Source organism: Micromonospora sp. NPDC002575, from assembly GCF_042889525.1.
In the GTDB taxonomy this organism is placed as follows: domain Bacteria; phylum Actinomycetota; class Actinomycetes; order Mycobacteriales; family Micromonosporaceae; genus Micromonospora; species Micromonospora carbonacea.
In genome coordinates, this window is record NZ_JBIARA010000029.1 from 1 (window position 1) to 54812 (window position 54812).

Consider the following 54812-nt stretch of genomic DNA (forward strand, 5'->3'; position numbering starts at 1 on the left):
CGGCAACCAGGCGAGGCAGCTCGGCCAGATGCGCGCGGAGCGCGTCGAGGACGAGCTCGGTGTTGCTGCTGGAGTTGCGCCGTGCCCGCTCGAACCGGGCCATCAACGGTGCCGGGACGCTGAGGACCGTCGGGCTGACCGCCAGCGCGGCGGGATCGTCCATGTCCACCGTCAGGTCCGGCATTCCGGTGGCCCGGGCGGGGCCCGTCGACGTCTCCTCTGGCGCGGATGCTGCCCGCGCCGGAGCGGCGGGCGCAGCCTCGGTACGGCCAGCGCCTGCCGCCGGCGGTTCCTCGGTGGCTGCGGGCGCCGCCTCAGCCCGGGTGGCAGGGGCCGGGCTCGCTGATTCCGTGTCATCAGGCACGCGGGGGCTGGTCGCCGCCGCGGTCAGCGCCGACACCGCCGAGGTGCGGTCAGCGCTGACCAGCCCTGCCAGGGACGATCCCCGGTTGCCAAAGCCGCGCAGCTTGGGTGCCGGCGGGGTGTAGCCGTCGGTGTTCTCCTGCTCGCTCACGTTCACCGCCCCAACTGGCTGAACCGGGTGAAGACCTCGCCGGCGAGTTCTTCGTACTCCTGGGCGACCTTCCCGGCCTCGCTGCTGGGCACCGGCCGGCCCTTGGCGGTGCCGGCGCGAACCTCCCACCACTTCGGGCCCTGGACCTGCTCCAGCTCGTGCACGAGCTGGCCACGGTCGCGGCAGGCCTTGGCGACCGACGGCATGTAGCGGATGACGGAGTTGAACACCAGGGCGTCGGTGCCGGCGGCGCGCAGGTCCTCCTCCAGCTCGCGCCGTACCTCCCGCCGCTGCCCCACCTCGTCGCCCTGGCGGTTGACGCGGTACTGGAACCCGAACATGGCCACGCCCAGCAGCTCCAGCTGCTCGTTGATCGTCAGCGCCCGACCGAACCGCTCGGCAACGCCGGACAGGCCCTGTCGGCTGGCCTGGTCGAAGCTCACCGGCACCAGTGCGGCCCGGCTGGCGACAAGGACTAGGTCCTGCAGGTTGATCTCACGCGGCGGGCAGTCGATGAGGATCCAGTCGTACTCATCGGCGACCGTCGCCAGGACCTCCGCCAGAGCGAGGCGGGCTTGGTGGGCGTGGCCCCGCGCCGTCTTGCCGAAGATCATGCCGTTGACCTCGTCCAGGGCCGAGCCGCCGGGGATGACGTCCAGCCATGGGCGAACGTCGCGCAGCCGGTGCGGCACTATCCCCGCCTGCAGGGCCGTCATCAGGCCCTTGCCGTCGTCGCCCACCTGCACACCCTCCGGCAGCCGCCCGTCGACGGGGACATCCTCCGGCTTGAGGTAACCGAGGTCCAGGCCGAGGTTGCCCTGCGGGTCGCAGTCGACCAGGAGCACCCGCCGTGGCGAGTTGGCCTGCTCCGCCGCCAGCGCCAGCAGACCTCCCAGGTTCGCGGTCACCGACGTCTTGCCCTGGCCGCCCTTCCCGTTCAGCACCGCCAGCACGCGGCCGAGGGACGGCCGTAGTCGGCGCGACAGCTCCATCGCCGCCACGAGGTCGGGATCGGCGCCCACCATCTGCCCGAACGTCATCGGTCTGCCTTCTCTCATCGCGCAGGTTGCGTCTTCGGCCGTGTGCCTATCACCCACGAGCCCCCTCGCGCCAGGTGCCGCGCGGCGGCGCGCGCCGAAGATCACACCCACGATGACCAGCAACATCACCGCTCAACGCGCGAGCGGTGGCGCAACCAAGCACGCCTGGCAGCGTGCACACGATGAGACATGCAATATGACGCGCTATAGAGCACGTACCAACGTTCATCACTTGACAAGCCATATTGTCAGCACCAGAGTGGACGGTATGACAAGACGCCTTGTCCACACGAGCGAACCAGCTACGCCGAGAGAGAAGGTGAGCACCACGGCGCAGGCAAGCGTGTACGACATCGACCACGGGTTGGTGCAGGACCTCGTTTCCGATCTGACATCACGTATCACGAGCCAGACGGCGCACGACAGCGCCGGTGCGTCTCAGGAGCGGATCCACCTGCGCCAGCTCGCTGCCTTGGTGGCCATCCGTGCAGCGGCGGAGGAGCTGGCGACCACCGCCGCGTTTGAGGCCGCGCGATGCGGCGCCAACTACCCGGCTATCGGTGAAGCGGCCGGGATGACGCGGCAGGCCGCGCGTGTCCGGTGGCCGGGTCTGGTCGACCGAACGCGAACAATCAAGCAGCCCAATCGGTCCGCCGCAGAAGCAGGCAACTCGACGGTTGGTAGAGAGGACTCATGACGGAGTCAAAGGAGGGTCAGTTGCACAACGATGGGGCCGCTGATTCCCAAGAATCAAGTCCGGTAGTCGTCGCACCGATGCGACCAGAGTCGGCTGAGCTGTCCGACGTCATCACCCACCCAGCGAACCCGCGCAAGGTGCTGGGCGACCTGGGTGACCTGGAGGCGTCGATTCGGGAAGTCGGCGTCATCCAACCGCCGGTGGTGCTCCCTGCGGACCGGGTCGCCGCGGCGTGGCCGAAGCACGCCAAGGAGATCGCCGGCGCCAAGTGGGTGGTGCTGGTCGGCGCCCGCCGACGTACCGCAGCCGGCCGGGTCTACGGGGACGACCCGGAGGCCACGCTGAACGTGCTGGTCCGTGAGGACGCCATCGCCGACGACCCGCTGGCGCAGTTGGACGTGATGACGGCGGAGAACGTGGCCCGGGCACCGCTGAGCCCCGTCGAGGAGGCCCGCGCCTTCGCCGAGCAGGAAGCCGCCGGGCGGAAGCAGCGCGACATCGCGGGCAAGGTCGGCTGCTCGCAGTCGCACGTGTCGAAGCGGCTGAAGCTGCTCAAGCTGCCCGAGGCGATGCTGGCCGCGTTGGAGATTGGCCCGAGACCCGACGACGACCAGGGCGACGGACAGGAGCCGGCCCTGCAGATCAAGGACGCGCTCGCGTTCGTCGACGCCGCCGGAGGCGACCAGGAGCTGATGCTCGCCGCGTACCAACTGCGCGACGATCGCCGGGCCCACTGGAGCGCTGCGGACCTGGTGAACGAGGTCCAGCGGATCCGCGAGCGCCAGGCGGCGATCGACGCGGCCAGCAAGAAGCTGGCCACCGAGGGCACCCCGGTCATCGCCGACCCACTCAAGCAGTTCGGCAACGACTACTGGCAGCGCCGCCTGACCGGCGCGAAGGCGGTCGACGCCGCCCGCAAGGCCGGCGAGCTGGCCGCCGGCATCGACTCCTACGGGTCGGTCACGTACTACTCGACCGGCCGGAAGCCCAAGGCCGCAGACAACCGCAGCCCCGCCGAGCAGCAGCGGATCACCGACGAGAGGGAGCGCCGCAAGTCGATGACCGCCCGAGCCGAGGCCGCCGCGCTGCTGGCCGCCCGGGCGCCGAAGCTGCCCAAGTCGGCGGAGGACATCATCGACGCCTGGCTGTGGGCACCCGGCAACGAGTGCGCCCAGCTCGCGCACCGGTGGCTTGTCGCCGCCGGCGTCGGCCCCGACCCGGGGCTGCCCAACTACCGCTGGTGGGAGGACATTCGCAAGGCGGACTGGACCACTCGGGTGCAGGCCGCGCACGCCCTCGGGATCGCCCGCCGCGAGGTGCAGGCCCGCGCCACCTACCGGTCCTGGACCGAGAGCGACAAGGCGTGGCTGGACCGCCTCGTCCAAGAGGCCGGCTACACCCCGAGCGAGTGGGAGCAGGAACGCCTGGCCGCCATCGACCCGCCGGACGGCGAGTCCGCCGGCCAGGTCGACGAGGCCACCCCGGAGCGGGTGTCGCTGTCCTTCGACGCCGAGGACGCGTGCTGCTGGCTGCTGCACTACGACCTGCGGGTGGACGAGCCGGCCGCGTACGCGGAACACCTGACCGACCCCGACGACGTCGACGCCGCCCAGGCGTGGGCCACCGAGCTGCTCGCCGAGCGGCACCGCATCGAGGTCACCGGGTGGTCCGACGGGGAACTGCTGCCCGGTCGACCGGCTTACCTCGCGGTGCACGCCGGGGAGCCGACCGCCACGGCGGCCGGGACCGGGCCGGTGACGGAGTGGAGGCTGGTGCACGACCCGGTCGACGAACTGTGGCTGCTGCTGGCCGGCGAGAAGCCCCACGCCGACCACGACGCCCTGACCGCCGCCGACGTTGACCAGGCGTGCACGTGGGCCACGGGCGTCCTCGTCGACGCCGGCGTGGTCAGCCACGGGTGGACCGCCCGCGCCGACGGCAACGCGACGCTCGAGTACGTAGCCGACCTGACCGGGGAGTGCTGAGGTGACCGGCACCGGTGCGGGGGCGATGATGGCGGCCGGGGAAGTCGGCTCGCACGCTGCCGCCCTGACCTACATCGCAGCGATGAGCGCAGCCGCCGCGGACACCGCCGCGAGCCTGGAGAGCACCATCGCGGCGATGGGCCGCCGCCAGGTCGGTACCGGCGCGATCGGGCACCTGAGTGCGGCTCGGGCCGAGGCCACAGTGATGGCGAGCGCGCTTGCCATCGCCCACGAAATCCTCACGAAGCACACGGCCGTCGGCGATGCGTACGCCGCCGCGCCGGACGCCGGCGACAAGAACTGGATGAGCGACGACGCGGGCGGCCGGCACCGAGTTCCCGAACCCCGAAAGGACACCATGACCTCTGCACATTCGCCTGCTGGCGAGGACCCGGAACGACCCTCACTGGGCGTCCCCGACCTGCTCGGCTACGCCAACGGCGACACCTGCCACGGCACCGACCGAGTGGCCAGCATGGGCGGCCCCACCACCGTGCTGGCGTTGATGGACTACGGCGACGGCGGCGACCGGTGGGACGGCGGCCGGTACGTCGCGGTCGGCACCTCCCCGCACCGCTGGAACCCGGTCACCAACGCCGAGCACGTCGACGGTGGGCAGCTGACGGGCTACGCCGCCCCGCACCTGGACCCGGCCGAGGCAGAGGCCGCCGCCGCGCACCTCGACGAGCTGGCCGACCTCGCCGAGGCCGGGCACCGCCCACCCGAGCCCACCAAGTGGAGCCGGGCCGCCGACCGGCTGGAGCACCTTCTCGCCGGCGACGCCGATCTGGCCCGGGAGAAGGTGACCGTCGTCGACAACGAGCTGCCGGTCACCGTGCGGGACCTCCTGGGGCTGCTGCGCGACAAGCAGCCCGCCGCTGGGCCGGCGACCCGCCGCCACGTGGCCACCACGGCGATGCGGGAGGCCGGCGGCGACGCTGGGACGCTGTGGATGGACCTGGTTGACCACGACGGTGCGACCCGGGTCGCGGTCACCGGTGTGGAAGGCGACGAAGACGCTGCCGCCGACTTTTGGCAGCCCTACACCGCCCAGCACACCCCGCAGCAGGCCCGGGAACTGGCCACGAAGCTGCGGACCTTCGCCACCAGCGCCCGGGAAGCCGCCCGGGGTGCCCTCTACCTCGGTGACGGCGACGAGGCCGGGTACCTGGACTGGTCGGTGCGGACCTCCGACGGCGGCCGGAATCTGGAGATCCGCGACGGCACCGACGCGGTGGACTTCGACCTCAACCCCACCCAGATGCGGGAGCTGCACGACGCGCTCACCGCCACCATCACCGCCGACGACTTCGCCGACGTGCCCGGCGCCTACTGGCCCCAGGAGAACGACGAGCGGTACATCGACTGGTCGGATTTCGGGTACGAGCGCGGCTTCAGCCTGGAAGCCGGCGACGGCATCCGCACGGTGAACCTCACCCTGACCATGAAGCAGCTGCAGGCATGGCGGGACCGGCTCGCCACCGAACTCACCGACGGGGACACGCAGTGACCTCCCCGCGGCGGGTCCGAGTGCTCGGCGACCTGTACCACGGGCGAATCCCGGCCGGAGCGGTCTACGTCGGCCGCGCCGCGCCTGGACTGCAGGCGAGCCGGTACGCCAACCCGCACCGCGTCGGAGACTGCCGCCGCTGCGGGCGAGAGCACGACCAGGCCGACGCGGTCACCGCGTACGTCGACGACCTCGACCGGCAACCGGACCTCGTGGCCGCCGCGCAACGGGACCTCGCCAACGTCGACATCGCGTGCTGGTGCCGCGAGCACGTGCTCCTCTGCCACGGCGAGGTGCTGCTGCGGGTCGCCGCCGGCGCCACGCCCGGCACCGCCCTGGCGGCCGTACTCGGCGGAACCCCCGCCGCCACCCCACTGTTCACGCGATCGGGGTCGTGCTGGAACACGACCCCGACCACTACCTCCGGAACCCGAAACCGCTGACCAGCAACCCCGAGACACCCGAAAGGCAGACCCATCATGACCGACCTCCGTACCTACACCCACCCCGACGTGTACCTGCACGGCACCGCCGAGGGCTGGGCCGACCCGCAGACTGACCCCACCCGCATCGACTGGCCCGCCCGGCAGGCCGTCGCCGCCATCCCGTTCCGGGTCGTTAACGGCCGGCCGGTCAACCCCGGCGAGCGCACCCACATCCGCTACGGCCGCAACCGCCTCGGACACTGGGGCGAGGCGCAGTGCGCCGACGCCGCGGTGACCGCCACCGACACCAGCGGCGGCCGGTGGATCGTCATGATCGAGCGCCGCGACGGCGGCGGGTGGGCGCTGCCCGGCGGCCACATCGAGCCGGGCGAGAACCCGGCCGACGCGGCGGCCCGGGAGCTGACCGAGGAAACCGGGCTGATCGTCAACCCCACCGACCCGTGGGTCCGCACCCTGCCGGCCCGCTACGTGCCGGACCCCCGCTGCTCGGACGAAGCGTGGATGGTCACCACCCTGACCACCGTCAGCCTCGGCGTCTACGAGGCGGACCGCCTGCCCCTGCTCGCCGCTGGCGACGACGCCGCCCGCGCGGCCTGGATCCGCGCCACCGGCTACGCCGACCTCGCCCGGCACCTCGCCACCGAGTACGGCGGGATCGTGTTCTGCGCGCACCAGCCGATGCTCGGTGACCTGCTCGGTGCCCCGGTCTGGCCCACGGTGACCATGACCGCCGAGATCAACGGCATCGCGCTGGCCGACATCGGCGAGGACGGCGGCATCATCGCCCTGGGCCACCACGACCCGGCCCGGCTGCTGCCCGTCCTACGCCGCTACGCCAACCAGGTGTGGGGTGAGGTTCTGGCCCCCGCCGACCGGGGCGACCCGTACGCGCAGATCCACCACGAGTGGGTCGTCAACACCGGCGACACCGTAGTCGGCCCGGAGCAGGAGTGGTGCCTGGAGCCGGCACCGGCCGACGCCCCGGGTGCGTTCCCGGTGACCCGCTGGTACGAGAGCTGACCCGCTTTACTATCGATCCGTAAGGCACCTTGCAAAATCTTTGCAAGGTGCCTTACGATTTGAGGATGGACAACACCACGGTTCCCTTCGGGCTGCGACCGCTCGTCGAGCGGCACGGCGGACCGGTCGACGTCGAGGACGCTCGGGCTCGCTGGTCCGAGATCGTCACGGCGGCCGAGGCCGGCACCATCACGCTCATCACCCGCGACCGGTACCAGTGGGCCGCCCTGGTGCCGATGAGCGAGGTCGCCGAGATCTCGCCCAACCTGCCGACCTGGCCGGTGTCCGACGCCCGAGCCAAGCTCGGTCGCCTCGTCGGCGAGGTCCACGGCCTCGACACCCGCGTGCAGGTGCTCACCCGCCACCGCCGGCCGGTCGCAGCGCTCATCGACCCGAGCGTCCTGGTCGACCGGCCCGAGCCGGCCGACCGGCTGCCAGCCGACGCGCTGCTGCGCGACGGTCACCGCATCGAGCTTGTCTTCGAGCCCGGCTGGCCCGGCCGCGTCGGCCCCGACGGCGAGGTTGTGGAGGAGCCGGAGGAGTGGTTCTACGCCGCCAACGCCTACGACAACCACGACACCGTCATCGCGGTCGGCGTCGGGGACACCCTCGGCGAGGCCCTCCTGCGACTGGCCCCGCCACCAGCCGTCGAGCTGGACGACAGCCCGCCGTTCTGACCCGCCGATTCCTGTCCTGACTCAGTCCAACTGATGCCGAGCCGAGGCTCTGACCTGCTCTGCATCAGATTCGTTGAGCCGGTCGGGCCGGCGGCCGACTCAGTGAACCTGATGCACACAGAAGTCGGGGGAGCGGCGGTCGACGCGACGACGTGGGCCGCATCAGGTTCAGCGAGTCGTCGCATCAACTCCGTCGGCCTCCCGCATCAGGTTCGATGGTCTGGCATCAGATTGACTGAGCCAGGACAATTCCCCGGAATCGACACCCGGTCCAGATCCGCCGTCGATGCCTCCATAAGTGATCTTATTGAGGCACGAGAACGTCACCCCCGATCCGCACCGCCAGGCCCGCTACCAACCCCATCCCCAGGAGGAACTGTGAACACCAGTAGCAGCACTACGGATCCCGCGACCGTGGACATGGCCGCCGTCCGGCAGCTCGTCAAGCGCGCGGTGCGCGCGGCGGTCCCGGCCAGCCAGATGACCACCTCGGACTACGGCTTCCCCGAGCCGCGGCCCCTCGCCGGCCTGCAGGCCGCGTTGTCCGTGACCCGCCTGGCCCAGAACCAGGCGTACACGTTCGCCAAGGGACTGCGCGGCGAGGGATCCTCGTGGGACGAAATCGCCGACCTGCTGGAGATCGAGTGGTCCGAGGACTACGTGCAGCGGGAGCGGGCGTTCGAGCTCGTCGCCGGGCCCGTCTCCAGCTATGGCTACAACCGGTACGTGTTCTTCACCTGCGCCGGCCCCCACGGTTGCGGCCAGAGCATCACCGACCGCGGCCCGTACAACGGCTACCCCTCGGACAACGAGGATGGCCACGCCGAGGGCTGCCGACGGCTGGCCGCTGAGGTCGAGGCGTACCGGCGGGCGCAGGACGAGCTGGAGCACCGCGAGCAGGTGATGGAGGAAGCGCTGCAGCTCGTCACCGACAGCTTCGGCAAGGAGACCGTGGGGCGGGTTCGGTACGTGCAGTCGCACGGCGGCCGGTACCGGGGCTGGTCGACCAGCGAGACCCTCGCCGTCGCCTTGGTGCTGCGCGACGACGAGCAGCTCGCCACGGTCGGGTACTCCGACCGCGGGGAGGCGCTGCGCCGGATCATGTCGGGCATGTCCGCCGCGCCCCGCGACCCCGCCGGATGGCTGGCCACGGTCCGGGCCGCCGCGACCGGGCTGCGGGACTGATGGCCACGCACCTCGAACGGATCTGACCGCCCGGCAGTTCGCCGGGGTTGGCGCGGGTCGGGACCACCCGTAATGGTCCCGACCCGCCACCTCCGATCATCCCCGAACCACAGGGGAGGCACCGCCCGTGACCACCACCGGCACCGCCGCCAAGTACGCGCGGATGGCTGCCTTCGCCGCCGACATCAACTGGAGCCGACATGACGTTGACCTGGGAGGGCGCCACCGGCCTGTCCGAGCTGGGTGAGCTGACCGCGCGGTGGCTGACCGGCGAGCTGGACGAAACCCCCACCCACGGCGCCCCGCCCGATGAGGAGACGGGTCCGCTGATCCCGCTGCTTGCCGCGGTCAACCGCGCCGGGCTCGTGACCGACTTCTCCCAGCCCGCCGAGATCGACGACGGCTGGCAGCAGCGCGCTGCGGTCTGCGGGTACTGCGACGACGCCACCCTCGACCAGCTCATCACCGCGTTCACTCCCACCGACCTGGTGCTGCTGCACGAGCGCACCAACAGCGGCATCCGCCTGCCGGTCACCCTCCACCTCGGCACGGCCCACACCTGGGTCGGCGGCTCGCCCGGGGTCGAGCTGTGGGACGACCAGTGCAGCCCGGCCGCCGTGCGCTCGCTGGCCGACTCCTGGTACGTCACTCTCGTCGACCCGGTCTGGGGCCGTGACGACCGCCTGTGGCCGACCCTCGCCGCCGCCCTGAACCTGCCCGACCCGATCGCGGCCAGCCGATGATCCAGGTGCGGATCGTCGCCGACGACGTCGACCAAGCCGACGTCGCCGCGCTGGCCACCGGCCAGGTCCTCACCATCACCCGGAAGAGTCCGGCCCGGCCGCGCCGCTCCGGTGACGGCGTCACCCCCCACCTCGACGTCGAGCTGCCGACCGTCGACGAGATAGACGGTGTCCGATACGCCCGCTGGCACCCGGCGTGCCTGCGCGTCGAGCAACGCGAACGGAGGATTCGGTGACCGTTCTGTCCGGCGAGGTGCTGCCCGCCGTCCCGGCCCCCCACGGTGGGGTTCCCACCGCGGGGGGTGCCGTCGATGACGAGCTGGAGGAGCTGCTGCGGGAGTGGCTGGTCTCCTACGCCTCGCCGCACACTCGCGACGCCTACCAGCGGGACCTGCGGCACTGGCTCGGGTTCCTGGCCGGCTGCGGCGTCGACCCACTCACCGAGGCCCGTCGGGTGCACACCCACGCCTGGCTCCGCGTGCAGGAAGCTGCGGGCGGCGCGTCGGCGGCGACCCGGGCCCGCCGCCTCGCCGCCGTGTCGGCGTTCTACTCCTGGTTGATAGCCGAGGACCGCACCGACCGCGCCAACCCTGCCGCCATCAACCCCAAGCAGAAGCCGAAGACCGACCCGACCCGGCCCAGTACCGCCGGGCTGTCCCGCGCCCAGGCCGAGGCGCTGCTCGCTGCCGCCGACGCCGACACCGGCCCCCAAGCCGCCCGCACCGCCGCGATCGTTGCCCTGCTCCTCTACACCGGGCTGCGCGTGGGAGAGCTCGTTGGCGCCGATGTCGAGCAGCTCGGCTATGACCGCAACCACCGCGTCCTTCGCTTCACCGCCAAGGGCGGCGGCCCGCACCTGGTTGCGTTGCCCGCCCCGGTCACCCGCCGTCTGGACGCCTACCTCGCTGGCCGGCCCGATCTCACCGAGGCCCGGATGCCGATGCTGGTTGGGCAAGCCGGTGCCCGGCCGCGCCGGCCACTGGTGGCCACGACCAGCGGCGCCCGGGTCGACCGGGGTGCGGTGTGGCGGCTGCTGCGCCGCCTCGCCACCACGGCGAAGATCCCGGTGAAGATGAGCCCACACGTCCTGCGGCACACCTGCGCCACCCTCGCCCGCGACGCCGGCGCCCGCCTGGAGGACGTCCAGGAGCAACTCGGCCACGCTGATGCGCGGACCACCCGCCGCTACGACCATGGCGGGCAGCGCCTCGACCGGGCGCCGGCCTACACTCTCGCCGCGTACCTCACCGCCAGCGACGGGCACTCCGCCGGACCGCTGCTCGACCACGCCGACCGCTGAACAGCAGGCGGTTGGGCGTCGTCTTTCCGCCACTGATTCCGAAGAATCCGTCCCGGCCAGCCCTCGGCTACCCCAACGGCTGGGCGATGCGGCGCAGGGCTTCCCGGCTCCCGACCGGAGTCAACGCGCGCAGCGTCACTGGCACGCCTCGCACGATCAGGTGCGCGTAGTGCTGGTCCGGGTCTGCGTCGCCTTCACGGACGACACCGTGCAGCGGGTGCCGGGCTGCTCCCTCGTCGTCGTCGACGGCGCGCAAGAGCGCGTTGACGGCTTCGTGCGCGAACGGGCCTTCCTGCCACTCGACTTCCCAGGTGATCCCACCCAGGCCCGGCCACCAGTCGAGAGAGTGTGCTCCGTTGAGTACCTGGCTTTCGCGTAGGGCGGCCAGGGTCCGCCCCAACGCCTCGTAGTAGCGGGCCGGGTCTGTCTGTCGTACCTGCTGTTCCTTCATGGACCGTTCAACGACCCGGCCGGGGGTCAGGTTGGCCCTGATCTCCGAGGTCCAGTTCTGCCTGCGTGGCGTGACAGTACGTCCACGGCCAAGGCTAGTCCTCGTCGCGGATCGTGATGATCTCGTGGGTTGGGTCGACGGGGTCCTGCACCCGGATCAGCCGGTCGGGGCCGATGAGCTGTCCGGTGCCGATCAGCTCGGCGGCGCGCAGGGCAGCCAGGGCCTCGTGTCCACCTACGCTGTCTGCGGCATGGTCCTCCATCTCACCAACCGTGGCAGCGGTGATGCCGTCGGCGATGAGAGGTGCGGCCTCCTTCGGCATGTAGCCCCGGCTGGCCCAGGCGGCAGCCATCCGGGCGTGCTGCTCCAGATCCTCCTGTGTGGCGGTGCGGAAAGGCATGGTTTCCATCCACTGGCGGGCCACCAGGAGGGTGGCGAGCTGGGCGGCCTGGGCCAGGTAGACGGCACTGTAGATGCGCAGGGCGCTCAGCTTGTCCATGATCTTCCTCCGTGGCGTGGGGCCTACGATGGGGTGGGCCACCCGAGGTGCTGTGATCATCTCGGGTGGCCCGTCTGTCTCACCTGCCGTGCTTGCCGGGCTGCCACTCGCGGCCGTCGTGCCACTGGCGAACCTGCCAGCGGGAGTAGACCGGGCCGGTCGAAAGTTCCAGCAGGGGGCGGGGGAAGTCCGGGTACCGGGTGCTCCAGTTGGCGATCGTGGAGTTGCTGACTCCGTAGTCCTTGGCGAGGTCGCCGGTGGCTGCGATGTCCTCCAGGTGCCAGTAGGCGGGTGGGGTTGGTCCCATCGTGGGCCTCTCTCTGGAATTCTCAATCGTTCGGGGGTCTCCCCCCTTATGTCTACCACTATACACCATCAGGCGTATCCCGGTATACACATCTGCGTTGGGTCACGCATCCCCGGCCGGCACCCAGGCGTACAGCGCGTTCGGGGTGATCCCCGCCTCCCGCATCACCTCGCGCCGCCGGCCCGGACCGCGCCGACCCACCTCCCGCCGCACCGCGTTCCGCAGCCGGCCCGTCGCGTCCGCGGCCCGCTGGTCCGCAGCCCGCCGGGCCACGGCCAGGACCGGAAGCGGCACCTCGTCCTGAGCCTCACCGAGCACGTCGTCGACGATGGCGGCCAGCCGCATCTCGGCAGCCCGCACCGCCAGCCGCCGAGCGGCCTGCGCCAGCTCGTGGTGGTCCGTCTCGTCCAAGGGCACCACCTGCTCCGCCTGATGCCGCAGGGCTGCCAGGTGGTCGCGCACCACGGCGAGCAGCTCGGCGGCCTGCTCGTCGGTTTCCATCACCGGCAGCGGCGCGTCGCCGGTCATCTCCGGCCAGGTCAGGGCGAGCGCCTCGCCCAGGGCCGCCCACGGCGCGATCTCTCGGGCCCGGTCGCCGGCGGCGGCCAGTGCGAGGTGGGGGCGGTCGTCGCGGCCGATCGCGTCGGCGAGGGCGCGCAGGATGGTCGCCTCGCTGCGGATCAGGTCCAGGATGCGGGTGGCCTGTTCGATCGTGCTCATGGTCATCTCCTGGTGTGGGTTGGTCAGGCGGGCGCGGCGGCCGAAGCGGCGCGGGGCCGGGCTGGCGGGGGCGTGGCCGCAGAAGATGCCTTTGTGGTGTATCCGCTTGGGAACCATGTTCGACTCCCTCACTCATCGCTGTGTCTACCACTATACACCATCAAATGTATCCCGGTATACACGCTGGAGGTTGGATGTGCAGAGGCAACGCCCCCGCCCAGCCTCACGGCCGAATGGGGGCGCTTCGTGTTGTGCGGGGGTCAGCCTTCGTCGACCTCCAGCCATGCGTCCAGGGTGGGCCGGGAGATCCCCAGCTCACGGGTGAGCTGCGCCTTGCCGCGCCCGTCCTGCGCGCCAATGACCCGGCGGGCGTGGTCGCGGATGGCCCGTTCCACCGCGTCCAGGTGCCGGCGGGCGCGGTGCCGCTCGGACACGTAGGCGGCCGTGCGCGCCGCCCGATCGTCGATCATGTCGATGACGGTGAGGCCGCCGCAACCGGCCAGGTCGGCGATGCGCCAGTGCGGCACCCCGGCGCGGACAGCGGCGGTCACCACGTCGACGGCGGCCCGGTAGGAGCGGGCCCGCTGGTCGACGTAGCTGGCCTCGGTGCTGCTGGTCGGGTCGGCGGGCAGGGTGTCGCGGATGGCGAGGTCGGCGGCGTAGTGGCTGGCGATGGCCTCGGCGGCGTCGGCGGCCAGGTCGTCGGTGGCGGCGGGCATGGGGGGAGGCTCCTCAGTAGTTCTCGGTCAGCGAGGCGATGTAGAGGCTGGCGTCCTCGGCGGTCATCTTGGCGACACCCTCGCGGGTGGTGGGGCCCGTCATGAAACCGCCGCCGTCGCCGGCACGCTTGCGTCGGGCGAGGAGGTCCATGATGTAGTTGATCTGCCGTGCGGTGGCCGGGCGGGCGGGCTGCTCGGGGCGGGTGTCGATGCCCTTGCCGCGTAGGTAGGCGGTGGTGTCGGCGATCAGCTTGTTGATCTCGTCGGTGGTCTTGGCGGCGACCTTGGCGGCGATCACGTCGGGGTTGTGGCCGGCGAGGGCAGCGATGCGGCGCAGTTCGGTGAGGGCGGTCTCGCGCTGCTTGCGCTCCTGAGCGTGCTCGATGATGGCCATGGCGAGCTGGCTTGCCTCGCGGCCGGACATGTACTGGAAGTCGGCGGTCGGGTAGCCGGCGAGGCGGGCGAGCTGCTCGTCGGTGATGCCGGCGGCGTGTGCGTCGTTGATGATCTGGGTGGCGCGGTCAGTGCCGATGGCTGCCATGGGAACCCCTCCGGTCGATGTAAACCTACCTTACATCAGAGAGCCGGCGCGTGTAAACCCGATTTACGTTGCAGGTGGGCGGTAGCATCACCACATCCCCGGCTCGCCGAGGGTGATCCCCTGTCGCTACCGATCAGCGACTGCTCCCCGCGCATGCGGGGGTAGACGAACATGGCCCCGCCCCCCACGAGGGGAGCGGGGCCGGCTCTGTGTCCGGGGTCAGTCGTCGACGTTCACCCGGAAGTCGATCCGGACCCAGTTGCCTGCCCCCAGGGCGGCGTCGGCGCACTCCCGGTGGGCGAACAGGCTGGAGGAGTCCGGTCGGGCCGCTTCCTGGATCCGCCACAGCCCCCGCTCGCCCTGCCAGCGGCCGTCAGAGCCACGTACCAGATCCTCGGTGACCTTCGGGTGCGGGCAGTCGACGTGGAAGCACTGGCCGCCGTCCCAGTACGGGGGGTCCTCCGGGTCGTAGGTGTGCTCGTCACGCGGACAGCTCCTCGGCGCGAAGGTCGGCACCACCTGGGTTTTCCGCCGCGTCGTCGTCGAGGCCGCCCGGACCGCGCCGCCGGCCCAGTAGCCCCTTCGCCCTCCAACGAGAAGCGCCTCCGCGCAGCGCCGTCCGGCGGGACTTCGCTCGCGACGGTCGCGACATCGAGCCGGGCGCACGAACACCTCCGAGCGCTTTCCGTCACGCGGTGGCAGATGACGGAAATCGCTCGGGTTCAGTAGTCGTCCTCGTCGTCCCGGTCGTCTCGGCGGCGACGGCCAGGCCGGGCGACGCCAGCGAGCTGGTCGTCGATCCAGGCCAGTCCGCCCCGGTCGAGGGTCTGCTTCGCGCGGGTAACCGCCACGTAGGCGAGCATCGCCTCCCCGCGCGGCACCCGACCGGCCCGGCCGTCCTCGGTGGCTGTGGGCTGGCGGAAGTCGTCCCCGATCTTCACGCTGTCCCACTCACGGCCCTTGGCCTTGTGCGCGGTGGAGATGACGACCTCGGCGTAGCGCTCGTCGGAGAGGCGGTCCGCGGCGTGGATGATCTCTTCGGCCCCGAAGTCGTCGATCATGCGAACGAACACGGCCAGGTCCTTGCCGGCCTGGTCATGGCGCACGTACTCCTGTACCTCGGCCCAGGTGGCGAACGCGAACAACTCCGGGTGATCGGTCTTTCGGCCGGACTGCAGCTTCTGCGCGGCCTCGGCCATTCTGCGGATGGTGGCGCCGCCACCGACCAGGCCGGCACGCCGGCCCTCGTCCATCGCGGACATCGCCTGCCTCATCGCCTCGGCGTTGGTGCGGCACAGCACCGCTTTCGGGTACTCCAGCCCGCCGAGCTGGGAGGCCAAGCCGGGGTTGCCGGTCAGCCGCAGCTTCGCGCCCAGCAGGGTCAGCCACTTGTTGGCCTCGGCGGCGATGGCCGGGCCGAAACGCCACGACTGGCTCAGGTAGAGCCGCCGCTGCGCGGGCCAGGTGGCCAAAGCGTCGACGGCGCCCCGCCACCCGTAGATGGCCTGGCACTCGTCGCCGACCGCGATGAGCTGGCAGTCCTGCGCCTGGACGACCGAGGCGATCAGCGGGTCGGCGTCTTGCGCCTCGTCGAACAGGATGAAGTCCGCCGCGAGCCGGGGGCGGCCCAGCGCCCAAATCTTCAGGTAGTGGTCGTGGGCGAACTTCAGGCGGCCGTCGACCCGGCGCAGGTCGGCCCAGGCGTCGACCGCGTACGGCAGAACCGTCTCCGCGAGCGCGGTCGCGGCGAGCCCGTCGACGCCGTTGACCTCGGGCACATGCTGCGGGCCGATCTCGTCGTCGGCGGTGCGGCAGTAGGCGGCCACCGTCTCCATCGCCAGGCGGGCCACCTGCGCCGGCTCGATCGTGTGGTCCCTGGACACGACGAACCCGGTGTCGATGCCGAGTAGCACCGCGGCCTGGTGCGCCGGCATCCGCGGGCTGTCCAGGCGCTTCTTGTACTGGTACCCGACCGCCCGGAAGGCCAGGGAGTGCGCCGTCGAGCAGGACACGTGCCGGGGGAAGGACTTCTTCGCGTCGCCGGCGATGGCCCGGTTGAACGCGATGTACAGCCCCCGACCGCCCATCCTCGTGGCGGCCATCCGCAACGTCGACGTCTTGCCCGTGCCCGCCCCAGCCTCGATCACCAAGTTCTCACCGGTCACGCATGCGTCGATGATGGCCGCCTGCTCGGCGGTGGGACGCAGCCCGCCGACCAACGCGCCGGCCGCCGGTGAGGCCACCGGCCCCGAAGAACTTTTCGTGACGGCCGGGTCGGCGACGGAAAACAGCGGGTTCTGGTCGACCGGGCCGGTGGACGCGGCGGGGGACACCTCGGCCGCCGGCGGGATCACCGCGGCGCTCAACCGCTCGGTGTGCCGGGCCAGCTCGGCCAGGGCGTCACCGTCAAGCAGCGACAGCCGGGTCCGGACCACGGCCAGGTCGACGCCGCGCAACAGCAGCAACTGCTGCAGCACAGCCTCGCGGCGCTGCTGGTCGCCTGGGGCCCGCGCGTCGCGGTACGCCTGAGCCCGGCACGCCGGCTTGCAGTACCGCTTGCGCCGGCCCGGCCGGTTCGGCCGCACCTTGAACTCGATGCCGCAGACCTCACACGGCATCCACTCCGGTGACCCCGCCGCCACCGTCGCCCGGTCCGTTTTTTTCGTCACGTAAGACAGAGTGACGGAAAAGTGAGGGCGAGGCAATGACCTGACGGTTCGACCGGTCACACAGCGATACATCGCTCCAGGGGGGCCCTGTCGTACCGGGAGCGGCCAGCCCAACCCGGGCGCGGCCGAAACCGTCAGCGCCAGCGCGGCGAACCACGGGGATGGTCGTGGCGGCGGTTACGTTTCCATCGTGGACGACGTGAGCAGCCTGCGGTCGACGGCGACCGCCTTCGCCGAGCAGCACGCCCTGGCCGTGGTGCCCGCTGTGCCGCTGCACGACCTTGGGCCCGAGGTTCAGCTCGACGGGGAGGACATCGACCTACCGGGCTTCTTGGCCCTGGCGCAGCGGACGGGTGCGCCCGCCCTGTACCTGGCGGTCGACCCGTTCGACCCGGACGACGACCTGGTGGACGATCCGCCCCGGCATCTGCTCGCCCGTCGTGGCCAGTTGCAGGGCATCGAGATGGCGTTCGTCGCTGGGGGTGTCGTGCACTTCTGGGAGCACACCGCGCCCTGGTACGCCGAGTGGGAAGCCCTCCTCACCGCGAACCATCGCGGCCTCGGTGGCGAGGACGACGACCGGTCGGGCTGGCTCAGCGAGCGCGAGCGTGAGGAACTGGCCGAGCCGGCCGTGCAGGCCCTGCTCGCGATGCGGCAGTTCCGGGCCGAGAAGACCGGCGGCGGTGGTCGGTTCAGGTTCGCCCAGCAGCACCTGCCCGCCGACCTCGACGAGCGCGTCACCCACACGGCCGCGCGGTTGGCCTGCGAACGCGCCGACGAGATGGCCCGCCAGCGGTACGCCGACATCGACGAGCACTACGAGCAGCTCGCCGCAGACCTGCTCGCGGACCCGGCCTATCAGCAGGCCAGCTCCGCCGCAGCCCGCAAGCAGGCCGCCGAGCGGTTCCTTACCACCTGGGCCGACGGCTGGGCTCCGCCCATGGTCGCCCGTGAGGAGCTGCACGCCCGCGCCCAGCGGCTGGCCAAGGCGAGGGCTCGCCCACCAGCGCTGTACTGACCGGGACCCGCCGGCCGGCGATCCCGCAGGTGAGGCTCGCCAAGCTGGCAGGGCAACGCACGGCGATCAAGTTCCAGCTTGACCGGCCCCTGCGTCGAGCCACCCGCACCGCGTTTGGTGGGCTGCCAGCACGCTAAGCCCGCTAGCTGCGGAAACGTGCACAGGGGAGCTGCGACTGAGTATTCCCACAGCGCGGACACGGCGTGTCGAGCGGGGCATTGGTGTGGCTGTGTCGGCTTGCTCCGCTACCGTCAATCCTCGGCACTGCTGTTGTGACTGCTTGTGTTCTCTCTCGCGCGTCCGGCCGGCTTTCGGAGCGGCACCGCGCGGTGCTCCGAACCTCGGGGCCGGATGGGAGAGAGCGCGGTGCAGGAGCAGCAGGGGCAGGACCCTCCGCGGGTCACCTCGCGTACCGAGCGGGTGTGGCAGATCGTGAGGCCTGCGCTGGAGCTGGGCGCCCTGGTGGCGGCCTACCAACAGCGCGAGGGCCTCGCCGTGGCGGCGAAGGCCCTCGCAGTGTTGGGTCAGTCGACGGTGACGTGGTTGGTAGCCAGAACTCACCGCTGACGGGGTAGGGCGGGTAGGGGGCGCAAGCTCCCTACCCGTCAAACCTGACACCGGGTGTACGTCGTCCACAATAAGATGTATGAAGTTGGGTGCAAGCACCGCGAGATTCGCTTTCTCCGTGTCGGTGTAGCCAGAACGGGACTACCAGCGGTGAATCTCCGTCACTCCCGACGATGAGTACGCCCCGACGGACTGCCTGGCGCGTGGCCGGACTGGCAGGCGGGTAGCTCGGAATCCCTGGCGCTGCTCTCGGCTCAGTCTGAACTCTTCGGGCAGCGTGGTAGGTGGTCCGGGTCGACCACGACGTGCAGGCACTCTTCCTGCTGGCACTTCCACACACGTCCCATCCACCGGCAGCCGGCCGGGCACTCGCCGTGTGCGGGCAGTGGGCTGGGGTGGCCGTTGGGGCAGGTGTCTGGGGCCCACTCCTGCCAGATCCGCTCGCCGCCGCGCTTGCGCACCCACCGTCCCGACACCACGAGACGAGGGTACGAGGCAGAAGCCCTGCACCTCGTTCCAGGGAATCCGCCCTACTACCGCTCCGCGTGCTGCTGGGGTTGGTCGGGGGTTGGGGCCGGCTGGGACGCTGCCTGTCCAGTCGTCTGGTCGTGCAGAGCGTGTCGGGTACTGCGGGGGATGGCGAGCGCGGCGAGCCGGGCGACGGCTGTGGAACGCGGATTGATCAGGGGTGCGGCGGTGGCGTCGATGGCGTCGAGGGTGGGGTGCCAGCGGGGATCGATAGCGACCCTCAGCGCGTGGGAGTGCTCGATGTACCAGGCGCGCTCGGTGGCGGTCCAAGGGCGGTGATGCTCACCGTCGATGGCGGCAGCCAGTGTCGGCGGGCGCACCCAGGTGCCGTCGACGGTGATGGTGTTGGCGTAGACGACCTCGCCATCACGGCGGAACGCGAACGCGGCGTGCGCCAGGTCGCCGCCGTCAACGGCGTGGGCGCCGCGTAGGACTCCGCGGTAGCACTCGTCGTGGATGGCGGTGTCGATGAGCCGTCCCCGGCCGACGGCTTGGACTTCTTCCCAGTAGCGGTGCAGGATGCCCAGCCGGCTCAGCGCTTCGGGCACGGCGACGATGGCGACCTCGACCCGGTGACCAGCCTCGTGGAAGCGGCGGGCGATGTCCTCGAACTCGCTGGGGTAGCGCATCGCAGACTCCAGCACCACATGGCAGCGGTGCTCGATGGCGTACTGCTGGGCCTTGTCCCACCAGCGTTCGCCGTCGGGGCGGACCTTCATGCTGGCGGTGGTCTCGTCCTCGGCCTGCCAGCGGTGGAAGGCGGGGTGCAGTGGGTTGTAGAAGTCCATGTTGATGTTGATGAAGCCGCTGTTCGCGCCGAGGGCGCGCTTCACCATCGCGGTGATCGCGGTCTTACCGGCACCGGTCTGTCCGCCCACGATGACGAGCACGGGGTGATCCTGCGCGGGGGCACCGGTGAGGAACATCGGGACGATCTGTTCGCGGAAGATCCGCTCGTTGTCCTCTTCCGAGAGCACCCCGTCGTGCTGGCTCACCGGTTGTTCTCCCGCAGGAGGTCGACGCACTCTTGCCGCCACCGGGCGACCTGCTGCTCGTCGGCGGGGTCGAGGGTTTGCAGGGCCTGCGCGAGCCGATGTTGGGTGGCGGTCACCTGGGCGACCAGCGCCGGATCGCCGTCGGCCTGTTCGAGCTGGTGGCGGCGGGCGGACTGCGCAGCCAGCGCCTGCGCGATCAGGTCGCGCACGACCTGGTGCTCGTGGACCTGCTCCGAGGTGGGAGCGGGAGTGTCGAGGCGACCCAGCAGGGGCGTGTCATCGGCTGAGGGGGGCATGGCGGTCCTCTCCGGTCAGGTGGGCGGTGGCGGCGAACTCGACCAGGCCGAGCTGGCCGTCAGCATGGGCGTAACGGGTGAGGGAGGTGTTGGCGATCGGGGTGGTGGCGACGATCGCGTCGAGGTCGACGAACGGCAGCCCTTCGAGGATGTGGCGGGCGGCGACGACCACGGCGTCGTGGGCCACGACCCACACCCGCCGGCCGGCGTGGCCGGTGTTCAGGTCGGCCAGGGCGGCGCGGACGCGGGCGGCGACGTGGTCGAACGTTTCGCCGCCGGGTGGCTGGTAGGCGTAGAGGCCGTCGGCGGCGAGCCGGGCAGCCTCGGCGGGGAACCGCTCGGCGATCATGAGGGGGGTCATCAGTTCCAGGTCGCCCATGAGCCGGTCCACCAGCCGGTCGTCGACGTCGGCGGGTGGCAGGGTGGCGCCGAGGGCTGCGGCGGTGTCGGCCGCCTGGGTCCACGTCTGCCGGGCCCGCAGGTAGGGCGAGCAGACGACGTGCTCGGGGCGCTCGTCGACGGGCTGGGCGGCGAGCCAACGGCCGAGCTGGGTGGCCTGGTGCCAGCCCAGCGGCGACAGCTCGACGTCGGCGTCGCGTCCGGTGAGGCCGTGCTCGGCGACACCGCGTGCGTGGGCGTCGGCGAAGGCGACGTTGGCGGCGCTCTGCCCGTGGCGGACGATGGTCAACTGCGCGACGGTGTCCATGGCTCCAGTGTCCGGTAGGGGTGTGTCAGGCGTCGGGGAGCTGCGCCAGCACCTCGGCTGGCGCGGGCTCGACGGGCAGGGCCTCGGGGTCGCGGTGTCGGGTCCCGCAGCGGGCGAACGGTCCGAGGTCGCCGGTCAGGGCGGCCAGGTGGGGGTCGAGGTGGTCACGCCACCAAATGCTCATGCCGGTGTGGGGGTCGTTGACGCGCAGGGTTTCCCAGGCTCGCCACAGCGCGTAGAGGCGGGACAGCGCTTCGGGGTGGGCCCACCAGCGGGGGCACCAGTTGATGCCGGGGGTAGGTCCGGAGGCGACCCGCCGCTCGACGACCTGTGCGAGGTATCCGCCGACGAACTGGTCGACGTCGTGGAAGACCGGCTGCGGTGTGCCCTGATCGTCGTCCTCGGCGGCGGGGGTGTCGGGTGTCCCGGTGAGCTGGTCGAGCAGCGTGGTCAGGTCGGCGACTGGTCCGGTGCTCGGGCTGGTCATGCGGTGGGCTCCGGCGGGGCGTCGGGGGACAGGGTCCAGTCGGTGCGGTTGTCGGGGTCCCAGCGGGCGATCGAGGCGCGGATCGCGTCGGCGTACGGCCCGTCCTGCCAGGGGGCGGTGCGGGCGAGGGCCGGTGGGGCTCCGGAGGCATAGACGACCATCCGGCCGCGTGGCAGGGCGTGCAGGTCGGCGACGTCGAGGATGCGTTGGCGGCGGGTGGCGTGGGACACCGACCGCTGGCCCCACCCGGACCCGCTGGTGCTGGTCGACCGGGTCGTCACGTCGTGCTCACCGATCAGCTTCGACAGTTCTTCGAGCCAGTCCGGGTCGGCGACGCCGCCGCCGTAGGTGCGGACGTTTGCCGCCGACCAGAGTTTGCGCATGCCCTCGCGGCCCCACACGTCGACGCCCTGGGGGTAGGACTGCAGGATCGTGATGATCGGCAGGCCGTGGGAGCCGTAGTAGGAGTAGAGGCTGGGGAGCTGCCGCAGGCGGCAGATGTTCGCGGCCTCGTCGAGGATGCTCAGCAGCGGCGGGTCGAGGCGCCGGCCGGTCGAGGCGCGGGCGCGTAGCTCGCCGGCGCGCAGGACGGTGTCGGTGAGGGCGGCGACCAGGGGGGCGGGGGAGCCGGGGCCGCCCTGGGAGAGCAGGTACAGCACGTCGGTGGACGTCACGAACGCGGCCGGGTCGAACTCGCCGACGCCGCCGCGGGTGGGTGGGGTGACCCAGGCGGTGACGGCGGGTTCGGTGAGGCACATGAGCATCTTCTGCGCGCCGGCGTAGATGCCGCCGCGGGTCTTGTCGGGCATGTTGACCACCCCGGCGACAGCGTCGGCGGGCAGGTCGTAGCCGTGCTCGCGTAGCAGCATCGCGGGTTCGTCGTCGCGGGGGCTGACGGCCCATCGGTAGGCGGCGAGGATGTCGCGGCCGGACACTGCGGCGGCGAGCAGCAGGTTCGCCACCAGTTCCTCGCTGGACGGGTCGAAGAAGGCGTCGCGGCTGACGCCGGGCTCCCGCTCGGCGGAGGCGAAGTGCTCGGCGAGGCGGCGGGCGTCGGTGATGGTGGCCACGGCGCGCAGCGGGTTCCACCACATGCCCTGCTCGGCGCCGAGGATGTGCTGCGGGTCGAACGCCCACACGGTGCCCCGGGCGGCGCGCAGGTCGCGGGTGGCGTCGACGATGTCGCCCTTGACGCTGGTGACGAGGGTCGGGCCGGGCGCGGCGACGATGGCGGGGATGGCCCGGCAGGTGGTCTTGCCGGTGCGGGGGCCCCAGATGTCGACGGCCATGTCCTCCCAGGACTGGCGCAGCGGCATTCCGCCGGCGACGGTGGTGGCGATCAGCACGCCGAGCTGGTCGGGGTCGGGCCGGTCGACGTCGGCGAGGCTGGGCCGTAGCCGCCGGCCGCTGTCGGCGATGCCGGTCGGCCCGAGGTGCGCGAGGTCGGCTCGGCTGGCCATCTTCCGTGCTGCGGCGTCGACGCGGGTGCGTCGCCGACGTCGCCATCGCAGCGCCGCCACGGCGGCCGTGGCGAGCCCGGCCAGGACGGTCACCTCGATGACGGCGACGAGGGTGCAGGCGGTGGTCCAGGTGATGTCGCCGCGCAGCACCGCGGCGGCGACGCGGATCGGCCCGCCGCCGGTGTAGCCGGGTGGGCGGGTGAGCGCGACCGGCACCCAGACGGCGCTGGCGAGGATCAGGGCCCCGGCGGCGATGCCGCCGGCGATCAGGCCGGCGTCGTCGTGGCCGCCGCGCGGCCCGGCCGGCCTGCTCACGTCATGGTCCAGCGGAAGTCGGTGTTGCCGAGGCGCTTCTCCACCTCGGTGGGTTCCAGGTGCACCGGGATGCCGGGCCGGGAACCGACCTTGATCAGGAAGTTTCCCCGGCCGACGGTTTCGCTGCCCTCGGCGGCGGTCCAGGACGGCGGCGCGGACCAGGACAGCACCTCGCGTCGCTCGGCGAGCGATAGCGGCCGGACGCGGGCGACCGCGTCGAGTTCTTGCTCGGAGCAGGGTCCGATCATCAGCACCGCCGACCGCTCGGCGAAGCCGCGGGCTTTGGCGCGGTCGTGAGCGGTGGGCAGGGCCTCCAGGTCCGCGAGGGAGTGGGTGATGAACGCCGTCCCCGTCCCCTTCTGCCGGTTGAGGCGGGTGAGGCCGTCGGCGCGGTCGACCAGGCCGTGCCCGACGCGCAGCGCCCGCCACAGCTCGTCGAGGACGGTAAAGAACGTGCGGGCCGGGGCCAGGCCGAGGTCGGCCATCAGGTGCGCGGCTTCCACCTGGGCGAACCCGTAGCTCCAGGTCGACAGGAGGGTCGCGGCGGTGCGCAGCTCGTCGGTGTCGTCGATGCCGGAGATGTCGACGCACACGGCGGGGGTGTCGAGGCGGATCGCGGTGGTGGTCTGCCCCTCGAAGGTGTCGCCGAGGGGGCCGTGCAGCAGCGCCAGCAGGGTGCGGTGCAGGGCGGCGGTGTCCTCCCGGAACCGGGGGATGTCCTGGTCTTCCTGCCACAGGGTGACCGCGCGGACCTCCGGCGGGGCGGTGCGGATGACGCGCAGGACGTCGGAGAGCACCGGCTGGGTGTCGGTTTCCCGGTCGGCGAGGTAGCGCAGCGCGGCGGCGAGCACGGTGGTCTCGTCGGAGCTGACGGGTCCGCGCCGGACCAGGGTGGCCAGCGCGACCACCATGTTCAGCCGCCGGTCGGTGACGGCGGCCCGGACGACGGCGCCGGTGCGGTCGTCGACGCGGTCGAGGACCTGCCGCCACGGGCCGGCGTCCAGGGGGTTGATGCGGTCCAGACCGGGGCCGACCCGCAGGACCTGGCCGCCGAGCGCGCGCACCAGCTCGGCGTAGTCGGGTTTGAGGTCGCCGAGGATCAGCGGGGTGACGCCCTGGGCGGTGAGGCCGAGGACCATGCGCCGCACGGCCGTACTTTTGCCCATGCCGGGCTCACCCTCGATCCACACCGACGGGTTGTTGATCAGGCGGGCGCGGGTGTACCAGGAGATCGGGTCGAAGCACACCGCCGAGCCGGTGTAGAGGTGCCGGCCCACCGGCACGCCGATCATGGGCGTTGACGCGCCGGTGCCGAAGGGGAACAGGCCGCAGACCTGCACTGTGGTGCCCCGGTACTCGGTCGGCGGTTCGATCCATGACCACCGGCCGCCGCCGGGCCCGCCGTGACCGAGCCGCCCTGGCCGCCGGCTGCCTGGCCGCCGTGGCGGTGGCGGGGTGTCGTTTCTGGTGCTGATGGTCATCGCCGCCGCCTAGAAGGGGATCGTGGCGTGGGTGGGCAGGACAACGCCAGCGGGGAGGCTGGCGGCGAAGCCGGCGGCCTGGCAGCCGTACATCGGCCGCAGCGCCAGGCGGGCCTCCCCGGCGCGGGCCCGGATGACGCCGGTGGCCTCACCGAGGTGCTTCTCGTCGGCGACGGTGGCGGTGACCAGCACGGTGAACCGGACGACGCCGGCCCCGGTGGCCTCTTCCTCGGCGGCCTGTTCGGCGGCGGCCAGGTCGGTCAGGTCGCGGGCGCTGGGCCGGTGCTTCTTGCTGGCCAGGAACCGGGCGTCGCGTTTGTCGGACTCGACGAGCCGGGCGGCCTCGGCAGGGGAGTACGGCCGGTAGATCATCGTGACCCGCTTGCGCAGTAGCTGCGGGTCCGGGTCGGTGAGGCGGGAGAACAGCCGCGAGTACACCACCCCGCGTGGGGCCTCGACCATGCACCAGGTGCGCGAGACGCCGGAGTCGTGCCGGTAGGAGTCCCAGCTTTCCCGGGTGGCGACCGGGCCGGCCTGCGTCCAGTCGGGGGCGAGGTGCGGGTCGCGGGCGAGGTCCAGCGCGGCGGCCGGGTCGTAGGCGGCGCGGACGACCGCGGCGAGGCTGCGCGCGGACATCGGCACGATCCCGGCGCCGGTGGCTCCGGTGAGCCCAGCGTGCAGGTGCGGTAGCCGGGCGGCGACCTCCCGGCAGACGTCCTCGTGGGACATGGACCGGCCCGGCGGGGCGGTGTAGGTGAGGGAGACTCGGGTGTCGACGGTGGCGGACCCGGCCGGGGAGGAGCGGACGACGTCGTCGAGGACCTGCAGGGCCAGGGCGGGGGCGTCGGGCCGGGACGTCGCGGCCACCTCGGCGGCGAGCCGGGTGCCGGGATCCGGGGTGGTCTCGACCGTGACCTGCGCCTGCACCAGGTGGGGCTCGCGCGACAGCGCTGCCAGCCAGACGGCCAGGTGCCCGACCCGGGCGTCGATGACCGCCTGGTCGACCAGGTCCATGCCCTCCGGCGCGCACCGCAGGGTGACGGTGTAGTGGCGGCTCTGCGGCACCACGACCACGGCGAGCCGGCCGGCGCGGCCGGTTTCCACCTCGTATACCTCGGAGCGTGCCAGCACTCCGGGCAGTTGGTGCGCGTCGGTGACGCGGGAGGCCACCCCGGACACGTACACGTGGTGACGGCGGGCCCGGGTCAGCCACCAGGCGACCCGGGCGGTGAGAACCTGGAACCCGGTGCGTCCGTTGACCCGGATCGCCAGCGGGGCGAGCGCCAGCACGCCGACCACGGCGGTGATCAGCGCCGCGAGGGTGGACACGGGCAGCATCGCGGCGGCGAGCACCATCACCAGGAACGCCGCGATGGTGCCGGCGGGGCCCAACCCGAACAGGCCAGCGCCCCGGCCGAGACGCCAGTTGCCGTAGGTGCGCTGTTCAGCCGGACGGTCGTGCACCTGACTGCTCATCCCTCACCTTCCACCGCTCCGGTCGCGGCGGTGCCGCCGACCTTGCGGACGACCGTGGGTCCGGCCTTGGCTGCGGCGACGCCCGCTGCGGCCGCTATGCCGATCGGCCCGGCGGCGGCTGCCCCGGCACCAGCGGCCCCGGCACCGGCACCGGCGGCCCCCGCGCCTGCTCCGGCCGCGCCCGTGCTCGCCGAGCCGGCCCCCGCCGCTGCCGTCCCGGTGCCTGTGCTGGCGGAGCCGGTGGCACCCGCGCCGGGAGTCGGTGTACCTCCGCCTCCTGCGGGGCGGCGGGGGGAAGGCACTGACGGCGTCGCGCCGCCGGGCCCGTTGGTGCCGGCGTCGCCCTGGCCCCGGCCTGACCCGCCAGCGGCGTTGCTGAGACGGATCGCGCCGGAGGCGACCTGACCGCCGCTGGACACCGCGGCGGCTGTCACACCACCGGATCCGCCGGTGGACAGGACGGACACGGCGGGCGCGAGCAGCCTCATCAGCGCGGGTAGGGCGACGATGGCCATGCAGAACGCGACCAGACCGGTGAGCAGCGTGGTGAGGTCCTGGCCGTGGCCGAGCAGCCAGAACGCCGCAGCGTAGATCGTGGCCGCTGTCGGCTTGTACAGCACCAGCGCGAGCAGCCAGGTCAGATACCGGTCGCGCACCGACTGCCCCGCCCGGGAGATGCCGGCCGAGGCGACCAGCGGCAGGAGCCCGGGCAGCAGCACCAGGCCGACGCCACGGCCGAGCAGCATGAGCAACTGCACCAGGGAGCCCATGAACACCATCATCGACAGGCCGGTGACCATGAGGGCGGACAGGCCGTTGGTGGCGGTGGCCGGGGCCAGCGTCAGAAGCCGGTTGCCGAGGTCACCGTCGGCGGCGGCGTCGAGGATCCAGTTCGAGTAGCTGTCGCCGATGCTGATGAGTAGCTGCACCGCTGGCACGCCAGCACCCGCGAGCACCACCATGGTCACCAGCCCCTTGCCGAGGGTGCCGGCTTCCCTGCCGTCGCGTTCCCAGGCCAGGCGTCCGGCGGCGACCAGCACCGCGCCGACCGCGACGGCGGCCACGGCCCAGGACGTGTAGGCCCGCAGGTAGGCGACGGTGCCGGACTCCTGGGTCACGTCTGGGGTGGGGATGCTGAGCCAGCCGGTGACCATCGCGCGGAGCATCTCGGCGGCAGCCTCGGACATCTGCTCGGCGATCTCCTCCAGGAACCGTCCCGCGGCGCTCTCGACGGCCTTACCGGGGATGCAGAGCGGGTCGACGACGGGAACGCACACCTACCGCGCCCCCCACTCGACGACCCCGACCAGGTCGGACGTCTCCCGGTTGATCGCCGTCCAGGCGCCGCCGGGAGGGGCGACCATGCGCCAGTCACCCTCGCGCCACCGCAGGGTCAGCGACAGCACGTGGTAGCGCGGGGTCCCGGCCGACGGCGCGCGCAGCACCAGCCCGATCACCGCCGTGTCGGGGCTGTAGGACTGGTACTGGTATCCGACGATCTGACTCAGCTCACCGGGCTGCGCCGGGGGCTCGCCGGCCTCGCGCAGCGTGGCCAGGAGCCGGTCGCGGTCCGGCGACGGCTCGAACTGCTGCTGGATCGTGGGCTCCCACGATGCGCGGCCGGCCGAGAAGCCGGACCGCACGACGAGCTGCGCGGCGGCGACGAGCGCGCCGACCGGGGTGTGGGCATACCCGGACGCGACGCCTCCGTCGCTGGTGCGGGGGCCGGCCGAGGCGCTGACCGGCACCGCCGTCTGCCCCACGAGTTCCCACGTCACATCGTCCGGCGCGGCGGTGGGCGGCGTGGTCCGCTGCCCGTCCGTGCTGGTGTTGTCGGGTGGGGCCGCCGTGGCGGTGGGACCCACCCCAACCGGGGGCGCGGGATCGTCGGGGCGCAGCACGACCGCCAGGCCGACGACGAGGCCGGCCACCAGGACGAGCGCGATCAGCGCCACGGCGGCGACGAACCCTGGCCGCGCCCACGGGGGACGCCCGGCGAAGTCCTGCGTTGGGTGCGACATTCCGTCTCCTAGTCGACCAGCGCCGCGACGATCGAGGACGCGCTGCCGATGAGGATGCAGGCGGCGAAGACCCAGCCGAGCTGGGAGACGTTGGTGTCGTCACCCCGACGGTGCGCCATGGCCATCTTCGCTGCGGTGTAGAGCAGGCCGCCGACGCACGCGGCGGTGGCGAGGTAGGCGATCCACTTGAGGAGCTGCAGGACGTTCTCGCTGACGCCCGGTGGGGCCTCACCGCCGCCCGGGTCCGGTACGGCCGCCAGCACCGCCGCGATGTGGATCTGCTCCAAGCCCTCGACGAGCGTCATCGTGATCCCTTCCGGGTGGTTGTCTGCCAGATTGCGTTGCGCAGGGCCTCGACGTCCGGGGGGATGCCGACGTCGTGCGGGTCATCGGCGGCGAGCAGCGCGTCGACCCAGCCGACCCGCCACACCCGGGGCACCCAGCCGCCGAGCAGTTGGAGCCGTTCGGTGGCGATACGCGGCGGTCGTCGGGGTGACGCCGCCACCGCGACGACACCGAGGATCGAGGTCGTGTGGGACATGCCGGCGCGGCGGCGCCACTGCTCGACCGCGCCGGTGGCCGCCCACGTGCCGTGCGCTGAGACGCGGCAGACCAGCACGACCTGAGCGGTCGGCATGTCCGGTGTCATGGCAGGCCACGCCGACCCGAAGTCCACGCCGTACCCGGTCAACCGGGCGCAGGTGCTGGTCCCCGCGCCGCCGTGGCATCCCACCCACCACACGGGCGGCCACCCCTGCTGGAGGTGATGCTGCGGAATCACCGCGAGGGGCAACTGGGGTGGGGTGCCGGGGCGGGGGCGAGTGCGGATGGCCGCCGCGCCCCTCTTCACCGTTCGATCGCCTCTGATTCTCGACCCGTTGCCTTAGCCGTCATGTGATCCCTCCCCCGATCAAGGTCACCGACGAGTACCAGACAGTAGCACCGCATTTCCAGGTGGATCTATGGTGATTGCTCTGCTGCTATGGACGCGATTAGTTGCACGGGGGAGGCGTCGACTTGGCTTGCAGAAGGGTCACATCCCTTTGCCTAATGTGCGCAATGGTCGTCGCGGTGGTGTCATTGGCAGGATGCATAGGGCCGCCGGCCGCGCCGACATCGGCACCTGAGCGGAGTCGACCAACTCTTGCGGAGGCCGGTACGTCCTCGGCGTCGGCGGAGCCGCCCGGCGAGGACGACCACGACCATCCGCCGACGGCGCGTACTCCACCGGCCTCCGGTGCGCTGACGGTGGCGGCGGCGTTCGCCGCAGCGTGGGCTCGCCCGGACCTGACGGCGCAGCAGTGGTGGGAGCAGATCGCGCCGCTCTGCGAGCCTGCGTTCGGCCGGACGCTGCGGACGGTGGACCCGGCTCGGGTGCCGGCGACGCGGATCACCGGCCGGCCGGTCGCCGTCCAGCCACCAAAGGACGGCAGGGCGACGTACCGGGTGGCCACCGACGCGGGCACGCTGAGCGTCGCCCTCGCGGCGATCGACGGCCGCTGGGTGGCCGTCGACAACGACTTCGTCCGGACCGTGCGATGACCCGCCGGTCGGTCGCGCTCACCGTGGCGATCCTGGCCGCTGTCGCCATGCTCTGCGGGGGGATGGTGGGGCTCCCGGTGATGCTGTTCGGGCAGATGCAGGCCGAGGCGGCGGCGTGCGAGCTGCCGTCCGCGCCGCAGGCGTCGCCAGTGCCGGGCGTGGGGGAGTGGAACAGCGCCCAGACCACCCACGCGACGGTGATCGTGTCGGTCGGGCGTCAGCGGCGCGTCGCACCCCGAGGCTACGTCATCGCCCTGGCGGTGGCCATGCAGGAGAGCACGTTGCGCAACCTCGCCAACAGCACCGTGCCCGAGTCCCTGAACCTCCCGCACGACGGCGTGGGTAGCGACCACGACTCGGTCGGGCTGTTCCAGCAGCGTCCCGGTTGGGGCAGCGTCCACGAGCGAATGACGCCCAGCTACGCCGCCGGGAAGTTCTACGAGGCGCTGGTCGACGTCGACGGCTGGCAGCGCATGCGCCTGACCGACGCCGCGCAGGCCGTGCAGCGCTCTGGCACACCGGAGGCGTACCAGAAGTGGGAGGACGACGCCGAGGCCCTCGCGGCGCAGATCCTCGGCCTGCCGAACATTGACGACATCGGCGGCGGGGACCCCACCGCCCCCTGCGGGGCCGACGACCTCGGCCCGGTGCCGGTCGGACCCGGTGGGTGGGTGCAGCCGATCCGAGCCACCATCGTCAGCCCTTTCGGTCCGCGAGGCGGCCGTCTCCACGCCGGCGTGGACCTGTCGAGGCAGGACGTGCGGGGCGACCCGATCCGCGCGGCAGCGTCCGGCGTGGTGGAGCAGGTCAAGTGCGACTGGTACACCACGTGCGACCGCGACGGCAGCACGAGCCGGCGTGGCTGCGGGTGGTACGTCGACATTCGGCACCCGGGCGACGTCGTCACCCGCTACTGCCACATGATCCGTCGGCCTGAGGTGTCCATCGGTCAGCGGGTCACGGCCGGCACGGTCATCGGGTTCGTGGGCAGCAGCGGCGGCAGCTCGGGCCCGCACCTGCACTTCGAGGTCCATGTCGACGTCCCCGAGGGCCCTTACCACGCCAACGGTGCCAACGCAGTCGATCCTGTGGCGTGGATGCGCAACCGCGGCGCTCCGCTGGGGCCGACGTGAGCCGGACACACGCGACGGCCTCCTCCACCGCAGTGAAGGAGGCCGTCGTCGTGCCAGCACCGGTGCCCTGGCTACGGCTGCCCGGACTCGTCGTGTACCGCCACCTGCTCACCGGGCGTGGAGGGCGTCGCGGTTCGCGGGGCGCGACGACGTCGACTCGGGCCGGGCTCTGGTGCGTCCAGGCCGAGCCTGGCCAGCTCGTCCTCAGTCCAGCCGCCCTGCACCGCCGCCGCGTACCGCTCGGCGTACCGGGTGCTGGCCTCGTGCAGGGCCCCGGCGAGTTGGTCACGCTCGTGCCGCGCTGTGGCCGCCTCACCGACCAGGGTGGCGCGCTCGCGCAGCAGGTGCAGCGCCGCCCTCTCGGTCTCGCTGCGTACGGCCTTGGCGCTCTGTTCGGCCATGAGGTCCTCCCCCGGACGACTCAGTGGTGGCTGTGGACGCCGAGCTTAGCGGTCAAGATCGATACGCGCGGTACCGCTTTCCCGTCCCTGACGTTGGGCGGCGGCCGGCCACCTTTTCCGACCCTCACGAGACGAGGCTCTGCCGCGCGCCGTCCAGCGCGTTGGACGCCGCAGCGGTTTCAGGCTGCGCGCACAAGGCCCTTCGGCAGCGCCGTAGCGAGCCGTTCTGGCGTCGTCGGAGGCAGGTGGTGCCGGGGGCCAGCCCCCGGACCCCCGGACCGTCACTCGCCGCAGGAGGTTGGGTCCGTGGTGGTCCGGATGGGAGACCGCGCTGCCGGGCCCGCTCCGACGGCACCAACCCCGGGTGCCGTCGGAGCAAGTTGGAGTAAAAGTCTGACTTTTGGTCAGACGGGCCGCGTTGCGGCCGGGCAGATCAGGGCGGCGTCGGCCCGCCGGGAGGGTGGTCGACGTGGCTGAGTCGCCGCAGGTCGGTGTGGTCCGGTTCGGTGCCAGTGAGCGCCGGCGGCGTGCTCATACCGATGATGATCCGCGGGTGCACCGGGTGACCGTGCGGCTGTCCGAGGTGGAACGGGCGGCGGTCGAGGCGAACGCGGCGGCGGCCCGGATGGCCACCTCGGCGTACCTGGCGGAGGCCGGTTCGGCACCGCTCGTGCCCGCCCCGCCCGGTCAAGGTGGGGGCGGGGAGACGGGCCCGTTGCTGGTCGAGTTGATGGGCGTGCACCGGCAGGTGCGGGGCGCGGCGACCAACCTCAACCAAGCGGTGACACGGCTGCACTCGACCGGTGAGCCGGCCGGGGACCTGGCCGCCACGGCGGCGTACCTGGCGCGGATCGCGGCCCGCGTCGACGACCTCGTGACCGCGATTGCCGCCGCCCAGACCGGTCGACGCTGATGATCCCGAAGGTCACCTACGGCACCCGGGTCCGGGGACTGCTGGAGTACCTGTGGGGCCCGGGGAAGGCCGAGGAGCACGTCGCTCCGCACCTGGTCGCCGGGTACGACGATGTGGCGCGGCTGGCTCCCGGCCGGCACGACCGCGACGGCGAGCGGTGGTCGCTGGACAAGCTGGCGGCGCGGTTGGACGCGCCGCAGATCGCCGCCGGCGAGCGCGGAGTGAAGCAGTACGTGTGGCAGTGCTCGCTGAGTCTGCCGGCCCAGGAGGGGCAGCTCGACGACGCGACGTGGGGGCGCATCGCGGGCCGATTCGTGCAGGAGATGGGCTTCGCTGGTGACGCGGAGCGGGCCGGGTGCCGGTGGATTGCGGTGCGGCACGGCCTGTCGGTCAAGGGCAACGACCACGTGCACCTGGTCGTCACCCTCGCCGCCGAGGACGGGGCGCCGGTGTGGCTGCGGCAGGACAAGCGGCGCAGCCAACAGGTCGCCGATCTCTTGGAGGATGAGTTCGGGCTGGGCAAGTGGACACCCGGTCGGGCCGGGGCGACTCGGCGTCCGGAGCTGACCCGGCCCGAGGTGGAGCGGGCCCGGCGCGTCGACCAGACGCCGGACCGGGAGCTGCTGCGCCGCCAGGTCCGGGCGGCGCTCGCTGGGGCCACCAGCGAGGCCGAGTGGGTCGCGCGGATGAAGGGCGCCGGCCTCCTGGTCGCTGCGCGCACCTCTGCGACCGACCGGGACCAGGTGGTCGGATACGCCGTGGCGCTACCGCCGGCCGGTGCCGGCAAGCCGCACTGGTACGCCGGGCGCAGCCTGGACGGTGACCTGAGCCTGACCCAGATTCGTAAGCGGTGGCCCGACGTGCCCCCTCCGGTGGCCGGGCAGTGGAAGACGGCGGATTCCGCGGAATCGCCCACGCTGCGCGGTGAGGACCGGATGGCGGTGTGGAGGTCGTCGGCCGCCGCCTTGGAGGCGATCAGCGGACGGCTGGGCGGCGTCGCGCCGGGCTCACCGCAGTGGCCGGTGGTGGCCCGGGCCAGCGCCGACCTACTGGCCCGGGTCGCGGCGGCCACCGAGCCGTCCGGGCGGGGACCGGTGACGCGGGCGGCTGACGCACTGGCCCGAGCGGCGGCCCCACCGCGTCGCGCACCGGCACCGGCGGCGTCGACGATCGCCGTCGAGCTGGGTCGGGTCGCCGACGCGCTGATGGTCACCGGTCCTGCCCGCGACGGCGGGGAGGCGGCGGTGCTGCTCGCCGTGGTCGTGCAGGTGGCCCGGCTGGTTGTGGCGTTGGCCGAGCTGCGCGCGGCCGAGCAGCAGGCGCACGCGGCCGGGGCGGCGGCCAGGGCGGCGGCGCACCTGATGCCGCTGCTCGCCCAGGGCGCGGCGCACGTCGAGCGGGAGGTTCCGGGCCCGCGCGTCGGGCGCGAGGAGCCGGACGTGACGTGGGCTCGTGCCCGCGTCGACCCGGCGGATCAGCAGACGCAGCGATGAGAGACGGGGAGAGGTAGTGGCCGACAACGAGATGGCCGAGATCCAGCAGCGGGCCACCGCGGCGATGATCGTCGCGATCCAGGCCGCCGGCCAACTAGCCCAGGTGCTTATCGACGCCCGCATCGCGCAACTGCACCGCGCCGCGAGAGCCAGCGAGGAGCAGGCCCGGCAGGCCCGCGCGCAGGCGCGTGCGGCACAGCAGGCCGACGCGGCGGTGTGGCGGCCGGCGATGCGGACGGCGTGGTGGCGGACTGCCGGAACGGAGGACATCGCTCGGGTGTGGCGGGCCGCGTCGACGTGGCAGCACGTCGATCCCCGGGCGCAGCAGGCCCGGCAGACGGTCGTCGACCAGCTCGCCAAGCGGGCAGGCCGGGCAGCCGAGAAGCCCGAGCCGGCGCGCGAGCCAGACGACATCGAGGTGCTGTCCGACGCTGTCGACCGGGCGGTGCGCGAGGCCACGGACCGGGCGCGGCGGCCGACGATGTCCACCGAGGCGGTGCGTGACAGGCAGGAGCGGATGGCTGCCGAGGTCCGCAAGGCATGGCCGTCTGGGCAGCGGGCCGAGCGGGTGCTCGGATGCGAGGCGTGGGGCGCTCTGGCGTACACGCTGGAACAAGCGCAGCAAGCTGGCCACGATGTGCAGCGGCTCCTGCGCGGTGTGCCCGACTTCGTCGACCGGGCCCGGACCCCAGGAGCGTTCGCATGTCGCGTGGTGCAGGACCAGCTCGACGGGCGAGTCGACCTCGGCACGGTGCGGAGAGACCGCAGCCAGGGAAACGCTCCGGAACAGCCGGCCCGCCCGGAGCCGTCCGGCCGTGTGGTTCCGGCCGCCGCAGAACGAGCGGGGATTCAGCGTGCGGGCGGCGTTGACGGTGCGCGTCTGCGTGCCGCGGCGGTCGCCTACTGGACGGAGCGGAAGGCGACTGCTGATCAGCTCGACAGCGAGTCGACCACGCCGGAGACGATCAGGCAGGTCACTTATGCCGTCAACCAGCTTGCGGCCTACCGCAACCGGAAGGACACGATGCGGGTGTTCGGTGGAGAGCAGCCAGCGGACCAGACGGGCATCCTGGCCCGAGTTGATCGAGCAACGGAGACTGTGGCCAGCAGTGACCCTGTGGCGACGGCCGCTCGGGCGTTTCCCGTCTCGACCCGTGATGCGGTGGCTGCCACCCCGCAGACCAGCAGTGACGTAGCCGGGCGGGTACCTGCGGCGACGGCCGTGGAGGCGGGGCTCGACTCGCCCAGCCGGTAGGGTCTGCCGCCTTTCCCAGGCCACCGTTGACCGGTGGCAAGCCGACCCGGACCGCAGCGCCGGCTACGGCGCGAGGACCGGAAGCGGCGCGGCAGCACCTTCTTGAAAGCGCGACAGTCGAAAAGGGGACGCTCGCCGATCGGCCCCCTACCGGTCAAGATCAGGCTCGGCCGTTGGCGTGTTCCCGCGAGCTACCGCCGCTTCGGGCCGCTTTGTCGCTGGCGTCAACGCGGCAGCGGTGGCGGACGGGAACGCGATAGCTGCCACAGCGGCGGTTGTAGCCGCAGTGGAAGTTGGCGTGGGCTCGGCTGACGGCAACGGCGGAGGTGGCGCATCACGTACTGCCCGATGCGTGGCCTGGCCGGCGGCGCTGTAGAGGGTCTGGCGCCAGGTTGGGTCGTCGCACTTGAGCATCACTGCGACGGCCATCTCCGTGTTGCTGGGGTCCGCGAGGGCGTGGGTGAGCGCCTTGTCGAACGGGGTGGAGAAGGCGGCCAGGTCGGTGGTGCGGGCGGCGTCTTGGACTGCGCCGCTGCCGGCGACGTGCTGCACACGTCGGTCCAGCCATGCCTGTTCGTCGAGAGTGAGGCTGTCGCGTAGGCCCGCCGGCATCCAGTCGCCGACCGTGACGGGCACTGCGGGCGGGACGGAGGACGGTGGTGGGGTCGTGTCGGCCATGAGGTCGATGACCGCGTTGATCGCGCGGAGCCGGCGACGGGTGTCGAGCAGCTCGTCTCGACGTGGGAACGGCTGGTCGAGTTGCTCGGTGGCGCGGGCGATCTCTTCGTGCTGACCGGCGATGCGGGCCTGCACAGTGGCTCGCGCGCCATCCAGGTCGGCGAGCTGGTTCTCCAGGCGGCGGATGAGGCCGGTGGGGTCGCCCTCCACGGCGGAGGTGAGGCCGATGGTGGTGGAGGAGTCGGGGATTCCGTCGAATCGCAGGGCGACGAGCATGCCGTCGCGGCCGGACCAGAACACCGCGTCGACGGCGAAGCCGCCGAGCTGGGCGACGCCGGAGGCTTCCCGCCGGTCGGTGGAGGCGACGCCCTGCGCCGTGGCGGTCAGGGCGTGTTGCAGCGCCCGGCCGGCTTCGGCGCGTTTGGTGAACCGGTGCCCGGCGACAGTCATGGCGAACTTCTCGCCGCGGGTGTCCTGGCGGCGGGCGATGACGTCGTCGAGCACCTCGACACGGCGGGTGTCCTTGGTGATCCACGCCTTCAGCTCGCCGATCTGCCGACGCAGCGCCGCCTGGGTGTTGTGGTGGGTCCGGTCGGCGCGTTCGAGCCGGGTGAGGTCCTGGGCGACCTGCTCGCGGTCCATCAGCAGCGGGTTGCCGGTGGCGATGGCCTTGATCTGGTGCGCTTGCAGGGTCTCGTCGCTGACGTCCTCGATCTCTCGGGCGGAGGTGCCGCGCATGATCTGGTCGATGAAGGTGCCCTTGCGGGCCACGGTCTGCCAGGAGAAGGCGTCGAAGCTGCCGGCGACGACGTAGCGGTAAATGCTGACCTCGGCGTTCTGGTTGCCCTGGCGCAGGATGCGGCCCTCGCGCTGCGTGACGTCGGCGGGCCGCCACGGGCAGTCGAGGTGGTGCAGCGCGACCGCGCGGGCCTGAACGTTGGTGCCGACGCCCATCTTGGCGGTCGAGCCGATGAGCACGGCGACATCCCCGGAGCGGCAGGCGTTGAACAGGCTGGCCTTCTTGGCGTCGGTGTCGGCCTCGTGGATGTAGCGGATCTTCTCCCGGGGCATCCCTCGGTCGACGAGCAGGTCGGAGAGGGCGTCGTAGACGTTCCACCTCTCCGGGTTGGGGGTGGACTGGTCGCAGAACACGATCTGTAGGGCACCCGGGGTGGGGTGCGGCACCGGCGTGGCGGCGTCGGGGTTGATCAGATAGACGGTGTCGCGGGTGTCGCGCCAGATCGCCGCGATGCGGTCAGCAGCGGCGTCGATCTTGCCGGGGCTGTTCTGCGCGCCGCCGATCAGGCGCATGTCCAGGGAGGCGGCGCGGGCCTCCCCGGAGACCTTGAGCATGTTGTCCTGCTCCGGTTCGACGCGGCGGTTGCGGATGTCCTCCACGCGCTCGTCGAGGCTGGAGATGAACTCCTCCAGCTCGGGTGACGGGTCGAGGGTCACGATGTGCGGGCCGCGTTCGCCGTCGTCTCGTCGGGTCAGCAGTGGCGTGGGCAGCGCCAGGTCCTCGGGTGTGCGGACGTCCCCGTAGGTCCGCATCATCAGCGACAGCTCGGGCACGTTGGTGTACTTGGCGAGCCGGGCGCGCATCTGGAAGCCCTGCCCGGTCGGCGACACCTCGATCGCGGTCACGACCTTGGCGAAGGTGGCGGCCCAGGTGTCGAAGTCGGTGGTGCCGCTGGCCGCCAGTAGGTCCGGGCGGAGTTGGCGGGTCACCACGTACAGCTCTCGCACGCTGTTGGCGATCGGGGTGGCGGTGGCACCACACACCACCCGAAGGCCCTGCTTGCGGCGCAGGTAGCTCAGCTTCATGCGGAAGTCGACTGCCCGGTCGGAGCCGTCGTGGCCGGCGTCGGGGATGGCGCTGTTGATGGTGTCGTTCTTCAGCTCATGCAGCTCGTCGCGGTAGATGAAGTCGATGCCGGTCTGCTCGAACGTGACCCCGGGGTCTCGGGCCTTGCTCAGCTTCTCCTTGATCCGTTCCTCTTTGCGCGCCAGGGTGTTCTGGAGCCGCTTGACGGTGCTGCTGCGCTTGGGGCTCTCGCCGCTGGCGATGGCCTGCTCACCGGCACGGACGATCTTCTCGCGCAGCTCTGCCAGCTCCTCGTTGAGGAAGGCGCGCTGCTCGTCTGGGGACAGCGACAGCCGCTCGAAGAACGAAGCGGCCATGATGATGGCGTCCCAGTCGCCGGTCGCGGCCCGGGCGACGAAGCGGCGGCGCCGCTGGGTGCTCATGTCGTCGCGGCCGGCGGCCAGCAGCCGGGCTCGGGGGTAGATCTGGAGGAACTCGCGGGTGAACTGCTCCAGCATGTGGTTGGGCACCACGATCGCCGGCTTGTTGACCAAACCGAGGCGGCGCTGTTCCATCGCGGAGATGGCCATCACGGCGGTCTTGCCCGCCCCGACGGCGTGGAACAGTCCGACCGCCGGCTCGGCGACGATGCGGGCCACCGCCTCCACCTGGTGCGGGCGGGGCACGAAGCCCACCGCGATGCCCGGCAGCGACCGGGTCACCCCGACGTAGGAGCGGGGCACGGTGGCGTTGAACATCTCGTTGTAGCGGGTGGCGACCTCGGCGGCCCGGTCCGGGTCCTCCCACACCCAGGCGCCGAAGCGTTCCTCCAGCTCGATCGCCTTGGCCTGCGCCGCCGCGGTGGCCTCCACGTCAAGGGCCCGCTTGCCTTCCTCCACCTCCACGAACACCCTGATCGGAGTCTTGGTCAGCAGCCGCTGCGCCAGGTCCGGCGCGGCCATGCCCGGCGTGCCCCAGGTAGAGCGGGCCAGCACGCCGGAGCGCAAGCCGCGGACCCGCCAGTCGGAGCCGCCGACGTGCTCCACCCGCAGCCCCGGGTCCCGCAGCGTTTCCCGAAGGAACTGCTCGACGACAGCGGCGGGCAGGAACGGCGCACCGAACGCCGCGTCGATCTCACCCGGCCCGAGGTCGCGGGGGATCACTCGTTGCAGGGCGCGCACGTTGGTCTCGAAAAGCGGGTCTTCCTCGGCGGCGGCCTCAGCGGCGCGCAGCTTGACCCGCACGTTGCCCGACAGGTACTCCGGGGCCTCCACGAGCCGCCCCGTGCCGGGTTCGTCGTAGACCAGCTCGCCGAGCGCGGCGCGGGCCTCCGGCTCGCTGACACCCAGCAGCCGTGCCACCTCCGGCAGCCGCACCTCGCCGTGGGTGTCGACGCAGATCGCGAGGGCGTCCTGCGGGGTGTCGGCACCGAGCTGCGGGGCCCGGGGCAGGATGACGCGCCGGGCGAAGATGTCGGCCTTGGTGGCGCGCTGGGTGGCTTCGTCGAAGTGTTCGAGGGCGAACACGGTGGCGGCGTTCGGGTCGGTCTGCCGGAACTTGCCCATCGGCGGGTTGATCCGGGCCAACTTCGGCTCGCCAGTCTCCGGGTCCGTGCGGCCGGTCGGGCGGCGGGTGTACCGGTTGAGCGGCCCGTAGGTGGCCACATAGGCGTCGTAGCGGTCGTTGAGCTGCGCGCGCAGCGCCGCCGGCGTGCCCTCGGCGGCCGGGCCTCCGTGCTCGTCGCCGTCGTCGAGGGTGGCCGCCTCGGCGGACAGCAGGGCGGTCACGGTGTCACGCAGCCTGAGCAGCGCCCGCAACTCGTCGGCCTGCGTGGCGGGCACCTCGTGAGGCACGACCTGACCATCGGCGACCGTGGTGAAGGCGCCGTCGTCCAGGGCCTCGATGTGGCCCTCGGCGCGGTCGGTCGGTGCGAGCACCGCCAGCGGTTCGGCTGGCCGGTCGGCGTCGTCACGTGGCGTCATGGCCAGCCCGTCGCGGCGGGCCTCGTCGACGACGTCGCGCAGTACCCGCGCCAGGTCCTCGGCCGTGTCGCCGCCCGCGCGCACGATCAGCTCGCCGTCGCGGTTCATGCCCCGCCCCAGCACCATCTGCCCGAGCACCCGCTCCGGCCGATCGAGGAAGTAGCCGTTGACGTGCTCAGGCTGTTCGGCGTCGGTGTCGAGGTCCAGGGGGCGGGTCTGCTCCCAGGTCATCGCCGCAGGCTCACGGTCCGGCTCGCGGCGGCGCAGGATCAGCAGGTCGGTGATGGCCTGCGTGCCGGCGGTGGCCTGGTGCGCGCCCGAGGGCAGGCGCACTGCGGCGACCAGGTCGGCCAGCGCGGCGATCTCCCGCCGGGCCGCCGGGTGCCGGGCGTCCATCGTGAAACGAGAGGTCAGCACCGCGACGAGCCCGCCGGGCCGGGTCAAGTGCAGGCTCTTGATGATGAAGTGGTTGTGCAGCGAGTGCCGGCCCGGGTTGTGCCGCCGGTCGAGCAGGGGCATCCGCGCGAACGGCACGTTGCCCACCGCCAGGTCGAACGCCCCGGACGGGGCGCGGGTCTCGGCGAAGCTCTCAGCGCGGATCTCCGCGTGCGGGTACAGGGCGGCGGCGATGCCGGCGGTCACCGGGTCCAGCTCCACCCCGACCATCCGCGCCGAGGACGGGGCCAGGCCGATGAAGTTGCCGGACCCGCAGCCCGGCTCCAGCACCGCGCCGCCGTCGAAGCCCAGCTCCCGCACCGCGTCCCAGATCGCCTGCACATAGGCGACGTCGGTGTAGTGCGCGTTGAGGACGGTGCGTTCCGCCGCGGCGTACTCCGCCGGCGACAGCAGCTCCCGCAACTCGGCTCGCTGCTCGGCGAAGCGGACGTAGTTGGGGTGGTTGGTGCGAGCCTCGAACACCCCCGCCACCGCACCCCACCCGGACCAGCGGGCCAGCACGGCCTGCTCCTGGGCGGTCGCCGGGCGACCGGCGGCCTGCACGTCCCGCAGGGTCCGCAAGGCGGCCAGGTTCGCCCGGAGCTTGGCCATCTCGCCGGCGGGCGCCAGATCTTGCTGGCCGCTGGGCCGGAACGATTCCGTGGCATCAACCGTCGCCGCGGCAGGCGCTTGGTCGACGGCGGCGGCCGGCCCAGTGTCACGAGGGCCGGCCGCGCCGACGTCGTCGACCGGAGCGGCTACCGGGTCGGCGTCACCGGGTCGTCGTTCTGGTCGTCCTCTTCCTCCGCGACCCGCTGCCACCACGGGTCGTTTGGGTCCTCCACCAGCGGCGTCCACGTCGGGCCCGCCGACGTCGTCGACGTGCTCGGCGTCTCGTCCGGCGGGCCGTCCGTCGCCGGGTCGATCAGGATCAGCTCGGGCAGGATCTCCTCCTCCGCCGTTCGCTGCGCCGCGTTCAGCCGGCCCAGCTTGCCGAGGTAGCCCTCGTCCGGCAGGTCCGGACCGGCCAGCTCCCGCGCCCGCTGCTCGATCGCCGTCGCTGCCTGCTCCCCCAAGGTCGAGAAGAAGCTGTTCGGGTCCTCGATGGTCGCGTACCGCTGGGGCAGGTACGTCTGCCAGTGCTTCTGGGCCTGAGCCCCGTACCGGTTCATCCCGCTCCTCCGTCTCTGATCGCTGCTGCTCCGGTGCTGATGTGGGCGGTTGCTCACTAGGAGCGGACGGAGGGCCGTTCGTCGCGGCAGCGCCGCTGAGCATCACCGGTGCCGGTGCGTCGACGGCGGTGTCCGGAGTCGTGGTCGCAGGTGCCGGCGGCGTGGGCATGACCGGCACACCCAGCCGGTCAGCGGCGTACGAGGCCCACCGGCGTACGAGGTCGGCGGGCTGCCCGTCGAGCATGGCGCGGATGGAGTCAGCGGCCACCGCCCGCCCCGCCCGCGTGACGAACCCCCGCACGGCCCGGGCGACCCGGCTGGTGACCGCAGCCTCCACCAGCGGGAAGGACTCCACCACCGCACCAGCACCGGGAAACGCGAACCCGAGCGGCCCTGGCCTGCTCGGATGCCGGGCCACGGCAGGAGCGAGCAGTTGATAGGCCCGTTCGGCGTGCCGGTCGTGCTTGTTTTCGAGGACGACGGTGACGCCGGCCGCCGTGTCGGCGTGCGCAGTGAGCGCGGCGACCTGCGATCCGGTCAACGCGGGCCCGGCGGGCGCTACCACCAGCGGCGCGTCCTCACCCAGCTCGGCGGCGCGTTCGGCCAAGGCGATGGCTTCCACCGCGCTGCGGGCCACGACGGCCCGGCCCGCCCGCTCCGGCTGCTCTGCCAGGCCGATGAGGCAGTCCGCCGGCCGGTAGACCGCCGTGGTCGGGCTGTGTAGCACCGGTGCCGCGTCGGTCGCCGCGCCGGGCGGGGCGTACCCGACCCACCCGGCGACCGGTGCGCCGGCTGCACGGTGGTCTCGCACCCCGACCATCACGCGGTTGCGGAACCGGTCGACCAACTGCCCGCCGCGGCTGGTCGCGGCCAGGCCACTGGCCACGATCTCGGCGTCGGTAAACCCACGCCGACGCAGCTCGTTGACGACCGTCGCCGGCCGGTCCGGGGCGTATCCCACCGTCCAACGCCCGTCAGTCGGCACGCCCTGTGCCGTCAGCCACCGCGATGGCCCTGGCGCGTCGTCGAGCTGCTGACGGTAGACCTCGACGGCGACGGCCTGGGCAGCAAGCAATCGCTGCCGGACAGTCTGGTCCACGGGCTGCGCCGGGGCGGGGCCAGCTACCTGCGCGGCCAGGGACTCTGCCCGACTCGCCAGGTCATTGGCCCGGTCCACCGACGCGATGATCCGCTCGACCGTGTCACGAGGCGCAGCCATCACCGATCCTGGCCCGCGCCATCACCATCTGGCAGCAGCCCCGCCGCACGCAGTGCCTCGAACACCCGCTGGTGATCGCCCAGCACCCGCGTGATCGCGTCGATCTGCTCCTGCAACCCGGCCAACGCCGCGTCGACGTCCCGCTCTGGACTGGCCTGGTGTGGCTCGCTCACGACTCCCCCGCATGATCGTTCGAGCACATCAAGGTAGCCGGCCGGCGCACACGCCGCACCCCCGTTGCCGGGCCGCCCGTGGACGCACCGGGGCAGTGCCCGCCGGTAGACCGGCGGTAGAACGACGCCTCCGGCGGGGCCTCTCTCGGAGATGCCCGGGGCGACCGCCGGCACCAGGTGGGTGAGTGGTCACCCAGGGGTGGGCTCCCCTCGCGTCGGCCGCCCAGAGGGCTACCAGACCGGCTCTGGGACGGCCAGGCCAAGCCGCTTCGCGGTCGGCTACGCCGAGCCTGGCCGTCCCAGAGCCGGCCCGGTCGATCGGAGATCGGCCGACACGAGGAGATCCCACCCCTACCCCAGCACCGTGCGCGGGACAAGCCCGCAACCCCGCCCACCACGGCCTACACCGCGTCGCGCCGGTCGAGCACGTACTTGACGCTGCTCTTGGTCCACTTGCCCTTGCCCGACGGCGTCGGCACCTGCTCGGCGTCCAGCCTCTCGGCGATGGCCGTCAGCGACAGGCCCTCACCGCGTAGTTCCGCTGCCCTGGCTGCGGAGGGCGGCACCGGCGCCGGCGGTCGACCCAGCCGCACACCCCGGTCCCGGGCCGCCGCCATCCCCGCCGACACCTCGGGCCGACGCATCTCAGATTCGCTGCTCATGCCCCACAGCGTACGGCAAAAAGGTACAGAAAAAGCCCCTCCAGAGAGCTTTTTCTGTACCTTTTCCTGTACGATGGAGGGGCAAGGAACGGTCCGACCAGGTGAGCCACCACCCAGCCGGACCAGGAAGAACAGCCCCTCTGCGAAAGGGAGTTCCATGACCCAGCGTACGACGATCCCGCGCCGGGAGATCGACCACGACAAGGAGTGCGTTGGCTGCGGCGCGCACTTCGCCAACCCGTGTCACCCGCTGTGCCCGTTCGAGACCGGCGAGTTCGGGCCGGCGGTCATCCTGCGGGCCGCCAACCGTCGAGTGCTCGACCACCCGGCCGGGGCTGGCTACGACCTCGCCGGTGCCATCTTCGCCGCCGCCGTCGACCTGGTCGGCCGCAGCCAGGCGCAGGCCCTCGCCGACGCGGCCCGGACGATGTTGGCCGATTACCTGGTCGGCCAGTGGGGGCCGCAGGCCAAGGAGATCCACAACCAGGTGGTCTACCGGCACGGCCTCTTCGCCCACCCCGCCGAGATCGCGGTCTCGCTGTACGGCGCGGCCGACCAGGACGACGACCACGACGTCGCCCCCAACGACTGCTGACACCCGACCGGGGCCGACCCCTCGGCGGGCCGGCCCCGGCTCCCGCCAACCCCAGTCAGCACGTCGAAGGGATTGAAACCATGACCAACACCTTCCACACCAGGCCCGCCCAGCTCGCCCCCGTCCGCGTCGGACGCGGCACGGCCGTGCACCTGGGCAGCCTGAGCAGCATCACCGGCCCCGACGGCAGCCCCCGCTACGTCGCGGCCTGGTGCGGGGCCAGCGGCAGCGGCGACAACGTTCGCGCCGGTGAGCCCATCACCGAGCCCATCACCTGCCGCACCTGCCTGCGTACCCAGCCGCGCCCGATCGAGCTGATCAACGCCAGCCTGACCGGCGAGCCCACCTCCCTGCCCCACACCGGCCTCGTCGTCCCCCACACCAAGCTGCGCGTCAGCGACATCCGCCGCGTCCCCGGGACCGGCGGAACCCGCGCCCGGCTCATGCTCGGCGAGCACTTCATCGGCTACATCAGCAGCACCGTGCGCTTCCACCCCATTCACGGAGCCTGGATCGACACCAACGACCTCGCCGGCTACGCGGCCCACTGCCGCACGGCCAACGGCCGGACCCTCAACGTCCACGACGTGCTCGGCGCACTGGTCCGCGAGTACGAGGCCGCCCAGCGGCACGCCGCCCCGGCTGCGCAGCCCGACCACAACGACCACGTCAACCTGCCCCACTGAGGCCAACCCGTGCCCCGGGCCGCCGCTGGCCCGGGGTACGGCACCCACCGGAGCAGTCACGACGCGGGAGAGCACCTTGACCATCAACCACCGGGCCGACGCCCGAACCATCCTCGCCACCGCCACCCCCGCCACCCACCGCCCGCTGCTGGCCTGGGCCGTCGGAATCACCACACGCAGCCACGCCATCGACCCCCTGACCTACTGGCGCACCCGAGACGCCCGGCAAATCGCCCCCGAGTACGCCGGCCAGACACTGCCCGCCGGCCGGATGCTCCGCCTCGACCGGACCCGGATCGAGATCACCGACGGGAACCTCCGCCAACCGCTGCGCCTGAACTGGGCCGACCTGGGCGCCGTCCTGGACAGCGGCCGGGTCACCACCGACCTGATCCGTGGCTGCGAGCAAGCCGTCATCGCCTGGCGCGACCACCCCGGCGGATTCCGGGGTGCCGGCTGGACCGATGTCGTCGCCGCCTGCTCCCGGGCCGGCGAGGCCGTTTGGGCGGCCTGTCGACCGGCCGACCCTGGTGAGCAACTCGACCTGTTCGCCGGTGCCGGGATCTAAGCCGCACCGCAGCCTTGGGCGGAAACCTCGCGTCCACGCTGACCAGCCGTTTACGAACGTATACGCTGGTCAGCGTGGACGAGGTCTACCGGTTCGACGACGCCAGCTACACCACGCTGGGCGCTGCCGGCATCAGATGGCAGGACGTGCTGCAGGTGCTTCGGACCCGCCCACGCATCCGCCAGCACCTCGGCGCGGTGCTGCGCATCGCCGCCCCGACGGCCGACGGCCAGTGGATCGCCGTCGCCCTGGTCGAAGACGGCGACGACGAGTACCTCGTAGTCGGTGCTCGCCAACTCGAACCGGCCGAGGTCGACGTGGTGACCAAGATGCTCGAAGGAGGCCAGCGATGAACAGCCGAGACGACGCCCTGCGGGCACTCAACGACAGCGACTGGAGCGGAGCCGAGGTCGACCAGAGCACCGCGAAGGTGGTCCACTCGACCCGGCTGCCCCCCGAGGTGTCCAGCCGCCTGGAGGCCGAGGCCCACCGACGCGGAATCACCCCGAGCGCCCTCATCTGCGAGCTGGTCGACGCAGGACTCGCCCCCGTCGCCGACGACACCACCGTCACCGTCCGAGCCGCCGACCTGCGCCGCGCGATCGACAACGTCATCCACGACGCCGCAGCCTGACGTCAGCCTGCGGTCGGCCAATCACAGGGCAGATGACTTTCGGGATCACTGGTGACTTTCGGGATCACTGGCCAACGAAGATGACGACCACCGTCACGTTGTCGGGGCCGCCCTGGTCGAGGGCTGAGGCGATCAAGCGGTCAACGGCTTCCTGCGTGCTTGTCGAGGTGGCCAGCGCGGAGTGCAGGACATCATGCGGCACGTAGGAGCTAAGCCCATCGGTACACAGCAGGAGCCGGTCACCAGGTGCCAAGGTCAATAAGGTGATGTCGGGCGCCCGGCCGTCCTGCCGGCCGTCTACGAACCGTGTCAACCTGTCGGGGAGGTGAGGCACGTTGGCGGCCTCAGCGACCAGGTGCTTGTAGAGGTGGTCTTCGGTGATCTGTGTGGTCTGGCCGTGCTGTTGACCGCCACGCAGGAGGTAGGCCCGAGAGTCGCCGACGTTGGCCAGGGCGACAGCCGCACCAGCCCTGAGCATGGCGACCAGCGTGGTGCCCATACCAGCGAGGTTCGGTTCGGCTTCGATTCGCTGCCTCAGCGCATGGTTAGCAGCGTTGACCGCCTGCCCGAGCACGATGGGTAGCGCGCCTGGCCCCACCACCTGGTCGTACTGCCGCAGGGCCTCGATAGCCGTGGAACTGGCGACATCACCAGCGACGTGGCCACCTAGACCATCGGCAACCGCGAACAGGAAGTCGCCCAGGTAAGAAGCGTCTTCGTTTCGCTGCCGAACGAATCCCACATGAGAGCCCCCTGATACCTGGACGCTGAGTGTTGGTGCCACGCCGTCACCCCTCGTTGATCTCATCGGGCCACGGGTCCTGCGCCGACTCATCACGGTGTAGGACGTGGATCGTTTCGACGCGGTCGCTGGCGACGATGTACTCGGTCACCTCGACTGGCTGGCCATCGCTGCCAGAGGTGCCTACCCGGACGATCTCCAGCACTGGAAGGTTGGTCGGGATCTCCAGCAGGGCAGCCTCCTGCTTACTGGGCATGCGTGCCCGGTGGATCTCCATCCAGCTAATCGGCCAGTGGCCGGCCATCTCCAGCCGGTATAGCCAGTCGCCAGGTCCCGGAGCTTGCGAGGCCACCCCAGGAACGTTCGCCACCCGAGGATGAATCCAGGAGATGTTGATCTGGAACGGTGGCTCTGACTCGGGGCCGGTGACTCGGAAACGCCGCATTACCAGCGTCCCTGGCTCGACCTTGAGTAGCTTGGCGATCCGTGGGTCGTTCAAGGGCTCAGCAGACACTACGGGCGAGATGTGGTGCTTCCACACCTCCTGGCTAGTGGCAGAAGGGAAGGAGTACCCGGGGGCGGTGGCGTTCCGCTTGACCAGGTTTCCCCGGGGACGACGCGGACGGATCGTCCCGTACCGCACGGTGATTCCCCGACCTTGGACCGCCCAGACGTAGCCCTCTGCTTCCAGGACCCCAATGGCTCTGCCGACGGTGTCTCTGTTCGCCCCGTACTCGGCGGCGAAGTCGTCTAGACGCGGCAGCTTGGCACCAGGCTCCCACTCGTTGGCCTCGATCCGCTCTCGGATCTTGGCGGCGATGTCTAGGTAGCGCGAGTGGACAGCCACCGCACCCTCCCCATCTTTGAATTGTCTTGGGACAAGCTTGACAGGTGTCATGTCGGGGGTCAACATTGTCCCAAGACAAGACGGCGGGGCTCAACGGATCGCACCTATGAGCCCCAAAGGAATGACCGCGGCGGATCGCACCCGCCGCGGTCGTGGTCAATAGCGGATCGCACCCGCAATTGACCCATGCCCTGCGGATAGCCACCCGCAGGGCAGATCGGCATCTCTACCTGAGGAGGCTCAGATGCCAGCTATGAGGGTACGTGCTGCCCGGATACAGCCGGTGCAGCCCCAGTCCGGATCGACGGCCAACGAGGTGTCGGCGCTGGTGGCGCGGGCGCAGACCGGTGACGCGGAGGCGTTCGGGCTGGTCTACGACCGCTACGTCGACCAGGTGTTCCGCTTCGTCTACCGGCGGGTCCTGGACCGGCAGGTGGCCGAGGATCTGACGTCGGAGACGTTCCTGCGGGCGCTGCGCAACATCAACTCGTTTCGGCGGCCGGGTGGTGACTTCGGCGCGTGGGTGACGACGATCGCCCGGAACCTGACGCTCAACTGGCAGCAGTCGCACCAGCGGCGGGAGCGGCCGGTGGCGGAGCTGCGGGACGCGGCTCCGGTGGACCGGGTGCCGAGCCCGGAGGCGGCCGTGGTGGACGCGCTGACCCGTGAGGCGCTGGTGACGGCGATCGAGCAGCTCAACCCGGTGCAGCGGCAGTGCATCACGTTGCGGTACCTGCGGGAGCTGTCGATCGAGGAGACCGCGCAGGCGTTGGGCAAGACTCCGGCGGCGATCAAGTCGGCGCAGTACAAGGCGCTGCGGGCGCTGCGGGGTCTGCTGTCGGCGACGGCGGTGATGCCGGCATGAGCACCACGACGATGACGCCGGCCAACGGTGCCGGTCGGACCGCTCTGGTGCGGGCGGCGCAGGGCAAGCCGTCCCCCGTGCAGCGGGTGCCGATGGGCATCCGGGTCGTTTCCGGCTCCGGTGCGGAGCCCACCCCCACCACCCCCGCGCCGAGCCCGACGACGGCCGATCGCACGGTGGAGGCGCTGCTGAGCGTGGCCGCCGCGAGTGGGTCGGCGCGGACCCGGAACCTCGCCGAGAAGATCGCCGGCCTCGTGCAGGAGTTGACCGGTCGGGTCGAGGCGGAGGAGGCGCAGCGTCGGGAGCGAGAGGCTGCCGAGGCGCAGCGCCAGGAGCTGGCCGAGGCCGAGGCGCAGTTGGCTCGCCAGCTCGCCGAGGTGCGGCAGAAGCTGCGCACGACCGGCCGCGACACGACGGCGCAGCCGTCGCGTAGCCGTCGGGAGGGTGCCGAGCAGCGGGCCGCGATCCGCGCCTGGGCCCTGGCCAACGGGCACGAGATCAGCGCCCGGGGCCGGATCTCCGGGGAGATCGTGCAGGCGTGGGCGGCGGCGACCGGGTCGGAGGTGACCCGGTGAAGGCGCGGACGATGTTGCTCCCGGCCGCCGCCGTGCTGTCGCTGGCGGGGCACGTGTGGGCGGTGCGGACGGTCCGGGCGGACCGGGTCCGGCTGGCCGAGGCCCGCCGGCAGGCGGCCGTCGACCCGTTGACGGGGCTGGCGAACCGGGCCGGTCTGTCGGCGGCGCTGGCCGACCTGGCCGGTGAGCCCTACGACGTGGCCCTGCTCGACCTGGACGGGTTCAAGCAGGTCAACGACACCCTCGGGCACGACGCGGGTGACGCGGTGTTGGTCGAGGTCGCGGCCCGGCTGTCCGACGCGCTCGACGAGGTCGAGGGCGCGGTGGTGGCCCGGCTCGGTGGTGACGAGATCGTGCTGGTCTGCCCGTCGCCGGCTCCGATTGCGGGGATTCTCGGCGCTGAGGTGGTGCGGGCCCTGGCCGCGCCGGTGGTCCTGCCCGGTGGGCGGGAGCTGCCGGTGCGGGCCAGCGTCGGCGCGGTGTCGGCGATGGCCGGTGACGACCCGTCGCGGGTGCTGCGCGCGGCGGACCTCGCGCTGTACCGGGCGAAGGCGGCCGGTGGTGACCAGGTCGCCGAGTACGACCGGGCGGCCGACCTGCCCGCGATCGAGCAGCGGCCGGTGGTGCGGCTGCGGGAGCTGGCCGGGACGGCCCGCGCGCTGGGGGGTGTGGCATGACGGCCCCGACGCTGGACATCGCCGCCGTGCTGGAGCGCTACCGGGCCGGTCTGCGGGACGTGCCGGACGTCGAGCTGGAGCGTCGGGCCGCGACGGTCGCGGCCCTGCCGGGCCGGCTCGCCGGTGAGATGCGGCGTCTGGTCGACGCGGAGCGGGAGTACCGGCAGGCCGTGCGCCGGCCGACCCGGCCGCCGGTGGCCCCGGCGCGGCTGGACCGGTCGCGGGTGGTCCTGACGGCCGGCGCCGTGGTGGCCACCGGAGGTGCGGCGGCGGTGCTCGCCGGCCAGGCCGTGGCCGAGCACGCCGAGCGGGTGCCGCAGGCCCTGATGTACTCCCCGGTCGCCGCGCTGGCTGCGGTGGCCACGGTGGTCGGCGGGCAGCGTCTGGCGCGGTGGATCGACGACCGCCGTCACCCCCTCGCCGTGGACGTCGCCGAGGCTGACCTCGACCCGTACGGCCGGGAGCTGCTGGCGCGGGTGCGGGCGGCCCGGCAGGCGCGCGGGGAGGTGTGCTGATGGCCGGCGAGCTGCTGGTGCGGGTGCGCCTGGACTGGACCGGTCCGGGGCACTACGAGCACGGCCGGTCGCGGCCCTGCCGGGTTTGCGACACCCCCACGCAGATGCGCGACGGCCGGGGCGAGGCGTGCCACCAGTCGTGTGCGGAGGACGAACTCGCCCGGGAGCTGCTGGGCACCGGCCGCGCCCGGATCGCCGACGAGCGGGTGCCGGCCCCGGCGCAGCTCGCCAGCGCCCGGCGGTCCGCCCCCTCGGGAGGCACGCGGTGAGCGCCGAGACGCCTGCGGCCGGCGTGGACGTGCCGGTGGAAGGCCGCGCGGACAAGGTCGAGGAAGTCGTCAAGCTGGTCATCCTCATGGCGATCATGGTGGCCGCGCTCGCGGCGGCCTTCACGCACATGAAGGACTGGACCATGGAGTGGATGCCGCACGGCACCCCGCAGTGGTTCGGGTGGGCCAACGCCGTCATCTCCGAGTTGGTGCCGCTGGTGGCGACGCTGTCGCTGCGCAAGCGGCTGCGGCAGGGCAAGAAGCTGTGGTCCTACGCCCTGGTGATCCTGCTGGGTGGCGCGCTGCTGTCCCTGGCCGCGCAGTTGTCGGCGGTGGGCGCGGACGCTTCCTGGTCGGCGCGGTTCCTGGCCTGCCTGCCGTCCCTGGCGTTCCTGTTCCTTTCCAAGCTGGTGCTCGGGGACCTCGACGGGGGCCGCAAGGCCGCGGAAATCGAGGCCGAGCGCAAGCGGCTGGCCGACGCCGAGGCGGCCCGGCGGGCGGAGGAGATCCGGGCGGCGCGGGCGGAAACCGCCGCCGCGCGGGCGGCCCTGGCGGAAGCCGAGGAACTGGCGCGGGTGGAAACGGCGCGGGCCGAGGCGGAAGCCGCCGCCCGCGCCGAGGCGGAAACCCGCGCGGGCGAGGCGGAAACCCGGGCGGCGACCGAGGCGGAAACGCGGGCGGAAATCGAGGCCGCCACCGAGGCGGAAATCGCCGACCACGTCCGGGCCGTGGCCGAGGCGCGCGAGGCCGCCAGGGCCGCTGCGCAGCGGGCCGCCGCCGAGGCGGAGGCGGCCCGGCTGGCCGAGGGCCGGCTCGCCGAGGCCCGCGACGCCGCAGACCGGGCCGCCGCCGCCCGGGTCCTGGCCGAGCGGTCCGCCACCGAGCGGGTCCGGATGCTCACCGAGGCCGCTGAGCAGGCCGAACGCGACCATCAGGACGCCCTGGCCGAGGCCCGTGTCGACGCCCGCACGGCCCAGGAGCAGGCCGCGGAACTGGACGAAACGGCGCGGGCGCTACGGGCGCAGCTCGACGAGGCGCAGCGGTTCGCCGAGCGGCAGGCCCTCGCGCGGGCCACGGCCGAGCAGGAGAGCCAAGCGATCAAGGACGCCCGCGACGGTCTCGTCAACGAGCTGGAGCGCACCCGCCGGGCCCTGGCCCGCGCCCAGGAGCGGGCGGAAACCAGCACGAGCCGACAGCCGGAAATCGTGCGGCCCGCCGCCCGGAAATCTCTCGCCTCGGTTCCGGCGACGCTGCCGGACAACCTGCCCGAGGTGGACAAGGTCCGACCGGAAACCGTGGCGCTCATCCTGGCCGCCCGAGCGGAAAACCCGGACGCCACGCAGGCCGAGCTGGCGGAGATCACCAAGATTTCCGACCGCACGATCCGCCGGGTCCTCAACGCCGTGCCGGCGGAAATCGTCGGCCGGGTCCTCGAACTGACCAGCGGTCGCGTCGCATGACCGGGCTGGCCCGGTCATGTCCGGCCGGGCCGGCCCAAGATCAACAGCCCCACTCCCCGCAAGATCAACAAGGAGGTGTGATGTCGGGCTACCGCAGGACCCGCGCCGCTGAACGCATCGTCGGTGTTCCAGCAGGCCAGAGCCGTGATGACCGGCGTCGGGTTCGGGACGCGGCCCGGTCGGTGGTCGGCGAGCTGCCGGCGGCGCCGAAGCGTTCGGAGTCCCGGCCGCAGCGCAAGCGGGCCACGTTCGGCATGCGGATCGCCGCCGCGAAAACCCCTGGTCAGAAGGTGTCCGCCGCCGCGTCGTTCCTGGCCAGCGCCCTGGCCGAGCTGCCCGCCGCGCGGGCCGAGCAGGTCGCCGGACACACCGTCGAGCAGCTCAAGAACCTGGCCGAGCAACTGCTGAAGGAGGCATCGGCATGAGCACCACGACCGACGAGCAGGCCACCACGGCCCCGTCGCCCGTACCCGTGACGGAGCGTGAAACCGCACTCCCCACTCCGCACTCCGCAAGGGTGCCGGCCGGGACGGCCAGCAGCGCAGCGCGCGCAGGTGCGCGCGCGAGGATAGCCCCGGAAACCGTCCTCACGCAAGGTCACGAGGCGGCGGATTCGCCGGGGATCTGGGGCGGCCTGAGGGAGCGGCTGGCGGCGTACTGGCGGCCCCCGTCGGTGGTCGCGGACCCGCCGGCGACGCTGCTGGAGCTGATCGCCTACGCCCGCACCGGCGAGTGGACCAGCGCGGGCATCGGCCCGGTCCGCGCGCTGGGCATCGGCTACTCGTGGCTGGCCGTCGCGGCGACGACGGTCCTGTACTACGCGGCCTGGATCGTGCAGCGCCCCGGCCGCCTGGCCACCGTCACCGTCCTCTACGGGCTGCTCGCCCACACCCCGCCCGGCGCCTGGCTGCCCTGGCCCGGCTGGCTGTAACACCTCCCGCTCGCAATCCACGGAATCTCCCAGCTCCACCTACCCGCCTCGAAGGGAGGCATCCGATGTCCACGCTCACCCTCCTCGCCGCCGCCGCGCCGAAGGACGCCGCCGGCTCGTCGGCAGCTGCGTCGGCGACCGCCGTCGCCGTGGCCGTGTTCGCCTTGGTCCTCGGTCTCGTCCAGTGGAAGCGGCAGAAGACCCCGAAGGTTGTCGGCTGGCTGATGCTCATCGCCGGTGCCGGTATCGCCGGTGCCGCGGGCTGGGCCGGTGACTTCCTGCGCAAGGCCGGCGAGCTGGTCGGCACCGGCCTGTCCGCCGGCACCGCGAGCACGTTCGGTGTGGCGATTCCCGGCGCGATCGTCGCCGGCGTCGCTCTGTGGCTCGCCCACGACCTGTGGCCCACCAAGACGGCCAAGGCGTCGAAGTTCCTGCCGTGGCTCGCCCTGGCCTTCCCGACGCTGCTGGCCATCGTCGGCGGGGTGTGGGCGGGCATGGGCAGCGACGCCGTCAACGCCATCGGCGAGGCCGCCGCCGACGTGGCCAGCGCTTTCGTGACGGCGTGGTGATCGACGTGTTCCTGCCACTCGTGCTCGTTATCGCCCTGGTGTGGGTGCTCAAGAACGCCGTCGAGGACGTCATGCACGCCTCGAAGGGCCAGAACAGCCCCCGCCGCGAGTTCTGGGACAAGCGGTGGACCGCCCGGGAGAAGCGCACCGGCAAGCCGCGCCCGAAGGCCACCGGCTTCTGGAGCAAGGGGCCGCTGCGCCGCTACCTGTTCGATTCCTGGGCCGACGCGTGGGCCAACGCCAACACCAAGCGCGCCGACCGGGTCGACGACGAACGCGCCGCGTATGAGGCGGCCCGCGTCGAGCAGGTTGCGGCCCGCGACGCCGCCCTCGCCGCCGCCGCCGAACAGCGCACCCAGCAGTCCCGCCCCACCCCCGGCCCCCCGGCGGCCGGTCAGGCCGACACGCAGCCGGCCCCGACCGACACGGCGACGGCCATCACCGACCCGGCGTCGATTCCGACGCCGACCCCGGAGGAGCTGGCGGCGATGTTCGCCCGCCCCTCCACGCCCAACCCCGCCAGCCCGACCGGGCCGGCGGCCCCGCCCAGCAAGGAGGCAGCACCGATGAGCACCCCCAATCCCGAGGTCAGCGGGCACGCGTCCGCGAAGAACTACGCCGACGCGATGGCCAAGGCCGCCACCGCGGCGGTCACCAGCCTGGAGCAGACCATCGCCCGGATGACCGCCGGGAAGGTCGGCGGCCCGGCCCTGGGCCACCTGGCCCAGGCACAGGAGTCCGCCGCCGCGATGGCCGCTCAGCTCAAGGCCGCGCACGCCGTGCTGGCCAAGCACGACGTCGTCGGCGAGGCGTACCAGGCCAACCGGGACGCCGGTGACAAGGACTGGATGACCAAGGAGTGACCCGTCGGCCGCCCGGCCGGGCTTCCCCTCCGGCCGGGCGGCCACCCCGCCCCGCACCGACCCCTGCCCGTCGAGAGTCGAGGTGATCCACGATGGTCCACACCAAGCCCGGCCTGAACGCCGTCGAGGCCATGGCCGCGCCGCCGGCACCCGCGTCGACGGGACCCACCGCCGCGCAGATCCGCGCCGACCGCGAGGCCCGCCGCCGCGACCGGATGCGCTACCGGCTGCGCCACCAGACCGCCCCGCACAAGGTCCTCGTGGCCGTGTGGTCCGCCGCGTGGCTCGCCCGCGCCGCCGTGTGGCTCACCGGCGACGCCGAGGCCGTCGCCGCCGCGACCGCCGGCACCGCCGGCCTGGCCGCCGTCATCGTCGCCATGGTCCTGCGCCGCAGCCGTACCCGCCGGGTGCGGACCTGGCTGTACACGTGCCTGGCCGCCGCCGTGACCTGGCTGACCGTCGCCGCCGGCAACGGCGTCGACTGGACCATGACCGCCGCCCTGGCCGGCATCGGATTCGGCCTGGCCACCCCGTGGTGGCGGCAACACCGCATCCCGAACGTCACCCCGGCCGCCGCGCCGACGCCGGCGTTCGACCTGAACAGCGTGCCCGCCCTGTGGGCCGCGAACGTCGCCAGCAAGGGCGGCGCGCTGCCGGAGTCGTACCTCACCGACCCGCAGATCAGCGCTACCAAGGAGCGCTACAACGTGCAGCTACGCGCCGGCCGCCAGTCGATCGCCACCGCGATGGCCGCGCTGACGCTGATCGCCTCCGGCCTGCA

At 72.3% G+C, this 54812-nt stretch carries 59 protein-coding genes and 3 pseudogenes (1 of these 62 running past the window's edge); 33 read left to right on the forward strand and 29 right to left on the reverse strand.

Going from position 1 to position 54812, the window contains the following annotated elements; genetic code table 11:
* Both ACFYWL_RS28770 and ACFYWL_RS28775 read right to left on the reverse strand, forming a co-directional pair.
* Positions 1-514, reverse strand: a pseudogene (locus ACFYWL_RS28770) (hypothetical protein); the annotation flags it as partial.
* Between the two features lie 2 nt (positions 515-516).
* The gene (locus ACFYWL_RS28775; protein ID WP_386979087.1) at positions 517-1554 is read right to left on the reverse strand and encodes a ParA family protein; all 1038 of its coding nucleotides are present in this window, start codon (positions 1552-1554) and stop codon (positions 517-519) included.
* 319 nt (positions 1555-1873) lie between these two features.
* On the opposite strand from ACFYWL_RS28775, the gene ACFYWL_RS28780 reads away from it, so the two are divergent.
* From ACFYWL_RS28780 to ACFYWL_RS28825, 10 genes and pseudogenes are all read left to right on the forward strand, one after another.
* Positions 1874-2251 (forward strand): hypothetical protein, encoded by a 378-nt coding sequence (locus ACFYWL_RS28780; RefSeq protein ID WP_386979090.1) that lies wholly within the window; start codon positions 1874-1876, stop codon positions 2249-2251.
* Positions 2252-2328: 77 nt separating this feature from the next.
* Complete coding sequence (locus ACFYWL_RS28785; protein WP_386979093.1) at positions 2329-4236, forward strand: ParB/RepB/Spo0J family partition protein; 1908 nt, start codon at positions 2329-2331, stop codon at positions 4234-4236.
* Between the two features lies 1 nt (position 4237).
* Positions 4238-5746 carry a hypothetical protein gene (locus tag ACFYWL_RS28790; protein WP_386979095.1) on the forward strand — a complete coding sequence of 503 codons (1509 nt, stop codon included), beginning with the start codon at positions 4238-4240 and terminating at the stop codon, positions 5744-5746.
* Positions 5743-6189 (forward strand): DUF4326 domain-containing protein, encoded by a 447-nt coding sequence (locus ACFYWL_RS28795; RefSeq protein WP_386979098.1) that lies wholly within the window; start codon positions 5743-5745, stop codon positions 6187-6189. The genes ACFYWL_RS28790 and ACFYWL_RS28795 overlap by 4 nt, the downstream gene beginning before the upstream one ends.
* Positions 6190-6225: 36 nt before the next feature.
* A pseudogene (locus ACFYWL_RS28800) lies at positions 6226-6888 on the forward strand (NUDIX domain-containing protein); the annotation flags it as partial.
* Positions 6889-7277: 389 nt separating this feature from the next.
* Positions 7278-7889 carry a hypothetical protein gene (locus ACFYWL_RS28805; protein ID WP_386979101.1) on the forward strand — a complete coding sequence of 204 codons (612 nt, stop codon included), beginning with the start codon at positions 7278-7280 and terminating at the stop codon, positions 7887-7889.
* A gap of 378 nt (positions 7890-8267) precedes the next feature.
* The gene (locus ACFYWL_RS28810; protein WP_386979104.1) at positions 8268-9074 is read left to right on the forward strand and encodes a hypothetical protein; all 807 of its coding nucleotides are present in this window, start codon (positions 8268-8270) and stop codon (positions 9072-9074) included.
* Between the two features lie 200 nt (positions 9075-9274).
* Complete coding sequence (locus ACFYWL_RS28815; RefSeq protein ID WP_386979107.1) at positions 9275-9817, forward strand: DUF6919 domain-containing protein; 543 nt, start codon at positions 9275-9277, stop codon at positions 9815-9817.
* Entirely contained in the window at positions 9814-10053 is a 240-nt protein-coding gene (locus ACFYWL_RS28820) for a hypothetical protein (RefSeq protein WP_386979110.1), read from the forward strand. Before ACFYWL_RS28815 ends, ACFYWL_RS28820 begins: the two co-directional genes overlap by 4 nt.
* The gene (locus tag ACFYWL_RS28825; protein WP_386979113.1) at positions 10050-11117 is read left to right on the forward strand and encodes a tyrosine-type recombinase/integrase; all 1068 of its coding nucleotides are present in this window, start codon (positions 10050-10052) and stop codon (positions 11115-11117) included. The genes ACFYWL_RS28820 and ACFYWL_RS28825 overlap by 4 nt, the downstream gene beginning before the upstream one ends.
* A gap of 67 nt (positions 11118-11184) precedes the next feature.
* Here ACFYWL_RS28825 and ACFYWL_RS28830 read toward each other — a convergent pair whose 3' ends face one another.
* The 8 genes from ACFYWL_RS28830 to ACFYWL_RS28865 all read right to left on the reverse strand — a co-directional run bounded on the left by ACFYWL_RS28830 (position 11185) and on the right by ACFYWL_RS28865 (position 17023).
* Positions 11185-11568, reverse strand: a complete 384-nt coding sequence (locus tag ACFYWL_RS28830) for a hypothetical protein (RefSeq protein ID WP_386979116.1) — start codon at positions 11566-11568, stop codon at positions 11185-11187.
* Between the two features lie 94 nt (positions 11569-11662).
* Positions 11663-12067 (reverse strand): hypothetical protein, encoded by a 405-nt coding sequence (locus ACFYWL_RS28835; RefSeq protein ID WP_386979119.1) that lies wholly within the window; start codon positions 12065-12067, stop codon positions 11663-11665.
* A 79-nt stretch (positions 12068-12146) separates the two neighbouring features.
* The gene (locus tag ACFYWL_RS28840; RefSeq protein WP_386979122.1) at positions 12147-12374 is read right to left on the reverse strand and encodes a hypothetical protein; all 228 of its coding nucleotides are present in this window, start codon (positions 12372-12374) and stop codon (positions 12147-12149) included.
* A gap of 102 nt (positions 12375-12476) precedes the next feature.
* Positions 12477-13094, reverse strand: a complete 618-nt coding sequence (locus tag ACFYWL_RS28845; protein WP_386979125.1) for a hypothetical protein — start codon at positions 13092-13094, stop codon at positions 12477-12479.
* A gap of 260 nt (positions 13095-13354) precedes the next feature.
* Entirely contained in the window at positions 13355-13813 is a 459-nt protein-coding gene (locus tag ACFYWL_RS28850) for a hypothetical protein (RefSeq protein ID WP_386979128.1), read from the reverse strand.
* A gap of 13 nt (positions 13814-13826) precedes the next feature.
* Positions 13827-14354: a hypothetical protein gene (locus ACFYWL_RS28855; protein ID WP_386979131.1), complete on the reverse strand. Its 528-nt coding sequence runs from the start codon at positions 14352-14354 to the stop codon at positions 13827-13829.
* 219 nt (positions 14355-14573) lie between these two features.
* Positions 14574-14873: a hypothetical protein gene (locus tag ACFYWL_RS28860; RefSeq protein ID WP_386979133.1), complete on the reverse strand. Its 300-nt coding sequence runs from the start codon at positions 14871-14873 to the stop codon at positions 14574-14576.
* 203 nt (positions 14874-15076) lie between these two features.
* Positions 15077-17023 carry a UvrD-helicase domain-containing protein gene (locus tag ACFYWL_RS28865; RefSeq protein ID WP_386979136.1) on the reverse strand — a complete coding sequence of 649 codons (1947 nt, stop codon included), beginning with the start codon at positions 17021-17023 and terminating at the stop codon, positions 15077-15079.
* Between the two features lie 190 nt (positions 17024-17213).
* On the opposite strand from ACFYWL_RS28865, the gene ACFYWL_RS28870 reads away from it, so the two are divergent.
* Together ACFYWL_RS28870 and ACFYWL_RS28875 are read left to right on the forward strand one after the other, a co-directional pair.
* Positions 17214-18041 carry a hypothetical protein gene (locus ACFYWL_RS28870; RefSeq protein WP_386979139.1) on the forward strand — a complete coding sequence of 276 codons (828 nt, stop codon included), beginning with the start codon at positions 17214-17216 and terminating at the stop codon, positions 18039-18041.
* Between the two features lie 366 nt (positions 18042-18407).
* Positions 18408-18608: a hypothetical protein gene (locus ACFYWL_RS28875; protein ID WP_386979142.1), complete on the forward strand. Its 201-nt coding sequence runs from the start codon at positions 18408-18410 to the stop codon at positions 18606-18608.
* A gap of 533 nt (positions 18609-19141) precedes the next feature.
* Here the strand turns inward: ACFYWL_RS28875 and ACFYWL_RS28880 are convergent.
* Genes ACFYWL_RS28880 through ACFYWL_RS28930 form a run of 11 tightly spaced genes read right to left on the reverse strand, consistent with a single transcriptional unit; the run spans position 19142 to position 29010 of the window.
* On the reverse strand, positions 19142-20131 hold the full coding sequence (locus ACFYWL_RS28880) for a zeta toxin family protein (protein WP_386979145.1): 990 nt from the start codon (positions 20129-20131) through the stop codon (positions 19142-19144).
* Complete coding sequence (locus ACFYWL_RS28885) at positions 20128-20427, reverse strand: hypothetical protein (protein WP_386979148.1); 300 nt, start codon at positions 20425-20427, stop codon at positions 20128-20130. Before ACFYWL_RS28885 ends, ACFYWL_RS28880 begins: the two co-directional genes overlap by 4 nt.
* Positions 20408-21133: a histidine phosphatase family protein gene (locus tag ACFYWL_RS28890; RefSeq protein ID WP_386979151.1), complete on the reverse strand. Its 726-nt coding sequence runs from the start codon at positions 21131-21133 to the stop codon at positions 20408-20410. Before ACFYWL_RS28890 ends, ACFYWL_RS28885 begins: the two co-directional genes overlap by 20 nt.
* 25 nt (positions 21134-21158) lie before the next feature.
* The gene (locus ACFYWL_RS28895; RefSeq protein ID WP_386979154.1) at positions 21159-21620 is read right to left on the reverse strand and encodes a DUF4913 domain-containing protein; all 462 of its coding nucleotides are present in this window, start codon (positions 21618-21620) and stop codon (positions 21159-21161) included.
* The gene (locus tag ACFYWL_RS28900) at positions 21617-23395 is read right to left on the reverse strand and encodes a type IV secretory system conjugative DNA transfer family protein (RefSeq protein WP_386979157.1); all 1779 of its coding nucleotides are present in this window, start codon (positions 23393-23395) and stop codon (positions 21617-21619) included. Before ACFYWL_RS28900 ends, ACFYWL_RS28895 begins: the two co-directional genes overlap by 4 nt.
* Positions 23392-24876 (reverse strand): ATP/GTP-binding protein, encoded by a 1485-nt coding sequence (locus ACFYWL_RS28905; protein WP_386979161.1) that lies wholly within the window; start codon positions 24874-24876, stop codon positions 23392-23394. The genes ACFYWL_RS28900 and ACFYWL_RS28905 overlap by 4 nt, the downstream gene beginning before the upstream one ends.
* A gap of 9 nt (positions 24877-24885) precedes the next feature.
* Positions 24886-26352: an SCO6880 family protein gene (locus ACFYWL_RS28910; protein ID WP_386979164.1), complete on the reverse strand. Its 1467-nt coding sequence runs from the start codon at positions 26350-26352 to the stop codon at positions 24886-24888.
* Entirely contained in the window at positions 26349-27629 is a 1281-nt protein-coding gene (locus tag ACFYWL_RS28915; protein WP_386979167.1) for a hypothetical protein, read from the reverse strand. The genes ACFYWL_RS28910 and ACFYWL_RS28915 overlap by 4 nt, the downstream gene beginning before the upstream one ends.
* Entirely contained in the window at positions 27630-28373 is a 744-nt protein-coding gene (locus ACFYWL_RS28920; protein WP_386979168.1) for a hypothetical protein, read from the reverse strand.
* 8 nt (positions 28374-28381) lie between these two features.
* Positions 28382-28678: a hypothetical protein gene (locus tag ACFYWL_RS28925; protein WP_357750395.1), complete on the reverse strand. Its 297-nt coding sequence runs from the start codon at positions 28676-28678 to the stop codon at positions 28382-28384.
* Positions 28675-29010, reverse strand: coding sequence for a hypothetical protein (locus ACFYWL_RS28930; RefSeq protein ID WP_386979172.1), 336 nt, complete (start codon positions 29008-29010; stop codon positions 28675-28677). The genes ACFYWL_RS28925 and ACFYWL_RS28930 overlap by 4 nt, the downstream gene beginning before the upstream one ends.
* A 611-nt stretch (positions 29011-29621) precedes the next feature.
* Here ACFYWL_RS28930 and ACFYWL_RS28935 point away from each other — a divergent pair.
* Complete coding sequence (locus ACFYWL_RS28935; protein ID WP_386979175.1) at positions 29622-29915, forward strand: hypothetical protein; 294 nt, start codon at positions 29622-29624, stop codon at positions 29913-29915.
* Positions 29912-31048 (forward strand): M23 family metallopeptidase, encoded by a 1137-nt coding sequence (locus ACFYWL_RS28940; RefSeq protein WP_386979178.1) that lies wholly within the window; start codon positions 29912-29914, stop codon positions 31046-31048. Before ACFYWL_RS28935 ends, ACFYWL_RS28940 begins: the two co-directional genes overlap by 4 nt.
* Positions 31049-31119: 71 nt before the next feature.
* On the opposite strand, the gene ACFYWL_RS28945 is transcribed toward ACFYWL_RS28940, so the two are convergent.
* On the reverse strand, positions 31120-31449 hold the full coding sequence (locus tag ACFYWL_RS28945; RefSeq protein WP_386979181.1) for a hypothetical protein: 330 nt from the start codon (positions 31447-31449) through the stop codon (positions 31120-31122).
* Between the two features lie 553 nt (positions 31450-32002).
* Here ACFYWL_RS28945 and mobC point away from each other — a divergent pair.
* Genes mobC through ACFYWL_RS28960 form a run of 3 tightly spaced genes read left to right on the forward strand, consistent with a single transcriptional unit; the run spans position 32003 to position 35110 of the window.
* On the forward strand, positions 32003-32362 hold the full coding sequence (mobC, locus tag ACFYWL_RS28950) for a plasmid mobilization relaxosome protein MobC (RefSeq protein WP_386979184.1): 360 nt from the start codon (positions 32003-32005) through the stop codon (positions 32360-32362).
* On the forward strand, positions 32362-33855 hold the full coding sequence (locus ACFYWL_RS28955) for a relaxase/mobilization nuclease domain-containing protein (RefSeq protein WP_386979187.1): 1494 nt from the start codon (positions 32362-32364) through the stop codon (positions 33853-33855). The genes mobC and ACFYWL_RS28955 overlap by 1 nt, the downstream gene beginning before the upstream one ends.
* A 16-nt stretch (positions 33856-33871) precedes the next feature.
* Complete coding sequence (locus ACFYWL_RS28960) at positions 33872-35110, forward strand: hypothetical protein (RefSeq protein ID WP_386979190.1); 1239 nt, start codon at positions 33872-33874, stop codon at positions 35108-35110.
* A 147-nt stretch (positions 35111-35257) separates the two neighbouring features.
* On the opposite strand, the gene ACFYWL_RS28965 is transcribed toward ACFYWL_RS28960, so the two are convergent.
* From ACFYWL_RS28965 to ACFYWL_RS28985, 5 genes and pseudogenes are all read right to left on the reverse strand, one after another.
* Positions 35258-40621, reverse strand: coding sequence for a helicase-related protein (locus ACFYWL_RS28965; protein WP_386979269.1), 5364 nt, complete (start codon positions 40619-40621; stop codon positions 35258-35260).
* A 146-nt stretch (positions 40622-40767) separates the two neighbouring features.
* On the reverse strand, positions 40768-41181 hold the full coding sequence (locus ACFYWL_RS28970) for a hypothetical protein (protein ID WP_386979272.1): 414 nt from the start codon (positions 41179-41181) through the stop codon (positions 40768-40770).
* Positions 41182-41983: 802 nt separating this feature from the next.
* Positions 41984-42400: pseudogene (locus ACFYWL_RS28975) on the reverse strand (DNA primase); the annotation flags it as partial.
* Positions 42400-42573, reverse strand: coding sequence for a hypothetical protein (locus ACFYWL_RS28980; protein ID WP_386979194.1), 174 nt, complete (start codon positions 42571-42573; stop codon positions 42400-42402). The gene ACFYWL_RS28980 and the pseudogene ACFYWL_RS28975, both read right to left, overlap by 1 nt.
* Positions 42574-42974: 401 nt before the next feature.
* Positions 42975-43235 carry a recombinase family protein gene (locus tag ACFYWL_RS28985; protein WP_386979197.1) on the reverse strand — a complete coding sequence of 87 codons (261 nt, stop codon included), beginning with the start codon at positions 43233-43235 and terminating at the stop codon, positions 42975-42977.
* A 157-nt stretch (positions 43236-43392) separates the two neighbouring features.
* Between ACFYWL_RS28985 and ACFYWL_RS28990 the strand changes: the two genes are divergently transcribed.
* From ACFYWL_RS28990 to ACFYWL_RS29010, 5 genes are all read left to right on the forward strand, one after another.
* Complete coding sequence (locus ACFYWL_RS28990) at positions 43393-43830, forward strand: hypothetical protein (protein ID WP_386979200.1); 438 nt, start codon at positions 43393-43395, stop codon at positions 43828-43830.
* An 80-nt stretch (positions 43831-43910) separates the two neighbouring features.
* Positions 43911-44516, forward strand: coding sequence for a hypothetical protein (locus ACFYWL_RS28995; RefSeq protein ID WP_386979203.1), 606 nt, complete (start codon positions 43911-43913; stop codon positions 44514-44516).
* Positions 44517-44592: 76 nt separating this feature from the next.
* Positions 44593-45084 (forward strand): hypothetical protein, encoded by a 492-nt coding sequence (locus tag ACFYWL_RS29000; RefSeq protein WP_386979206.1) that lies wholly within the window; start codon positions 44593-44595, stop codon positions 45082-45084.
* Between the two features lie 74 nt (positions 45085-45158).
* The gene (locus ACFYWL_RS29005; protein WP_386979209.1) at positions 45159-45437 is read left to right on the forward strand and encodes a hypothetical protein; all 279 of its coding nucleotides are present in this window, start codon (positions 45159-45161) and stop codon (positions 45435-45437) included.
* On the forward strand, positions 45434-45718 hold the full coding sequence (locus ACFYWL_RS29010) for a hypothetical protein (RefSeq protein WP_386979212.1): 285 nt from the start codon (positions 45434-45436) through the stop codon (positions 45716-45718). Before ACFYWL_RS29005 ends, ACFYWL_RS29010 begins: the two co-directional genes overlap by 4 nt.
* 64 nt (positions 45719-45782) lie before the next feature.
* Here ACFYWL_RS29010 and ACFYWL_RS29015 read toward each other — a convergent pair whose 3' ends face one another.
* Together ACFYWL_RS29015 and ACFYWL_RS29020 are read right to left on the reverse strand one after the other, a co-directional pair.
* The gene (locus ACFYWL_RS29015) at positions 45783-46460 is read right to left on the reverse strand and encodes a PP2C family protein-serine/threonine phosphatase (protein WP_386979215.1); all 678 of its coding nucleotides are present in this window, start codon (positions 46458-46460) and stop codon (positions 45783-45785) included.
* Positions 46461-46506: 46 nt separating this feature from the next.
* Positions 46507-47373, reverse strand: a complete 867-nt coding sequence (locus tag ACFYWL_RS29020; protein ID WP_386979219.1) for a GntR family transcriptional regulator — start codon at positions 47371-47373, stop codon at positions 46507-46509.
* A gap of 187 nt (positions 47374-47560) precedes the next feature.
* On the opposite strand from ACFYWL_RS29020, the gene ACFYWL_RS29025 reads away from it, so the two are divergent.
* The 11 genes from ACFYWL_RS29025 to ACFYWL_RS29075 form a co-directional block, all read left to right on the forward strand.
* Positions 47561-48172: an RNA polymerase sigma factor gene (locus ACFYWL_RS29025; RefSeq protein WP_386979222.1), complete on the forward strand. Its 612-nt coding sequence runs from the start codon at positions 47561-47563 to the stop codon at positions 48170-48172.
* The gene (locus ACFYWL_RS29030; protein ID WP_386979225.1) at positions 48169-48747 is read left to right on the forward strand and encodes a histone-like nucleoid-structuring protein Lsr2; all 579 of its coding nucleotides are present in this window, start codon (positions 48169-48171) and stop codon (positions 48745-48747) included. The genes ACFYWL_RS29025 and ACFYWL_RS29030 overlap by 4 nt, the downstream gene beginning before the upstream one ends.
* 11 nt (positions 48748-48758) lie before the next feature.
* Complete coding sequence (locus tag ACFYWL_RS29035; RefSeq protein WP_386979228.1) at positions 48759-49424, forward strand: GGDEF domain-containing protein; 666 nt, start codon at positions 48759-48761, stop codon at positions 49422-49424.
* Positions 49421-49939, forward strand: a complete 519-nt coding sequence (locus tag ACFYWL_RS29040; RefSeq protein WP_386979231.1) for a hypothetical protein — start codon at positions 49421-49423, stop codon at positions 49937-49939. Before ACFYWL_RS29035 ends, ACFYWL_RS29040 begins: the two co-directional genes overlap by 4 nt.
* The gene (locus ACFYWL_RS29045; RefSeq protein WP_386979234.1) at positions 49939-50208 is read left to right on the forward strand and encodes a hypothetical protein; all 270 of its coding nucleotides are present in this window, start codon (positions 49939-49941) and stop codon (positions 50206-50208) included. Before ACFYWL_RS29040 ends, ACFYWL_RS29045 begins: the two co-directional genes overlap by 1 nt.
* Positions 50205-51668 (forward strand): hypothetical protein, encoded by a 1464-nt coding sequence (locus tag ACFYWL_RS29050; protein WP_386979237.1) that lies wholly within the window; start codon positions 50205-50207, stop codon positions 51666-51668. Before ACFYWL_RS29045 ends, ACFYWL_RS29050 begins: the two co-directional genes overlap by 4 nt.
* Positions 51669-51748: 80 nt before the next feature.
* On the forward strand, positions 51749-52093 hold the full coding sequence (locus ACFYWL_RS29055; protein ID WP_386979239.1) for a hypothetical protein: 345 nt from the start codon (positions 51749-51751) through the stop codon (positions 52091-52093).
* On the forward strand, positions 52090-52599 hold the full coding sequence (locus ACFYWL_RS29060; protein ID WP_386979242.1) for a hypothetical protein: 510 nt from the start codon (positions 52090-52092) through the stop codon (positions 52597-52599). The genes ACFYWL_RS29055 and ACFYWL_RS29060 overlap by 4 nt, the downstream gene beginning before the upstream one ends.
* 65 nt (positions 52600-52664) lie before the next feature.
* Positions 52665-53168, forward strand: a complete 504-nt coding sequence (locus tag ACFYWL_RS29065; RefSeq protein WP_386979245.1) for a hypothetical protein — start codon at positions 52665-52667, stop codon at positions 53166-53168.
* On the forward strand, positions 53162-54031 hold the full coding sequence (locus ACFYWL_RS29070) for a hypothetical protein (RefSeq protein ID WP_386979248.1): 870 nt from the start codon (positions 53162-53164) through the stop codon (positions 54029-54031). The genes ACFYWL_RS29065 and ACFYWL_RS29070 overlap by 7 nt, the downstream gene beginning before the upstream one ends.
* 92 nt (positions 54032-54123) lie before the next feature.
* Positions 54124-54812, forward strand: the beginning of a protein-coding gene (locus tag ACFYWL_RS29075; RefSeq protein WP_386979251.1) for a hypothetical protein. Its footprint extends 1669 nt past the window's final position; the window shows 689 of its 2358 coding nt (coding positions 1-689); its start codon is at positions 54124-54126; the stop codon falls past the right edge of the window.

Excerpts from the sequence above, each read along its gene's own strand:
- ACFYWL_RS28990 (WP_386979200.1), top strand. The coding sequence starts at position 43,393 with ATGACCCAGCGTACGACGATCCCGCGCCGGGAGATCGACCACGACAAG.
- ACFYWL_RS28785 (WP_386979093.1), top strand. The coding sequence starts at position 2,329 with ATGCGACCAGAGTCGGCTGAGCTGTCCGACGTCATCACCCACCCAGCG.
- ACFYWL_RS28970 (WP_386979272.1), bottom strand. The coding sequence starts at position 41,181 with ATGAACCGGTACGGGGCTCAGGCCCAGAAGCACTGGCAGACGTACCTG.
- ACFYWL_RS28905 (WP_386979161.1), bottom strand. The coding sequence starts at position 24,876 with ATGACCATCAGCACCAGAAACGACACCCCGCCACCGCCACGGCGGCCA.
- ACFYWL_RS29055 (WP_386979239.1), top strand. The coding sequence starts at position 51,749 with ATGTCGGGCTACCGCAGGACCCGCGCCGCTGAACGCATCGTCGGTGTT.
- ACFYWL_RS28855 (WP_386979131.1), bottom strand. The coding sequence starts at position 14,354 with ATGGCAGCCATCGGCACTGACCGCGCCACCCAGATCATCAACGACGCA.
- ACFYWL_RS29010 (WP_386979212.1), top strand. The coding sequence starts at position 45,434 with ATGAACAGCCGAGACGACGCCCTGCGGGCACTCAACGACAGCGACTGG.
- ACFYWL_RS28845 (WP_386979125.1), bottom strand. The coding sequence starts at position 13,094 with ATGAGCACGATCGAACAGGCCACCCGCATCCTGGACCTGATCCGCAGC.
- ACFYWL_RS29040 (WP_386979231.1), top strand. The coding sequence starts at position 49,421 with ATGACGGCCCCGACGCTGGACATCGCCGCCGTGCTGGAGCGCTACCGG.
- ACFYWL_RS28890 (WP_386979151.1), bottom strand. The coding sequence starts at position 21,133 with ATGGACACCGTCGCGCAGTTGACCATCGTCCGCCACGGGCAGAGCGCC.
- ACFYWL_RS28945 (WP_386979181.1), bottom strand. The coding sequence starts at position 31,449 with ATGGCCGAACAGAGCGCCAAGGCCGTACGCAGCGAGACCGAGAGGGCG.
- ACFYWL_RS28895 (WP_386979154.1), bottom strand. The coding sequence starts at position 21,620 with ATGACCAGCCCGAGCACCGGACCAGTCGCCGACCTGACCACGCTGCTC.
- ACFYWL_RS29030 (WP_386979225.1), top strand. The coding sequence starts at position 48,169 with ATGAGCACCACGACGATGACGCCGGCCAACGGTGCCGGTCGGACCGCT.
- ACFYWL_RS28840 (WP_386979122.1), bottom strand. The coding sequence starts at position 12,374 with ATGGGACCAACCCCACCCGCCTACTGGCACCTGGAGGACATCGCAGCC.
- ACFYWL_RS28995 (WP_386979203.1), top strand. The coding sequence starts at position 43,911 with ATGACCAACACCTTCCACACCAGGCCCGCCCAGCTCGCCCCCGTCCGC.
- ACFYWL_RS28910 (WP_386979164.1), bottom strand. The coding sequence starts at position 26,352 with ATGAGCAGTCAGGTGCACGACCGTCCGGCTGAACAGCGCACCTACGGC.
- ACFYWL_RS28815 (WP_386979107.1), top strand. The coding sequence starts at position 9,275 with ATGACGTTGACCTGGGAGGGCGCCACCGGCCTGTCCGAGCTGGGTGAG.
- ACFYWL_RS29035 (WP_386979228.1), top strand. The coding sequence starts at position 48,759 with ATGTTGCTCCCGGCCGCCGCCGTGCTGTCGCTGGCGGGGCACGTGTGG.
- ACFYWL_RS28965 (WP_386979269.1), bottom strand. The coding sequence starts at position 40,621 with ATGGCCAAGCTCCGGGCGAACCTGGCCGCCTTGCGGACCCTGCGGGAC.
- ACFYWL_RS28835 (WP_386979119.1), bottom strand. The coding sequence starts at position 12,067 with ATGGACAAGCTGAGCGCCCTGCGCATCTACAGTGCCGTCTACCTGGCC.
- ACFYWL_RS28930 (WP_386979172.1), bottom strand. The coding sequence starts at position 29,010 with ATGCCGACCGCTCAGGTCGTGCTGGTCTGCCGCGTCTCAGCGCACGGC.
- ACFYWL_RS28820 (WP_386979110.1), top strand. The coding sequence starts at position 9,814 with ATGATCCAGGTGCGGATCGTCGCCGACGACGTCGACCAAGCCGACGTC.
- ACFYWL_RS28955 (WP_386979187.1), top strand. The coding sequence starts at position 32,362 with ATGATCCCGAAGGTCACCTACGGCACCCGGGTCCGGGGACTGCTGGAG.
- ACFYWL_RS28885 (WP_386979148.1), bottom strand. The coding sequence starts at position 20,427 with ATGCCCCCCTCAGCCGATGACACGCCCCTGCTGGGTCGCCTCGACACT.
- ACFYWL_RS29025 (WP_386979222.1), top strand. The coding sequence starts at position 47,561 with ATGAGGGTACGTGCTGCCCGGATACAGCCGGTGCAGCCCCAGTCCGGA.
- ACFYWL_RS28985 (WP_386979197.1), bottom strand. The coding sequence starts at position 43,235 with ATGAGCAGCGAATCTGAGATGCGTCGGCCCGAGGTGTCGGCGGGGATG.
- ACFYWL_RS28940 (WP_386979178.1), top strand. The coding sequence starts at position 29,912 with ATGACCCGCCGGTCGGTCGCGCTCACCGTGGCGATCCTGGCCGCTGTC.
- ACFYWL_RS28775 (WP_386979087.1), bottom strand. The coding sequence starts at position 1,554 with ATGACGTTCGGGCAGATGGTGGGCGCCGATCCCGACCTCGTGGCGGCG.
- ACFYWL_RS29060 (WP_386979242.1), top strand. The coding sequence starts at position 52,090 with ATGAGCACCACGACCGACGAGCAGGCCACCACGGCCCCGTCGCCCGTA.
- ACFYWL_RS29045 (WP_386979234.1), top strand. The coding sequence starts at position 49,939 with ATGGCCGGCGAGCTGCTGGTGCGGGTGCGCCTGGACTGGACCGGTCCG.
- ACFYWL_RS28805 (WP_386979101.1), top strand. The coding sequence starts at position 7,278 with ATGGACAACACCACGGTTCCCTTCGGGCTGCGACCGCTCGTCGAGCGG.
- ACFYWL_RS28850 (WP_386979128.1), bottom strand. The coding sequence starts at position 13,813 with ATGCCCGCCGCCACCGACGACCTGGCCGCCGACGCCGCCGAGGCCATC.
- ACFYWL_RS29020 (WP_386979219.1), bottom strand. The coding sequence starts at position 47,373 with ATGTTGACCCCCGACATGACACCTGTCAAGCTTGTCCCAAGACAATTC.
- ACFYWL_RS29065 (WP_386979245.1), top strand. The coding sequence starts at position 52,665 with ATGTCCACGCTCACCCTCCTCGCCGCCGCCGCGCCGAAGGACGCCGCC.
- ACFYWL_RS28925 (WP_357750395.1), bottom strand. The coding sequence starts at position 28,678 with ATGACGCTCGTCGAGGGCTTGGAGCAGATCCACATCGCGGCGGTGCTG.
- ACFYWL_RS28920 (WP_386979168.1), bottom strand. The coding sequence starts at position 28,373 with ATGTCGCACCCAACGCAGGACTTCGCCGGGCGTCCCCCGTGGGCGCGG.
- ACFYWL_RS28830 (WP_386979116.1), bottom strand. The coding sequence starts at position 11,568 with ATGAAGGAACAGCAGGTACGACAGACAGACCCGGCCCGCTACTACGAG.